This is a genomic window from Nocardioides mangrovi (assembly GCF_020073815.1).
Taxonomy (GTDB): Bacteria; Actinomycetota; Actinomycetes; order Propionibacteriales; family Nocardioidaceae; genus Nocardioides; species Nocardioides mangrovi.
On record NZ_JAIQZJ010000006.1, the window covers coordinates 1 to 57101 of the forward strand.

Sequence of the window (57101 nt, forward strand, 5' to 3'; positions counted from 1 at the left end):
CCCCCCCTTCTGCACGTCTCAGGCGACTCAGGCGACCTGGTCGTCCTTCTGCAGGTCCGGCGGCAGGTGCCCGGTCGAGCGCCGGTAGTAGTCGGCCGCCCGGCGCTGCGCCAACATCCGGGCGAGGGCGACCGCGGTGCCGCTGACCGTCGCCCAGGCGACGGCCTCCCAGACCTCGACGTCGGGGTCGGCGGGGTTCTCGGGCGGCTTCTTGCCGGTCGCCACCGTCCAGGACTTGTCGATGGCCTTCTTCGCGAACATCGCCGCGCCGAGCGCGGAGACGAGCGAGAAGACCGTCCAGACCTTCGATCCTCCAGATGCCATGCGCTCACCGTACCCAGGCCGGCGCCCGCCGACGCCGGGTGCTCAGGCGTGAGCGGCCTGGACGAGCGCCGTGAGGGCCTTCGCCAGCTCCTCCGGGTGCCGCGTCGAGACCAGCCAGTACGGCGCGGGGTCGGCCGGGTCGGTGATCTCCACCTTCACGGCCCGCTTGAGGTAGGGGCGCAGCAGCAGGAAGGCGCGGGCATCCGCGTGCATGCCCGCCGTACGCCGGGTCTCCTCGGCGTCGAGGGCCCGGGCCTCGCCGAGGTGCTGGCCGGCGATGTGCGCGGCCCCGGCCCGGAAGGTCCCGTCGGCCACGGCCAGGCGCGCCGAGCCGTAGGAGAGGAAGCCGGAGGCCAGCAGCGCCAGCGCCACGGCGGTCACGATCCACGCGGTGAGGCCGGGAACGGCCACCACGACCGCCAGCCACAGGGTGGCGATGAACATGACGCCCTGGACCCACCAGCGCAGCGGAACGCCGAGGCGCTCGGTGTAGGTCGGGGCGGTGCTCACGCACGGCATCTTTTCATTGGCCGGGGAGGGGGCGGCCGGTAGGGTCCGGCCTCGTGCCGGATGCCGATGTGACCCCCGATCCGACCCCCGACGTCGAGGTGCTCGTCCAGCGCCTCGACCCCGACCTGCCGGCCCCGGCGTACGCCCACCCCGGCGACGCCGGCGCCGACCTCGTGACCACGATCGACCTCACCCTCCAGCCGGGCGAGCGGGGCCTGGTGCCGACCGGGATCGCGATCGCGCTGCCGCCCGGGTACGTCGCCCTCGTGCACCCGAGGTCGGGCCTGGCCGCCCGGCACGGCCTGTCCATCGTCAACACCCCCGGCACCGTCGACGCCGGCTACCGCGGCGAGATCAAGGTGCTGCTGATCAACCACGACCCCGCCGAGCCGATCGAGCTGCGCCGCGGCGACCGGGTGGCGCAGCTGGTCGTCCAGCGCTTCGAGACCGCTCGCTTCGTCGAGGTCGAGGGTCTCCCTGACTCCGTCCGAGGGGCCGGGGGCTACGGTTCTACCGGAGGGTTCGGTCGGTCCTGACCGGTTCCCGCCACCGCACCGCACCGCACCGCGCACGACCCCGCGTCGAGGAGAGAGCAGTCCCGTGAAGTTCCGTCGCAAGTCCACCGAGGCCGAGCCGGAGGCGACGACCCCCGACGCACCCGAGGCTGAGCCGGCCACCGGTCCCTTCGACGTCGACGACCCGGCCCTGGACGCCGAGGTCGAGCGGCTCGACCTGGGCTCGCTGCTGCTGGAGCCGGTCGAGGGCATCGAGGTGCGCCTCCAGGCCGACGCCGACGAGACCGAGGTCCAGGCGGTCGTGCTGGCCGCCGAGGACGGCATCGTCGAGATCAAGGCCTTCGCCGCCCCGCGCAACGGCGACCTGTGGAGCGAGGTGATGCCGCGGATCGCGGCCGACTACGCCCAGCGCGGCGGCACCGCCAGCCAGCGCGAGGGCCGCTACGGCACCGAGCTCGACTGCCGGATCACCGTCCGCACCGAGGACGGCCGCACCGGCACCCAGGTCTCGCGGGTCGTGGGCATCAACGGCGACCGCTGGATGCTGCGTGCCACCTTCCTCGGCCGCCCCGCGCTCGAGCCCGACAACGCGAGCCCCTGGCAGGACGCCGTCGAGCGGGTCGTCGTCCGCCGTGGGTCGCAGGCGATGCCCGTCGGCGCGGAGCTGCCGCTCCGACTGCCGCCGGCGTCCCAGACCCAGCGCGTCTGAGCCGGGGACGGGACCGAGGACGGGGATGGGCGAGAAGAGTCGGCTGCGGCGCAGCATCAGCCGGTGGGCCAACGCCTCCGACCAGCATGCCCGCGACCTGCGCAAGGAGTACGCCGACAGCGGCATCGACCGGATCGGCGAGGCCCCGGAGCGGCAGCTGGTCCGGCTCCGCGGCACCCTCAGGACCGTGACGCTGCGCCCCCGCGGCGGCGTACCCGCCCTCGAGGCGGAGCTCGACGACGGCACGGGCGTCCTCACCGTCATCTGGCTCGGCCGCCGCCGGATCAGCGGCATCGCCCCCGGCCGCTCCCTCCAGGTGGAGGGCCGGATCGGCCGGCAGGACGGCGAGTGCGTGCTCTTCAACCCGCGCTACGAGCTGATGCCGTGAGCGAGCAGGTCCACCCGGCAGCCGACCCGACCGTCGACACGGTCGAGTCCGTCGTCCGCGCGCAGATGTCCAAGGCGCTCGGCGGCCGGCGCGGCATGATCGAGGCCGCCGTCCCGACCATCATCTTCACGGTCCTCTGGCTGACCACCCGGGAGATGCCGGTCGCGCTCGGGGTGAGCATCGTCGCCGCCGTCGGCCTGCTGATCGCGCGGCTGGTGCAGCGCACGACGGTGCAGTTCTGCCTCAACGCGCTCTTCGGCATCGGCATCGGCTGGCTCTTCGTCACCATCTCCGCACGGCAGGGCGGAAGCGCCGACGACCAGGCGCTGGCCTACTTCCTGCCCGGGATCCTCTACAACGGCGGCTACACCGTCGTGCTGGCGCTCAGCTGCCTGGTCGGCTGGCCCCTCGTCGGCTTCATGGTCGGCAGCGTCACCGGCGACCCGACCGCGTGGCACCACGACAAGCAGGTCGTGCGGCTGTGCTCGAGGCTCACGTGGCTGCTGACCCTGCCCTGCCTGCTGCGGGTGGTCGTGCAGGCGCCGATCTGGGTCGCCGGCAAGTCCGGCACCTGGGAGGCCGACTCGGCCGTCGCCGCCCTCGGCATCCTCAAGATCGCGATGGGCTGGCCCCTCCAGCTCGCGGCCCTGGCCGCGATGGTGTGGCTGCTCTCCCGCAACCACACCCCCGTGGGGGCGACGGAGCCGGCCTAGCCGTCCCTAGCCGCCGTGGGCCGAGGGGGCGAGCAGCCGCTCGAGCTTCTCCTCGATGTCGGCGGGGACGACGAAGAGCAGCTCGTCCCCGGCCTCGATCGGCTGCTCGGGGTCGGGCACGTAGACCTGGCCGTCGCGCAGGATCGTCACCAGGGCGCAGTTCTCCGGGAAGGGGATCAGCCCGGTCGGGGTCCCGACGTACGGCGAGTCCGTCGGCAGCGTCATCTCGACGAGGTTGGCGTTGCCCTGGCGGAAGGTGAAGAGCCGCACCAGGTCGCCCACGGTCACCGCCTCCTCGACCAGCGCGGACATGATCCGCGGAGTGGAGACGTTGACGTCCACGCCCCAGGCCTCGGTGAAGAGCCACTCGTTGTTGGGGTGGTTGACCCGGCCGACCGTGCGCGGCACGCCGAACTCGGTCTTGGCGAGGAGCGCGGTCACCAGGTTGACCTTGTCGTCACCGGTCGCGGCGATGACCACGTCGCACTGGTCGAGCCGCGCCTCCTCCAGCGAGGACATCTCGCAGGAGTCGGCGAGCAGCCACTCGGCGTTGGGCACCCGCTCGGGCTTGATCGAGTCGGGGTTCTTGTCGACCAGCAGCACCTGGTGGCCGTTGTGGATCAGCTCGCGGGCGATGGACCGGCCGACGGCCCCGGCTCCGGCGATGGCGACTCGCATGGGTCCTCAGCTCTCGTCCGGGCCGGCGTCGATGACCTGGTAGGCGTGGGCCGCGTCCTCCTCGCGGAGCGCGACGTGGAGGATGTCGCCCTCCTGGATCACGCTCTCGCGGTGGGGGAGCACGCCCTCGCCCAGCCGGTCGATCCAGGCGATCCGGCAGCGGCTCTGGGCCTGGAAGTCGACCGTCCGGTGCCCGATCCAGGCCTCGGGGGCCGGCACCTGGTCGACCCGGATGGTCCCGGACGGGTCGCGGAAGTCGGGCTCGGCGCCGGCCGGCAGCAGCCGGCGCAGCACCTGGTCGGAGGTCCACTTGACCGTCGCGACGGTCGTGATGCCGAGCCGCTGGTAGACCTCGGCGCGACCGGGGTCGTAGATGCGGGCCACGACCTGCTGGATTCCGAAGGTCTCGCGGGCCACCCGCGCCGCGATGATGTTGGAGTTGTCGCCGCTCGAGACCGCGGCGAACGCGTCGGCGCGCCGGATGCCGGCCTTCTCGAGGACCTCCTGGTCGAAGCCCTGGCCGGTGATCTTGTCTCCGTTGAAACCGGGCCCCAGGCGTCGGAACGCGTCCGGGTCGGAGTCGATGATCGACACCGTGTGGTTGCGGTCCTCGAGGCTGCGGGCGAGCGTCGAGCCGACGCGTCCACAGCCCATGATCACGACGTGCACGCGGCAGACGCTACACGTGTCGGGGCCGGGATTACCTCGCACGCCGTCAACGGGGTCTAGCCTTTCCGCTCGTGGGTGTCGGCGACGTATCGAAGCGGATCCTGCTGGGGCGCAAGCTGCGCTCGTCCCAGCTGGGCGAGACGCTGCTCCCCAAGCGCATCGCGCTCCCGGTCTTCGCCAGCGACGCACTCTCGTCCGTGGCCTACGCCCCCGACGAGATCTTCATCATGCTGTCGCTGGCCGGCGCCTCGGCCTTCATCTGGTCCTGGAAGATCGGCATCGCGGTCGCCCTGGTGATGACCGCGGTGGTCGCGTCCTACCGCCAGACCGTGCACGCCTACCCCAGCGGCGGCGGCGACTACGAGGTCGCCACCGTCAACCTCGGCGCCACGGCCGGCACCACCGTGGCCAGCGCCCTGCTCGTCGACTACGTGCTCACCGTGGCCGTGTCGATCTCCTCCGGGGCGCAGTACGCCGCGGGAGCGATCCCGATGATCAGCGGCCACGAGGCGACCGTCGCCACGGTCTTCGTGATCGTGCTGGCCGCGATGAACCTGCGCGGCATCCGCGAGTCCGGCACGTTCTTCGCGATCCCGACGTACGCCTTCATGATCGCGGTGCTCGGCATGTGCGCCTACGGCTTCATCGAGTACATCGGCGGCAACCTGCCGATGGCCGAGAGCGCGCAGTACGACATCATCCCGCAGTCCGGCTACGGCGACTCGATGACGACCGCGGCCCTGATCTTCCTGCTGGCACGGGCGTTCTCGTCGGGCTGTGCGGCGCTGACGGGCGTCGAGGCGATCTCCAACGGCGTCCCGGCCTTCCGGCGGCCCAAGAGCACGAACGCCGCCACCACGCTGCTCCTGCTCGGCATGATCGCGATCTCGATGATGCTGAGCATCATCGTGCTCGCCAAGCAGATGGGCGTGCAGATCGTCGACCCGAGCGACCTCGGCCGGCTGACGATCGACGGCGCCCCCGTGCCGGCGGGCACCGACCAGCACCCGCTCATCGCCCAGATGGCCGACGCGATCTTCCAGGACTTCCGCCCGGCCTTCTACCTGGTGCTGACGGTCACCGGCATCATCCTGGTGCTGGCGGCCAACACGGCCTTCAACGGCTTCCCGGTGCTCGGCTCGATCCTGGCGAAGGACGGCTACGCGCCGCGCGCCCTCGGCTCGCGCGGCGACCGGCTCGCCTACAGCAACGGCATCCTCTTCCTCGCGATCATGGCGATCATCCTGATCCAGATCTTCGACGCCGAGCCGACCCGGCTGATCCAGCTCTACATCGTCGGCGTCTTCGTGTCCTTCAACCTCAGCCAGCTCGGCATGATCCGGCACTGGACCCGGCACCTGAAGACCGAGAAGGACCCCGCCGTACGCCGGCGGATGTACCAGTCGCGGGTGATCAACACCGTCGGCCTGACCTTCACCGCGGTCGTGCTGGTGATCGTGCTGATCACCAAGTTCCTGGCCGGCGCCTGGATCACCATCCTCGCGATGGTCGTCTTCTTCATGATCATGCGCGGCATCCGCGGTCACTACGACAGCGTCAACGAGGAGCTGGCCGCCGACGAGGAGGACAAGGTGATGCCCACGCGGGTGCACGCCATCGTCCTCGTCTCCAAGCTGCACAAGCCGACCCTGCGGGCGCTGGCCTTCGCCAAGGCGACCCGGCCCAACGTGCTCGAGGGCGTCTACGTGTCGGTCGACTCCGTGGAGACCAACCGACTCCTCGAGGAGTGGGACGAGCGCAACATCGACGTCCCGCTCAAGGTGCTCCACTCGCCCTACCGCGAGCTGGTGCGCCCGATCGTCGACTACGCCCTGGAGATCCGGAAGGCCAACCCGCGCGGCGTGGTCGCCGTCTACATCCCCGAGTACGTCGTGGGCCGCTGGTGGGAGCAGCTCCTGCACAACCAGACGGCGCTGCGGCTCAAGGGCCGGCTGCTCTTCGCGCCCGGCGTCATGGTGACCTCCGTGCCCTACCAGCTGCACTCCTCCCAGATCGCCCGCGAGCGCGAGGAGCGCGAAGGCGTCTGGATGCGGCCCGGCCTGCGCACCGGCAACGTGCCCGAGCGCCCGCAGCGCAACCGGCAGATCCAGCGGTGACCCGCCGCCCGCCCCGGCAGGCCCGCCAGCGGACCCCGCGCGGCGCGTCGCGGGTCGGCCAGCGCTTCGAGGCCGTGGTCGGCCCGGTCGCCCACGGCGGCCACTGCATCGTCCGACTCCCCGAGCCCGAGTCCCGCGTGGTCTTTCTCCGTCATGCGATCCCCGGCGAGCGCGTCGTCCTGGAGATCACCGAGGGCACCGACGGCGACCGCTTCTGGCGCGGCGACGCCGTCGAGGTGCTCGAGGCCTCGCCCGACCGCGTCCCGCCGCCCTGCCCGTACGCCGGCCCCGGCCGCTGCGGCGGCTGCGACTTCCAGCACGTCGACCTCGCCCGACAGCGCGCGCTCAAGGCCGACGTGGTCCGCGAGCAGCTGGCCCGGCTGGCGAAGCTCGACCGCGACGTGGTCGTCGAGGCCGTGCCCGGCGACGAGCACGGCCTGCACTGGCGCACCCGCCAGCGCTACGCGACCCTGCCGGGCGGCGGCCGCGCGATGCGTCAGCACCGCTCGCACGACCTGGTGCCGGTCGACACCTGCCTCCTGGAGGCGCCCGAGCCTTCGGACCACCGCGCGCTCGACACCACCTTCGAGGTCGCCGACGGCGGCTTCTGGCAGGTCCACCCGGGCGCGCCGGACGTCCTGGTCACCACCGTCCTGGAGCTGCTCGGGCCGCAGCCGGGGGAGCGGTGCCTCGACCTCTACGCCGGGGTCGGGCTCTTCGCCCGCTTCCTGCTCGACGCCGTGGGGGAGACCGGCCGGGTCGTCGCGATCGAGGGCGACGCCACCGCCTCGGCGCTGTCGGCGACCAACTGCCCGGGCGCCGTCGTCCGGCCCGGCGACGTCGGGCAGGTGCTCGCCACGTCGTACGACGAGCCGTTCGACCTCGTCGTCCTCGACCCGCCGCGCGAGGGCGCACGACGTCCGGTGGTCGAGGCCGTCGTCGACCGGCGCCCGCGGGCCGTGGCGTACGTCGCCTGCGATCCCGCCGCCCTCGCCCGCGACGTCGCGACCTTCGCCGAGCTCGGCTACGAGCTGCGCGACCTCCGTGCCTTCGACCTCTTCCCGATGACCCATCACGTGGAGTGCGTGGCGCTGCTGGCCCCGCGCTGACAGTCTGGCGGGATGAGCCTCCTCGACCAGGTCGACCTCAGCCTCAAGCTCGACAGGGACGAGGCCGAGGACCGCCTCGCCGCCGCCCAGAAGCGACTGCTCGCGCTCCGCCTGCACATGGGCGGGCAGACCAACGACGGGACGCTCGGTCCGCCGGTCTGCGTGGTCCTCGAGGGCTGGGATGCCGCCGGCAAGGGTGGCGCGATCCGGAGGCTGGTCGCCCCGATCGACCCGCGGCACGTCCGGGTCAGCTCCTTCGCCGCGCCCACCCACGACGAGCTGCGACACCACTGGCTGTGGCGCTTCTGGCCGCACTTCCCCGGCTGGGGCGGGATGGCCGTCTTCGACCGGTCCTGGTACGGCCGGGTCCTCGTGGAGCGGGTCGAGGGATTCGCCGAGGAGGACGCCTGGCAGCGGGCCTACCTCGAGATCCAGGAGCTCGAGCAGATGCTGGTCGTCGAGGGCATGATCCTGATCAAGCTCTGGCTGCACATCAGCGACGAGGAGCAGCTGGCGCGGTTCGAGGCCCGCCGCGACGACCCGCTCAAGAGCTGGAAGCTGACCGACGAGGACTGGCGCAACCGCGAGAAGCGCGCGGCGTACACCCAGGCGGTCGAGGACATGGTCGACCGCACCTCGACGCCGACCGCGCCCTGGCACCTGATCGAGGCCGAGTCGAAGCGGACGGCGCGGGTGCGCGTCGTGGAGACCGTCGTCGCCGAGATCGAGCGCGCCTACCCCGCGTCGGCCGATGCGGTGGAGGCCGCGCTGTAGAGCCCTTGAGTTCGAGCGCGCTCCAGGTCGTACGTTCGAAGCCATGACTACCAAGACCTGGTTCATCACCGGTGCCTCCCGCGGCTTCGGCCGCGAGTGGACCATCGCCGCCCTCGAGCGCGGCGACAGGGTCGCCGCCACCGCGCGCGACACCAGCACGCTCGACGACCTCGTGCAGAAGTACGGCGACGCGCTGCTGCCGATCCGGCTCGACGTCACCGATCGCGACGCCGACTTCGCCGCCGTCCGGCAGGCCCACGAGCACTTCGGCCGCCTCGACGTCGTCGTCAACAACGCCGGCTACGGGCACTTCGGCTTCGTCGAGGAGCTGACCGAGCAGGAGTTCCGCGACCAGATGGAGACCAACGTCTTCGGCGCGATGTGGGTGACGCAGGCGGCGCTTCCGTTCCTGCGGGAGCAGGGCTCCGGCCACATCCTCCAGGTGTCGTCGATCGGCGGCATCTCGGCGTTCCCGCTCGTCGGCGCCTACCACGCGTCGAAGTGGGCGCTGGAGGGCTTCTCCCAGGCGCTCTCGCAGGAGGTCGCCGACTTCGGGATCCACGTCACCCTGATCGAGCCCGGCGGCTTCGCCACCGACTGGGGCGGCTCGTCGTCGAAGCGCTCGGCCGAGCTGCCGGCGTACGCCGAGCTGCACGAGAAGACCGTCGAGGCGCGGAAGAAGCGCGTCGGCACGCCCGGCGACCCCACCGCCTCCGCGGCCGCCGTGCTGGCGATCGTGGACGCCGAGGAGCCGCCGCTGCGGGCCTTCCTCGGCTCCGCCCCGCTCGGCATCGCGAAGGCCGACTACGCGTCGCGCATCGCGTCGTGGGAGCAGTGGCAGCCCAACGCGGAGCTCGCCCAGGGCTGAACGAGGGTGGGTCGCGGTCGAGTTGTCGCTCGACCTCGTGTATCTTGATGTCAAGAGATCTTCTGGTCCGGCCGTCGCCGTACGAGCGCGGGAAGAGTTAGGGCAGCCTTCCTTTTCCCGCGCTCGTCGACGGCGGCAGGATGGGGATCGCGATCTGGACGACGACGAGACATCAGGAGATGACTGCTGTGGCCAGTCAGGACAGCTTCGGTGCGAAGAGCACCCTGGACGTGGACGGCACGTCCTACGAGATCTTCCGCCTCGACGCGGTGACCGGCGAGGGCCTCGACGTCGCGTCGCTGCCCTTCAGCCTCAAGGTGCTGCTGGAGAACCTCCTCCGCACCGAGGACGGCGCGGACATCACCGCCGACCACATCAAGGCGCTGGCCGGGTGGGACGAGACCGCGGAGCCGGACAAGGAGATCCAGTTCACCCCGGCCCGCGTGGTCATGCAGGACTTCACCGGCGTGCCCTGCATCGTCGACCTCGCCACCATGCGCGAGGCGATGGCGGAGATGGGCGGCGACCCGTCCAAGATCAACCCGCTCGCACCCGCCGAGATGGTCATCGACCACTCCGTGATCGCCGACGTGTTCGGTACGCCGGAGGCCTTCGAGCGCAACGTCGAGATCGAGTACGAGCGCAACCGCGAGCGCTACCAGTTCCTGCGCTGGGGCCAGGGCGCCTTCGACGACTTCAAGGTCGTCCCGCCGGGCACCGGCATCGTCCACCAGGTCAACATCGAGCACCTCGCCCGCACGATCTTCACCCGCGAGGTGGACGGTGAGCTGCAGGCCTACCCCGACAGCTGCGTCGGCACCGACTCCCACACCACGATGGTCAACGGCATCGGCGTGGTCGGCTGGGGCGTCGGCGGCATCGAGGCCGAGGCCGCGATGCTCGGCCAGCCGGTCTCGATGCTCATCCCGCGCGTCGTCGGCTTCAAGCTCCACGGCGACCTCCCCGAGGGCTCCACGGCGACCGACCTGGTGCTCACGATCACCGAGATGCTGCGCAAGCACGGCGTCGTCGGCAAGTTCGTCGAGTTCTACGGCCCGGGCGTCTCCGCGCTGCCGCTGGCCAACCGCGCCACGATCGGCAACATGAGCCCGGAGTTCGGCTCGACCATCGCGGTCTTCCCGATCGACGAGGAGACCGTCAAGTACCTCGAGCTGACCGGCCGCAGCAAGGAGCAGATCGCGCTCGTCGAGTCCTACTCCAAGGCGCAGGGACTCTGGCACGACCCCGACGCCGAGCCGCGCTACAGCGAGAAGCTCGAGCTCGACCTGGCCACCGTCGTCCCGTCGATCGCCGGCCCGAAGCGCCCGCAGGACCGCGTCGAGCTGGCGGACGCCAAGCCGGGCTTCCGGGCCGCGCTCAAGGACTACGTCGACACCACCGGCGACGAGAACGGGTACGACGAGGAGGTCGCCGAGTCCTTCCCGGCCTCCGACCCGCCGTCCCACAACGGCCACGGCGAGCAGGCCCCGGTGCACTACAGCGCCGCCGCCGGCGCCAACGGCCGCAAGAGCGACCCGGTCGAGGTGACCCTCGAGGACGGCACCACGTTCACCCTCGACCACGGTGCGGTGACGATCGCGGCGATCACGTCGTGCACCAACACCTCCAACCCGTCGGTCATGATCGGCGCCGCGCTGCTGGCGAAGAAGGCCGTCGAGAAGGGCCTGACCCGCAAGCCGTGGGTCAAGACGACCCTGGCCCCCGGGTCGAAGGTGGTCTCGGACTACTACGAGAAGTCCGGCCTCACGCCGTACCTCGACAAGCTCGGCTTCAACCTCGTCGGCTACGGCTGCACCACCTGCATCGGCAACTCCGGTCCGCTGATCCCCGAGGTCTCGGCCGCGGTCAACGAGAAGGACCTCGCCGTCGTCTCGGTGCTGTCGGGCAACCGCAACTTCGAGGGCCGGATCAACCCGGACGTGAAGATGAACTACCTCGCGTCGCCGCCGCTCGTGGTCGCCTACGCGCTCGCCGGCTCGATGGACTTCGACCTGTTCAACGACCCGCTGGGTCAGGACCAGGACGGCAACGACGTCTTCATGAAGGACATCTGGCCGTCGCCGTCCGAGGTCGAGGACACCATCCGGCAGGCGATCACCTCGGACATGTTCGAGGAGAGCTACCAGGACGTCTTCGCCGGCGACGAGCAGTGGCGCTCGCTCCCGACCCCCGAGGGCGACACCTTCGAGTGGGACCAGGAGTCGACGTACGTCCGGAAGCCTCCCTACTTCGAGGGCATGCCCGACGAGCCGGAGGCCGTCACCGACATCGACGGCGCGCGCGTGCTGCTCAAGCTCGGCGACTCGGTCACCACCGACCACATCAGCCCGGCCGGCGCGATCAAGAAGGACTCGCCGGCGGGCCGCTACCTCGCCGAGCACGGCGTCGAGCAGCGGGACTTCAACTCCTACGGCTCGCGCCGCGGCAACCACGAGGTGATGATCCGCGGCACGTTCGCGAACATCCGCCTGCGCAACCAGCTGGCCCCGGGCACCGAGGGCGGCGTCACCCGCGACTTCACCGCGGGCGGCGAGGTCACGTCCGTCTTCGAGGCCTCTGAGAACTACATCTCCGCCGGCATCCCCCTGGTCGTCCTCGCGGGCAAGGAGTACGGCTCCGGCTCGTCGCGCGACTGGGCGGCCAAGGGCACCTCGCTGCTGGGCGTGAAGGCGGTCATCGCCGAGTCGTACGAGCGGATCCACCGCTCGAACCTCATCGGCATGGGCGTCATCCCGCTGCAGTTCCCGGCCGGCGAGACCGCCGAGTCCCTCGGTCTGACCGGCGAGGAGGAGTTCTCCATCACCGGCATCACCGCGCTGAACGACGGCACCACGCCCAAGACGGTCAAGGTCAAGGCTGGCGACGTGGAGTTCGACGCGGTCGTCCGCATCGACACCCCCGGTGAGGCCAACTACTACCGCAACGGCGGCATCATGCAGTTCGTGCTGCGGAACCTCCGCCGCGGCTGATTGCCGACCCGGCGCAGATTCACCCTCGAGTCGGCGTTGATTCACCCTGATCGTGGGTGAGTCAACGCCGACTCGGCATTTCGGCCCCACCTTCAGGCCCGCGACGCCCTGGCCCGGCTGCGGCTGGAGGCGCTGGATACCGTTTCCCCATGATCGTGGCCATGAGCATCTCGCCCGGTGTCGCCGACGAGACCGGTTCGGTGTCGGAGGCTGTCGCCGCCGCCGTCCGGGTGGTGAAGGAGTCGGGACTGCCCTACGAGCTCAACTCGATGTTCACCAACATCGAGGGGGAGTGGGACGAGGTGATGGCCGTGGTGAAGCAGGCCGTCGACGTCGTCACCGCGGTGTCGCCGCGGGTCGGCCTCGTGCTCAAGGCCGACATCCGGCCCGGGTACGACGGGCAGATGACCGCAAAGGTCGAACGGGTCGAGCGGCTCCTCGGTGACTGACCACTCACCGATCCCGCCGCCTCCGCCGTACCCGCCGCCGGCCCAGGAGGAGCCGGGTCCGCACCTGGTCGCGTCGTACCCGACCCCGCCGACGCCGTCGCGCCGTGGCCCGGTGATCGCGCTCGCCGTGGTCGGCGCCGCGATCGTGGTCGCGCTGGCGGTGGGCGTCGCCCTGCTCACCGGCAGCGAGCCGGTGCCGCGCGACCTGTCGGCGGTGACGTCCTACTCCGACCTCGCGGTCACGCACACCGACGGCGACGTCGACTACCCGCAGAGCCCGCCGGTGGGCGGCGAGCACGCCCCGGCGTGGCTCGAGTGCGGGGTCTACGACGACCCGGTGCGTGACGAGAACGCCGTGCACGACCTGGAGCACGGCGCCGTGTGGATCAGCTACCGGCCCGGCCTCGCCGACGACGACGTCGCGACGCTGGCGGGGGAGCTGCCGCAGAACGGCATCATGGCGCCCTACCCCGGGCTCGACGCCCCGGTCGTCGTGACCGTCTGGGGCGAGCAGCTGGCGCTCACCGGCGCCGACGACCCCCGGCTCGAGCTCTTCATCCAGCGGTACGGCGGGGGCGAGACGGCGCCCGAGCCCTTCGCGTCCTGCGCGGGCGGGATCACGAACCCCGGGGGCCAGCAGGGGACGGACGTGTGAGCTCGGCCTGGAGCTGGGTCTCGGTGCCCTCGAAGCCCAGCGCCCGGTAGATCCGGATCGCGTGGTGGTCGGGATCGGCCACGATCACCAGCGTGTGGGCGTCGAGCTCGCGCAGCGCGAAGGTGCCGGCCGCGTGCACGAGCGTGCCGGCGAGCCCACGGCCGCGGGTCTCCGGGTGGGTCTGCACCTCCTGGTAGCGGATCAGGCCGTCCCCGGCCCGCACCACGCCCAGGGTCGCGACCAGCCGCTCGTTGTCGAACGCGCCGAACCACACGGCCGTGCCCGCCTCGGTCAGCCGGCGCTCGGCCTCGGCCCGGAGCCGGCTGAACTCCACGAACTCCGGCGACGACCCGTCGTGGCAGGCGAGGTCGAGCTGCACCCGCTGGGCCCAGTCGCCGTCGTCGACGAGCGCCCGCAGCAGCGCGGTCCGGTTGGGGCGCCGGGGCTCGCGCAGTGCGCTCGCCGTCATCACGACCGACCCTGACACGGCGTACCCGACGTCGGCGAGCGCGCGCAGGTCGCCGATGCTCCCGTCCGGCAGGTCCACGCCGACCGCGCGGTGGGTGATGTCGGGGAGCTCGGCGGCGAAGAGCTCGTCGATCCGGCCGATGTCGCGAGCCAGCGGCGTGCGGCGGAGCAGCAGGAAGTTGCCCCAGCGGTAGGTCGGGTTGTCGGGTGTGCGGACCACGGCGTACGTCGAGCGGTCGACCACCTCGCTGCCCCCGAGGCGCAGCAGCGCGAGATCGGTGCGCCAGCCGAGACCGAGGACTTCCATGCGCGGGACGGTAGTGGCCCGATGTCACCATGAAGGCATGGATTCGGTGACGGAGACGTTTCGGACGGGCGCCGACGAGGCGGTCCTCGACCTGACCGATGTGTGCCGGCGGTACGTCGAGGGGCGCGGTGACGGGCTGCTGCACGTCTTCGTGCCGCACGCCACCGCCGGCCTCGCGATCCTCGAGACCGGCGCGGGCAGCGACGACGACCTCCTCGCCGCGCTGGCCGACCTGCTGCCCGCCGACGATCGCTGGCGGCACCGGCACGGCAGCCGCGGCCACGGTCGCTCGCACGTGATGCCGGCGCTGGTCCCGCCGTACGCCACCGTCCCCGTGCTCGGCGGCCGGCTCGCCCTCGGCACCTGGCAGAGCATCTGCCTGGTCGACCTCAACGTCGACAACCACGACCGCGAGGTGCGGTTCAGCTTCCTGGCAAGCGCGTGACCGGAAGCGACACCGAGGTCGCGCTCGCGGCCGCCGCGGCCGGCGCAGCGGAGGTGCGCTCACGGTACGGCGGCCCGCTGACCCACTACGCGAAGTCCGACACGGACTTCGCCACCGAGGCGGATGTCGAGGCCGAGCGCGCGATCCTCGCGGTGATCCGCGACGCGCGCCCCGAGGACGCCTTCCTGGGCGAGGAGTCCGGGGCGAGCGGGGCCGACGGCGCCGGTCGCCGATGGCTCGTCGACCCGCTGTGCGGCACCCTGAACTACGCCGTCACCACGCCGCTGGTCGCCGTCAACGTCGCGCTCCTCGACGCCGGCGGCACCGTGCTCGCAGCGGTGAGCGTCGACCCGGTTGCCGACGAGACCTTCTGGACCGACGGCTCGGTGGCCCTGCTCCGCGCGGCCGGCCGCGACGTACCGCTCGTGCCCTCGGCCGACTCCCGCCTCGTGGACGTCAATCTCGACGCCGTGCATCCCGATACCGGTCGCTTCCGACCCGCCGCGCTGCTCGGCCTGCCGGACTTCCGCAGCCGGTACGGCGGTCGCGTGCTGTCGACGACCCTCGCCCTCGCCTGGGTCGCCGCCGGCCGGCGCGCGGCGTACGTCACGGACGGCCACTTCGTCGACAACGTCCACTTCGCCGCGGGGATCGCGCTCTGTCGCGCAGCAGGCTGCGTCGTCACCGACCTCCGCGGTGAGCCTCTCGACTCTCCGGGCGGCAGCGGGCTGGTGGCCGCCGCCGATGCGGCGACGCACGCCGACCTGCTCGAGCTGGCCGAGCTCGCATCGCGATAGCGACCACGGCCGGGCCGTCGCCGGGTTAGCCTCCTCCGGTGATGTCTCGGGGCGCCCGTGCGCTGCTCTCCACGCTGGCCGTCGTGGCCGGCCTGCTCGCGGTCCCGGTCATCCCCGCGCACGCCGACGACGAGCCCGACACCACGCCCCCGCAGGTGCGCCTCAACCCGTGCCTGGACGGCGAGACCAGCTGCCAGCGGGTCCGGGCCGAGGTGTACGGCGACCTGGAGCCGGGCGACGACCTCGCCGTGCTCGGCGCCCGGATCGGGGACCAGGTGCTCGCCGAGCAGGTCTACGACGACGGCACCGGCTTCGTCCCGCACGGGAGCTTCGTGAGCTACGGGAACGACGTGGTCATCCCCTACGACTACGCCCTCAGCATCCCGGTGCCGGCCGGCACCAGCGACATCACGTTCTACGCCCGCGACCTCGAGGGCAACACGAGCGAGCTGACCACCACGGTCGACGGCCCGGTCCCGCCCGGACCCGTGCGGCACCTGACCGCCGAGATCACCAGCGCCCGGCACGCCGACGTCGAGTGGAGGGTCCCGAACCTCAAGGGGAGCTGCTGCGCGAGGTACGTCGCGACCACGCCCGGCCACAGGGACAAGCACGCCGGAAGCTACCCGCCGGTGTACCAAGGCGCTCGGATCCACTACGCGGGTCTTGGCCCCGGCTGGCACCGGTTCACCGTCCGCGCCACCACGGAGGGCGGGAGCGGGCCGGCGCGGTCGGTCCGGCTCTACGTGCCGCACCAGCGTCACCGCTGACCCGGCGGAGCGGCTCAGGGCAGGAGGAGCATGGTGTCGCCGAACTCGTGCCAGAGGTAGTCGGCGGTGAGGTCGGCGTAGCCGCGGGCGACGAGGGTGGGACCGGCGACCGCGCGGAGCAGGTGGAGGTGGGAGGCCTCGGGCTCGTGGAGGCCGGTGAGGAGGCCGGTGACCACCGTGGCGGGGTGTGCCGGGCCGAGGACGAGGGAGGTCCAGCCGGCCGACGGGACGACCCGCCCGTCGAAGGCGGAGGACTCCAGGGCCCGGACGACGGTGGTGCCGACGGCGACGACGCGGCGGCCGGCGGCGAGGGTCGAGTTGACCAGGCGGGCGGTGGCGGCGGGGACGACGTACTCCTCGGGCTGCGGTGGCTCGTGCTTCTCCTGGCTGGCGACGCCGGTGTGCAGCACCAGCGGCGCGACGGCGACACCGGCCGCCATCAGCGACACCAGCACCGCCGCCGTCAGCGGCCGCCCGGCGGACGGCATCTCGGCGGATCCGGGGTGCCGGGCGTAGACGTTCTGGAGCGAGTCGAGCGGCCAGGAGCCGCGCACGTAGGAGTAGTGGATCGGCTGCCCCCACTCCTGGAGGTAGGCGACCCGGTCGACCGCCGGCGACGGCAGCGCGCGCCACAGCCGGGTCTGGCCGGGCGGGTACGGCGCGTCGATCCGCAGGGACACCCCGCCGGGGAGCGGCACGACCTCCCCGGGCACCGGCGTGGCCGGTCCTGCGTTGTCGGGCTGTCGCAGCTCGACCACCCACGACCCGTCGTCGAGCGAGGTCGAGACGTGCAGGCCGGGCAGTGCGGACGGCAGCGTCGCGCTGGTGTTGACCACGACCAGGTCGCCGGGGGAGAGGTGGGACGCCAGGTCGCGGGCGACCGCGTGGGTCGTGCCCGACGGTGTGACCACGGCGAGCCGGACCCCGTCGCGGGCGACGCCGCGGGCCTCGGGAGGGACGACAGCGGAGAGGCTCATGCGAGCACCAGGTCCAGCAGTCGCGGTACGACGGTCTCCGGCAGCGGCCGGTCGCTGATGTCCTCGCCGGGGAACGCCGCCTGGTGCATCGCCGTGCGCAGGTCGCCGGGATCGACGGCGTACGCCCGCACCTGGGGCTCCTCGGCCGCGAGCACCCGTGTGGCGTGGGCGAGGGCGGCCTTGGAGGATCCGTAGCCGCCCCAGCCCTCGTAGGCCTCGACGCCTGCGTCGGAGCTGATGTTGAGGACCCGGCCGCCCCGTGCGCGCAGCTGTGGGAGCAGCGTGGCGGTCAGCGCCATCGGCGCGACGACGTTGACGTCGAGGATGTGCGCGTAGACGGTGGGGTCGAGGTCCACGAACCGGGGGAGCGGGCTCGCACCGAGCGTGCTCGCGTTGTTGATCAGCAGCTCGGCGCCGCCGAGCTCGTCCGCCCACGACGCCAGGGCGCTGCGGTGCCACGAGTCGGTGACGTCGCCCGGTACGGCGACGTGCGGCCCGCCGGGCAGTGCGTCGATCGCGGAAATGAGTCGCGTGGCGTCGCGCGCGTCGGCGACGATCGTCCAGCCGGACTCGGCGAGATGGGTGGCGAGGGCGAGGCCCAGGCCCTGGGAGGCTCCGGTGATGACGGCAACAGGCATGAGACAAAGGTGCAAGTTGAAGTGAACTTGAAGTCAAGCATCCGTCCGGCGACACCAGCAGACAGTGCGGCGATCGCCGGCGTCGTCGCGGACGCCTTCGGCGACAAGGGCCCGGTCGTCGCCCGCCTGGTCACCGCTCTCGAGGATGCCGGCCACGCCCGCGCGGGCCTGGTCGCCGAGGTCGAGGGACAGGTGGTCGGGCACACGATGCTCAGTCGCAGCTGGGTCGACGCCGAGCGGGCGCTCGTCGAGGTGCTCGTGCTCAGCCCGATGTCCGTCGCGACCTCCCACCACGGCCAGGGCATCGGCACCGACCTGCTCGCCGCGGCCGTCGTCGAGGCGGAGCGCCTCGGCACGCCCGCGGTCTTCCTCGAGGGCGACCCACGCTTCTACGGCCCCCGCGGCTGGTCGCCCGGCCGCCCGCTCGGCTTCGCCCCACCGTCGACGCGCATCCCCGACCCGGGCTTCCAGGTCGTGGTGTTCGCGGCCCGCGAGGACTGGATGACCGGCGCTCTGGTCTACTGCGATCCCTTCTGGTCGCACGACTGCGTGGGTCTGCGGTAGCGGTGGTCAGCCGAGCAGGTCGCGCGCCAGCGCCAGGTGGAACTCCACCGAGAGCAGCAGGTCGTCGACGTGCACCCGCTCGTCGGCGTTGTGGAAGCCGGCGGTGATCACCTCGGCCGACGTCTCGCGGAAGGGGCTGAAGCCGTACGCCGTCGGTGTGCCCGCCTCACGCAGGTAGACCGAGTCGGTGAAGCCCGTGCAGAGCATCGGCAGCAGCTCGGCGTCGTCGCCGGAGGCGACCAGCACCCGGGAGATCGCCGACATCAGCTCCGTGGTGGGCGAGGAGGCGCTGCCGGCGATCAGCGGCTCGGGCCACTCGAGCTCGTAGGGGAGGTCCATGCCGAGCCGCGAGCGGACCGCACGCTCGACATCGGCCGTCGACGTCCCCGGCAGGATCCGGCAGTCCAGCTCGACGGACGCGCGGGCCGGCATCACGTTGCGCTTCACCGACCCGCTCAGCAGCGTCGGCGCCATCGTCGTCCCGCCGAGCGCCGGGATGTCGTGGGCCAGCACCGGGTGCAGCGCCGCGGCCGCAGCGAGCGCGGCCGCGCGGTCGTCGTACGGTCCGACGAGCACCGCCAGCATCGCGTCCACGTGCGGCGACGGTGCGGGCGTCGGCATGCCCCGGCCCACGCGCGCGAGCAGCTCGCCGAGCAGGGGTACGGCGTTGCGCCCCACGTCCGGCGTCGACGCGTGCCCGGCCTCGCCGACCGCGACCACCCGCACCGGGTAGGTGCCCTTCTCGCCGACGCTGATCGTCTGCAGGACCCGCCCGTCGGCCAGCGGCAGCCGCATCCCGCCGCCCTCGTTGACCGCCAGGTCCGGACGGATGTCGGGCCGCGCCTCGAGGAGCCAGCGCATGCCGACGTCGGCCATGCCGTCCTCCTCGTCGGCGACCGCGATCAGCCACAGGTCACCGCGCGGCCGGAAGCCGGTGCGCGCCAGCTCGGCCATCGCCACGGCCCGGGCGGCGACCTCGTTCTTCATGTCGATCGCGCCGCGGCCCCACATCCAGCCGCCCTCGTCGACCACGGCCGCGAAGGGCGGGTGCGTCCAGTCCCGCGGGTCGGCCGGGACGACGTCGAGGTGGCCGACGTACGCCAGCGAGGGTGCGCCCGGGTCCGAGCCCGGGATCCGCGCGACCAGGTTGGCCCGCCGGGGATCGCGCGCGACCAGCTCGCAGTCGACGCCGGCGTCGGTCAGGTAGTCGTGCAGGTACGTCGCCGGAGCGGTCTCGTGGGCGTCCAGGCCGGGCGCGTTGCTGGTGTCGAGACGGATCAGCGCGCGGGCGACCTCGATGACCTCGGCGTGAATCGGGGTCACGAGACCCCCAGCCGGTCCAGGACCCAGGCGTAGACCTCGGCCTCGTAGGCGAGGTGCCCGAAGCGCCCGGACGGCCCGGTGTGCGCCCCGGCCCCGGTCTCGACCCGGAAGAGGCAGCGCGGCGACCACTCCGGGTCGGTCTCGCGCAGTCGCGCCACCCACTTCGCCGGCTCGTGGACCATCACCCGCGGGTCGTGCACCGCACCGGTCACCAGCAGGTCCGGCCGCGACCCGGCGGGCGGCGGGTTGTCGTAGGGGGAGTAGGCCAGCATCCAGTCGAAGTCCGCGCGCCGGCGCGGGTCACCCCACTCGTCCCACTCGGTGATCGTCAGCGGGATCGAGGCGTCGAACATCGTGGTCACCACGTCCACGAACGGCACCTCCGCCACGACGGCGCGCCACCGGTCCGGCCGCTGGCTGAAGACCGCGCCCTGGAGCAGCCCGCCGGCGGACAGCCCGCGGGTCGCGATCCGGTCGGGGTCGACCAGCCCGTCGCGGGCGAGCCCGTCGGCGACCGCGACGTGGTCGTCGAACGTGTGCTGCTTGTGGGAGAGCTTCCCGTCGAGGTACCAGCGCTGGCCGAGCTCGCCGCCGCCGCGGTTGTGGGCGTAGACGTAGACCACCCCGCGGTCGAGCAGGCTCGGCAGCGCGGGGTCCCACGCCGGCTCGTCGACCGCGCCGTAGGAGCCGTAGCCGTAGACCAGCGCCGGCGCGGTGCCGTCGAGTGGCGTGTCGCGGTGCCGCAGGATCGTCGCCGGTACGGCGGTCCCGTCGGCCGAGGGGAAGCTGCGCCGCTCGGTGAGGTACGCCGACGCGTCGTACCCGGGCGCCTCCTCCTCCCAGACCCGGTCCAGCAGGCCCGAGCCGAGGTCGTCCGACACGGCCACGCCCGGCCGCAGCCACGACTCCTGGAGCACGGTGACCGCGGCCGCGTCGTACCGCGGGGAGCGGAGCAGGTCACCCTCCAGCTCGGTGGAACCCCGCGTGCCGGCCAGGTCGTCGTGCGGCACCTGCACCAGCCGGTGCTCGCCGTCCTCCCGGACGGCCAGGAGGACGCAGGAGGAGAAGGCGTCGGCGCGCAGCAGGTGCTGCGACCGCGACTCGGGACGCGCCTCGATCCACGAGGTGGCGTCCTGGTCGTCGTCGGGCACCGGGGCCACCATCAGCCGTGACTCGACAGCGTCGTCGTCGGTGACCACGAGCAGGTCGGAGGATCCGTCGGGGAGGCGGCGGTGCTCCGCGTGGTAGCGGACCCCGTCGCGCCGCCCCCCGACCGACCACGGCCCGCGCGTCACGTCACGTGCGTCGACGACCCAGCACTCCGAGGTCGTGTTGCTCTCGCTCCACAGCACCACGAGGTCGCCGGTGCGGGTGCCACGCACCTGCACCTCGAAGCGCTCGTCGGGCTCCTCGAGCACCAGCACGTCCCCGGCGACGGGCGTGCCGACGCGGTGCCGCCACACCTGGTGGGGGCGGTACGCGTCGTCGTGGACCGTGTAGAAGAACCACGCCGAGTCGGCGCTCCACGCCCCGCTGTAGTAGCTGCGGGGCACCACCTCCTCGAGATCGAGACCGGTCCGCAGGTCGCGGAAGCGCAGCTCGTAGACCTCGTCGCCGTCCAGGTCCACCGAGTAGGCGAGCAGGTCCTCGTCGGGGCTGACCACGGTCACGCCCAGCTCGAGGTACGCCGCGTCCGCGGCCAGCGCGACCACGTCCAACGCCACCTCGTCGGGGCCGCCCTCCGCCGGCGCGCGCACCAGGTCGGCGTACTCCGCCCCGGCCCGGGTGCGCAGGGCGTAGGAGTAGCGCGCCCGCGCCCAGCGCGGCGAGATCTCCGACGCGGGGACCCGCGCGACCATCTCGGCACGCAGCGTCTCGGCGAGCGGGCGCAGGCGGGCGGTCGCCGCGTCGTAGGCGGCGCGCTCTGTGGCCAGGTGGTCGAGCAGCGCGTCGCCGCCCGCGGCCATCCAGGCGTAGGGGTCGGGGCGCTCGACGCCGTGCTCCCGGTGGACGTGGGGCGTCTGGGTCACGTTCGCACGGTACTCGCGACGGCGGAGGATTTCGTCCCCGAACGGCCCGATCACGTCGGATCCTGTTTCGGATTGGTTTCAATGCCGTGGATTTCCCCGATCGAATCGGCCCAGACCCTCCCGATCCGCGCTTCTCTGTAGTAGGAACACCTGCAACAGATGCCACGAGCGGGTGGGAGCTCCGATGAGCGGACGAGGTAACCGACGGACCCGACTGCTGGCGGCTGCCGCGCTGCTGCTGGCGGCGCTGACACCCGGGCTCGCGCTCGGCTCCGCTGGACCCGCCACGGCGGCCGCGGACGACCCCGTGACGCTCACCATCGGCATGACCAACGACGCCGACTCCCTCAACCCGTTCGTCGGCATCGAGGCGACGTCCTTCGAGATGTGGCAGCTGACCTACGACTACCTCATCACCTACTCGACGAAGGACCTCTCGCCGGAGCCGTCCCTGGCGACCAGCTGGGACACCTCCGACGACGGGCTCACCTGGACCTTCCACCTGACCGACAAGGCGACCTGGTCCGACGGCGAGCCGCTGACCGCCGAGGACGTCGCCTACACCTACAGCCGGATCATCGACGGCGGGCCGGAGGCGGCCACGTGGGGCGCCTACCTCAACCAGGTCACCAAGGCCGAGGCGACCGACGACACGACGCTCGTCCTGACGCTCAAGAAGCCCAACTCCAGCCTGCCCCTGCTGCCGATCCCGATCATCCCCGAGCACATCTGGAAGGACGTGCCCGAGGACGAGGTGAAGACCTACAAGAACGAGCCGTCCGACGGCCAGCCGGTCGTGGGCTCGGGTCCGTTCCGGCTCGTCGAGGGCAGCGCGGGCGCGTCGACGTACGTCTTCGAGGCCAACCCGGACTACTGGCAGGGTGCGCCGCACGTGGACCGGATCGTCTTCCAGGTCTACAAGAGCAAGGACCCGATGGTGCAGGCCCTGATCAAGGGCGAGGTCGACTTCATCGACGACATCAACGCGCTCCACGTCAAGTCGCTCGAGAGCCACGACGACATCACCGCGCAGTCCGGCAACGCCCCGAGCTTCGACGAGATCGGCTTCAACACCGGCGCCGTCGACACCAAGACCGGTGACCCGATCGGCGACGGCAACCCGGCGCTGCAGGACGCCGCCTTCCGGCACGCGCTCGGCTACGCGATCGACACCCAGCAGATCATCGACAAGGTCTACCAGGGCGCCGGCGTGCCCGGGTCGGTGATCATCCCGCCGGCGTTCAGCACCTGGCGCTGGGACCCGCCGGCCGACGAGGCCTACAGCTACGACCCCGACAAGGCCGGGCAGCTTCTCGACGAGGCCGGCTACACGGTCGGCTCCGACGGTCTGCGCACGATGCCCGACGGCTCGCCGATCGGCACCCTGCGGCTCTACGCGCGCTCGGAGTCGCCGACCTCGCTGGACACGATGAACTACTTCAAGGAGTGGCTCGCCGACATCGGCATCAAGGCCGACGTGATCAGCGTGGAGTCCAACAAGCTGACCAACATCATCCTCGACGGCACGTTCGACGCCTTCGAGTGGGGCTGGTACGTCGACCCCGATCCGACCACGATGCTCGACTACCTGACCTGCGGCCAGCTCGGGTCGTGGTCGGACTCCTGGTACTGCAACAAGAAGTACGACGCGCTCTACGAGAAGCAGGCCGTCGAGATGGACCAGGACAAGCGCGTCGAGATGGTCCACCAGATGCAGCAGATGATCTACGAGGACGCGCCCTACCTCGTCACGGCGTACGACACCATCGGCGAGGCCTACCGCAGCGACCGCTTCGCCTGCTTCGTGCCGCAGCCCGACCCGGGCGGTGTCTGGCTCTTCCAGTCCGGGACCGCCAGCTACCTCAGCGTGCGACCGGCGTCCGAGGCGGGCGACTGCGGCGGCGACACGAGCGCGACCGCGGCGACGTCGGGCTCGGGCGACGACGGCGGGATGGGCACCGGCGCCGTGATCGGGGTCGGCGTGGCCGTGGTGGTCCTGCTGGGGCTCGGGATGGTCCTCGGGCTGCGGCGACGCGGCACCGCGGCGGACCGCGAGTGAGCCGCGGGTGAGCGTCGTCGTCGCGGACCCGGCCGCCGTCGCGGCGGAGGCCGGGAGCAACCGGCGCCGCTGGTCGGGCTACGGCCGGTACGCCGGGGGCAAGGTGCTGGGCGCCCTCGGCAGCCTGGTCTTCATGCTGGTCGTCAACTTCTTCCTCTTCCGGGTGCTGCCCGGCGACCCGGCGCGCACGCTGGGCCGCGGCCGGCTCAGCACCCCGGAGCAGCTCGAGGAGTTCCGGAGGACCTACGGGCTGGACCAGCCGCTGGGCGAGCAGTTCGTGACGTTCCTGAAGAACATCGTCCACGGCGACCTGGGCTACTCGATCCTCTACCACCAGAACGTCTCCGAGATCCTGGTCGACCGGCTCTGGCCCACGCTGCTGCTGGTCGGGTCGTCGACGATCCTCGCGGCGGTCTTCGGCATCTGGATCGGGATCCGCGCCGGCTGGGACCGCGGCTCGCGCTTCGACCGCTTCTCCACCGGTACGTCGCTCACGCTCTACTCCATGCCGGAGTGGTGGCTCGGCCTGCTGCTGATCGCGGCCTTCGCGGTCGGCATCGGCCCGCTGCCCGGCATCTTCCCGACCGGCGGCCTGCACTCGGTCGACGCCGATCCGGGGACCGTCGGCTACGTGCTCGACACCGCCTGGCACCTCACCCTGCCGGTGATCACCCTGACCCTGGCCTACCTCGCCGACTACGCGCTGATCATGCGCGGGTCCCTGGTCGACGAGCACGGGTCCGACTACCTCACGACCGCGCGGGCCAAGGGCCTGCGCGACATCAAGGTGCGCAACCGGCACGGCGTCCCCAACGCGCTGCTGCCCACGACGACCGTGGTCGCTCTCAACTTCGGCTTCGTGGTCGCCGGCGCGATCACGATCGAGACGATCTTCTCGATCCCGGGCCTCGGCCTGCTGACCACCGAGGCGCTCGCGGTGCCCGACTACTGGCTGCTCCAGGGCATCTTCCTGCTGTCCTCGGCCGGCGTCATCCTGGCCAACCTGGCGGCCAACCTGCTCTACGGCTTCCTCGACCCGCGGGTGCGGACATGAGCACGACGGCGCCGGCCCTCACCTCGCGGCAGCTGACCCGGCGTCGCCGGCGGGCGGCGTGGGCGCGCGGCTGGCGGGAGTTCCGCGGCAACCGGGCCGGCATGGTCGGACTGGTGATCCTGGTGCTCTTCGTCGCGATCGCACTGGCCGCCCCGCTGCTGGCCGACCAGTCCGGGCTCGAGGTCACCAAGGCGACCGGCGGCGTGCTCGAGCCGCCCTCCTCGTCGTACTGGCTCGGCACCGACGACAACGGCCGGTCCGTGCTCACGCTGCTGATCTGGGGCTCGCGGATCTCGCTCTTCGTCGGCCTGATGGCGACGCTGATCTCGATGCTGATCGGGACCGTGGTCGGCCTGACGTCCGGCTACTTCGGCGGCTTCTCGGGCGGGGCGCTCTTCCGGCTCACCGAGTGGTTCCTGGCGATCCCGTTCCTGCCGCTGGCGATCGTGCTCGCGACGGTGCTCGGCCGGTCACTGCTCAACATCGTCATCGTCATCGGCGTGACGTCGTGGCCGGGCACGGCACTGCTGATCCGCGCCCAGGTGCTCTCGATCAAGGAGCGCACCTACCTCGAGCGCTCGCGCGCCCTCGGCGCCGGTCACCGGCACCTGATCCGGCGACACGTGCTGCCCAACGTGATCCCGCTGGTCTTCGCCAACACCACGCTCTGCGTCGCGGTCGCGATCCTGTCGGAGACCACGCTCAGCTTCCTCGGCCTCGGCGACCCGACCCGCGTCTCGTGGGGCTCGATGCTCGACGACGCCTACAGCGTCGGCGCCATCACCACCGGCTCCTGGTGGTTCTTCGTGCCGCCCGGCGTCTGCGTCGTGCTCGTCGTGCTGTCCTTCACGCTCGTCGGGCAGGCGCTCGAGGCCGTCCTCAACCCGCGGCTGCGCGAGCGGTGAGGGGGATGCGCTGATGTCCGACCTGCTCCGGATCGAGGACCTCTCGGTCACCTACCGCACCGAGGAGGGCCCGCTGCCCGCCGTCCGCGACGTCACCCTCGCCGTCGACCGCGGCGAGGTCGTCGGCGTCGCGGGGGAGTCGGGCTGCGGCAAGTCCACGCTGGCCAGCACGATCCTGCGGCTCCAGCCCGCCTCCGCGACCGTCACCGGCCGCGTCCTCGTCGACGGCGAGGACGTCGTCACGATGCGGTGGGGCGACCTGCGCGCGCTGCGCTGGGCGGGCGCCTCGATCGTCTTCCAGGGTGCGCTGCACTCGCTCAACGCCGTACGCCGGGTCGGTCAGCAGATCGCCGAGCCGATCCAGCTGCACGAGCCGGGGGTCGGCGACGCCGAGGTCGAGCGACGGGTCGGCGACCTGCTCGAGCAGGTCGGGCTGCCGGCGGCGCGGGCCAAGGCCTACCCGCACCAGCTGTCCGGCGGGCAGCGGCAGCGGGTGATGATCGCGATGGCGCTGGCCTGCCGCCCGGACCTGGTGGTCGCCGACGAGCCGACCACGGCGTTGGACGTGATGGTCCAGGCGCAGGTGCTCGACGTGCTCTCGGCGCTGGTCCGCGAGCTCGGCGTCGGGATGCTGCTGATCAGCCACGACCTCTCCGTCCTGGCCGAGACCAGCGACCGGATCGCCGTCATGTACGGCGGCCGCGTGGTCGAGCAGGGTCCGGCCGCGCAGCTCTTCACCGACCCGGTGCACCCCTACACGGCCGCCCTCGGCGCGTCGTTCCCGCGGGTCGGCGACCCGGCCGCGCGCTACGCGCCGGCGGGGCTGGCCGGCGACCCGCCCGATCCGCGCTACCTGCCGCCGGGCTGCTCCTTCCACCCGCGCTGCCCGATCGGCACCGACGAGTGCACCGCCGCCGAGCCGGTCCTGGAGACCAAGCGGCCCGGCCGCGACGCCGCCTGCATCCGGGTGGAGGTGTCATGAGCGCCCCCGGATCCGGGCTGACCCTGGAGGCCCGCGACCTCGCCGTGGAGTTCGCCTCGCGCGGCGGCCCCGTCGCGATCGCGCTCGACGGCGCCGACCTGGTGCTGCGCTCGGGCGAGATCCTCGCGCTGGTGGGGGAGTCGGGGTCGGGCAAGACCACGCTCGCCCGCACCCTGACCGGGCTGCAGCGACCGACCCGCGGGACCGTGACGGTCGACGGCACCCCGCTGGGCTACCGCACCCGCGACCTCAAGCCCTTCCGCCGCCGGGTGCAGATGATCCTCCAGGACCCGGCCGGCGCGCTGAACCCGCGGCACACCGTCTACGACTCCGTCGCTGAAGGCCTGCGCCTGCACGGCCTGGCCCACCGCAGCGACCGCACCGAGGAGCAGCAGGTCGCGGACGCGCTGTCCGCGGCCGGGCTGCGGCCGCCGGAGCGGCTCTTCCTGCGCTACCCCCACGAGCTCTCGGGCGGGCAGCGCCAGCGCGTCCTCATCGCCGGCGCGCTCGCGCTGCAGCCGGAGCTGCTGGTCGCCGACGAGCCGGTCTCCAGCCTGGACGCCTCGATCCGCGGCGAGATCCTCGCGCTGCTGCTCAAGCTCCGCGCCGAGCTCGGCCTCGGCGTCCTCGTGGTCACCCACGACCTCGGGCTGGCCTGGAACATCGCCGACCGTACGGCGGTCATGTACCTCGGTCGGATCGTCGAGTCCGGACCCACCGAGGAGGTGCTCGGCAACCCGCAGCACCCCTACACGCGCGCGCTGCTCTCCGTGGTCCCCGAGATCGAGCGGCTCGAGCCGGTCGTGCTCGAGGGCGAGGTGCCGGACCCGACCCGGATCCCCGGCGGCTGCCGCTTCCACCCGCGCTGCCCGGCGCTCGCGTCGGGTGCGGCCGCGGCCGTCGAGGACGCCTGCCGGACGCTCCCGCTGACGGTCCTGCCGGCCGCCGAGGGCCACCAGTGCGCCTGCCACCTGGTCCAGTCGCAGGAGGCCACCGTATGAGCGGGCTGCAGGCGGCGCTGCCCCGCGAGATGTACGTCGACCCGGACGCCTTCGCCCGCGAGCGCGACGTGGTCCTGTACGGCGAGTGGTTCTGCGTCGGCCGCGTCGCGGACCTCGGAGTGGGGGAGCCGGGCCGGGTCGCCGTGGTCGACGTCGTCGGGGAGTCGGTGATCATCACGAGCGACGGCGCCGGCGTGCTGCACGCGGCGTACAACGTCTGCCGCCACCGCGGCTCCCAGCTCTTCGCGGCGGCCCCGGGCGCGGCGCCGACCTGCACGGCCGCGGGCTCGCTGCGCTGCCCCTACCACTCGTGGACCTACGCGCTCGACGGCTCGCTGCTGCGGTCCCCGCACGCGACGCTGACCGACGACGAGCGGCCGGCCTTCTCCCTGAAGCCGGTCGCCGTGGACGCCTGGGCCGGCTTCGTCTTCGTCCACCTCGGCACGCCGTCGACCACGTTGCTCGAGGCGATGGCGCGACCGGACCGGACGCTCGCCAACTACGCGATGGGCGACCTGGTCACCGGGCTGCGCTTCACCTACGAGGTCGCGGCCAACTACAAGGTCGTCGCGGAGAACTACAACGAGTGCTACCACTGCGGCCCCGTGCACCCCGAGCTCACCCGGCTGGTGCCCGCCTTCGGTGGCGGCGGCACCGACATCGACTGGGACAACGGCGTGCCGCACCGCGAGGGCGCGTGGACGTTCACGATGACCGGGACGACGGACCGTGCCCCGCTCCCGGGTCTCGACGCCGCCGAGCGCGAGCGGCACAAGGGCGAGCTGGTCCACCCCAACCTGATGCTGTCGGCCTCGGCCGACCACGTCGCGGCGTTCGTGCTGCTGCCGCAGTCCGTCGACCACACGCGCATCGAGTGCCTGCTGCTCTTCCACCCCGCTGCCGCCGGCGACCCGGCGTTCGACCCGTCCGACGCGGGGGACCTGTGGGACCTGGTCAACCAGCAGGACTGGGCGATCTGCGAGTCCGTCCAGCGCGGCATGTCGTCGCGGTCCTACACGCACGGCTGGTTCGCGCCGATGGAGGACGACTCCGCCGACATCCGGCGCTGGCTGCTGCCGCGGCTCGAGGCCCGCGATGAGTGAGTCGTACGACGTCGTCGTGGTGGGCCTCGGCGCGCTCGGGTCGGCGACCGCGTGGCAGCTGGCGCGGCGCGGCGTCCGGGTGCTCGGGCTGGAGCGCTTCGAGCTCGGCCACCGACGCGGCGCGAGCCACGACACCAGCCGGATCCTGCGGCACAGCTACCACACGCCGGAGTACGTCCGGCTGACCCAGGACGCCTACGCCGACTGGGCGGAGCTCTCCGCCGAGCACGGTCAGGACCTGGTCACCGTGGTCGGTGGGCTCGACCTCTTCCCGCCCGACCCGGCCATCCCGCTGATCGACTACACCGACTCCCTGACCGAGGTCGGGATCGACTTCGAGCTGCTCGACGTGGCGGCGATCGGGTCGCGCTGGCCGCAGTTCGTGCTGCCCGAGGGCACGGTCGGGCTCTACCAGGAGCGTGCCGCGATCGTGCCGGCCGGCCCCGGCACCGCGGCGATGCAGCAGCTGGCCCGCGGGCACGGCGCGGACCTGCGCGACCACGCCGAGGTCGTCGCCGTCACCGGACGCGGCGTGACCCTCGCCGACGGCACGACGTACTCCTGCGGCAGTGTCGTGCTCTGCGCGGACGCCTGGACCAACCACCTGCTCGCGCCGCTGGGCCACGAGCTGCCGCTCACGGTGACGCTGGAGCAGGCGACCTACTTCGCGCCGCCCACGCCCGATGACTTCACCGCCGACCGGATGCCGCTCTGGATCTGGATGGACGAGCCGTCGTTCTACGGCTTCCCCTGCTACGGCGAGCCGACGGTGAAGGCCGCCCAGGACTGCGGCGGGCCGGCCGTCGACCCCGACGCGCGCGGCACGGACGCCGACGACGCGATGCTCGCGCTGCTGGCCGACCACGTCGCCCGCATGCTGCCCGGCGCGGGCCGCCCGGTGCGGTCGCTGCGCTGCCAGTACACGCTCACCCCCGACCGCGACTTCGTGATGGACCGGGTGTCCGACCACCCGTCGCTGGTCGTCGGGCTGGGCGCGGGGCACGGCTTCAAGTTCGCGCCGACCTTCGGCCGGCTGCTCGCGGACCTGGCGACGGGGGAGCGGCTCTCGGTCTCGCCGACGTTCGCGCTGGACCGACCGGCCCTCACGGACCCGGCGTACACGGCACACTGGCTGGTGTAGCCACGGTGGAGGAGGTTGTGATGAGCGATCTGGCCCGGCTCCAGGAGGAGGTACGGCGCCGCGACGGCAAGGTCCCGGCGATGCTGCCGGCCGCGGCGTACACCTCCGAGGAGGTGCTCGCCTGGGAGCGCCGCCACGTCTTCGCCGGCGGCTGGACCTGCCTCGGGCGGGTCGACGAGCTGCTCACGGACACCCAGCGCGCGGTCATGGTCGGGGACGTCGCGGCGCTGCTGACCCGCGACGGGTCGACCGTGAGGATGTTCGCCAACACCTGTCGGCACCGGGCCCACGAGCTCCTGCCCGAGGGCGAGTCGTCCGCGCGGAGGTCGGTCATCTGCCCCTACCACGCGTGGTCCTACGACCTCGCCGGCGACCTGGTGGCCGCCCCCGGCTACCGGGGCGAGCCGGGCTTCGAGCCCGCGGCGTACTCGCTCGTCGAGCTGCCGGTCGCGGTCTGGCAGGGCTGGGTCTTCGGGCACGCGCTGCGCCCGCTGGGCGACCCCGACGTGGTGCCCTTCGAGACCTGGCTGGGCGACCTCGCGGGCATCGTCGCGCCGTACGACCCGGGCTCGCTGGTGCTCGCCGACCGGCACTCCTACGAGATCGCGGCCAACTGGAAGATCGTCGCCGAGAACTACCACGAGTGCTACCACTGCCCGCTCATCCACCCCGAGCTGTGCCAGGTCACGCCGCCGACGTCCGGCGACAACTACGACCTGCCCGGCGCGTGGGTCGGCGGGTCGATGGTGCTGCGCGACGGGATGGCGACGATGTCGCTGACCGGGGAGTCCGGTGGGCTGCCGATCCCGGGCGTCCCACCGACCGCGGTGGAGTACGTCCACCTGCTGCCCAACCTGCTCGTCTCCGCACATCCCGACTACGTGATGACGCACCGCCTGGTGCCGCTCGCGCCGGGCCGTACCTGGATCGAGTGCTCCTGGTACCTCGTGCCGCGCCCCGACGGGACGGTGCCGGACGCGACGTACGCCGTGGAGTTCTGGGACCTCACCAACCGGCAGGACTGGGCGGCCTGCGAGTCCGTCCAGCGCGGCCTCGGGTCGCCGCACTTCGCCCCCGGCCCGTTCTCGCCGAACGAGGACGCCGTGGAGAGGTTCGTCGCGCTCGTGTCGCGGGCGTACGTCGGTGCCTCCGTCCACGACTACCGGCACCGGGACCCGGTCGGCTGAGGCTCGGGACCAACGCCTCTGGGGACCGACCCACGATCGCGCGAGCGTGGTCGGGTGGGCGCTCGCGTGTGGATCACCCTGGTCGCGGGGCTGACCGCGATCGCGGCCGTGGCCGGAGCCGTCGCGATGGCGCTCGGCACGCTGGGGATGCCGGAGGAGGTCGAGGACCGGCTCCCGTTCGGCAGCCCGGTCGCCGGCGCCGCGGCGCTCCTGCTCGTCGTGGGTGTGCCGAACGCGGTGCTCGCCCTGCTCGCTCGTCGGGGTGACCCGCGGACCGGTCGGGCCGCGGTCGCGGTCGGGCTGGTCCTCGTCGGCTGGATCGTCGTGCAGGTCCTGGTCATCCGCGAGCTCAGCCCGTTGCAGCCGACCTTCGTGCTCGTCGGCGTCCTGCTGGTCTGGCTCGGCACCCGCCCTGCGCGGGCGTGATCAGTCAGCGTCGATCTGGGACGCTGAAAAAGATTCGCGGGCGATGTCGAAACACCCTGAAGCCGTTCGACGTACGTGCGAGAACCCGACCAGCAACCAGACAGGGAGTGATCGAGATGCCGCGATTCATGGGATTCGTGCGGATGGCCGAGGGCGTCGGGACGCCGCCGCAGGCGCTGTTCGACGCGATGGACGAGTACATCGGGAAGCAGGCCGCGGCCGGGGTCTTCCTCGACGGCGGTGGCCTCTACGGCACCGAGGACGCCGTCAACTTCGTGGTCCGCAACGGGGAGGTCAGCCGGGTCGACGGCCCGTACGCCGAGTCGAAGGAGGTCGTCGGCGGCTGGGCGATCATGGAGTACCCGGACCTCGAGTCGGCCGTGGCCGACCAGGAGGAGTTCGCCGAGCTGCACGCGAAGCACTGGCCCGAGGTCACCGTGATCTCGACGATCCGCCAGATCTCCACCGGCCCGGAGGCGCCGGGCGAGTGAGCCCCGCCTGACGGGTCACTACGCTGGCTGCGTGCCGGCCGAGACCAGCGCCGCGGATCCCACCGCGGCCGTCCACGCCGCGTGGCGGGCCGAGTCGGCCCGCCTCGTCGGCGCCCTCACCCGGATGACCCGGGACGTCGACCTCGCCGAGGACCTCGCGCAGGACGCGCTCGTCGCCGCGCTCGAGCAGTGGCCGACCGCCGGCGTACCGGACAACCCCGGCGCCTGGCTGATGACGACCGCCAAGCGGCGCGGTGTCGACCACTTCCGGCGCGCCGACACGCTGCGCCGCAAGGTCGCCGCGCTCGCGCACGAGCGCGGTGGACCCGGGGAGGAGGTGGCGATGCCCGACCTCGACGCCCAGGTCGACCACATCGAGGACGACGTCCTCCGGCTGATCTTCCTGTCCTGCCACCCGTCGCTGAGCGCCGAGTCGCGCGCGGCGCTGACGCTGCGCCTGGTCGGCGGGCTCACCACTGCCGAGATCGCCCGCGGGTTCCTCACCACCGAGTCCGCGATGGGCCAGCGGATCTCACGCGCGAAGCGGACGCTCGCCGAGGCGAGCGCGGAGTTCGAGCTGCCGGTGGGTGCGGAGCGCGTCGCGCGCCTCGACGACGTGATGGCGGTGATCTACCTGATCTTCAACGAGGGGTACGCCGCGACCTCGGGCCCGGACTGGATGCGTCCCGAGCTCGCCGTCGAGGGGATGCGGCTGGCACGGATGCTCGCCGACCTCGCTCCCGACGAGCCCGAGGTGCTCGGGCTGCAGGCGCTGCTGGAGATCCAGGGCTCGCGGATGGCCGCGCGGCTGTCCGAGTCCGGTGAGCCCATCCTGCTGGAGGCGCAGGACCGCCGCCGCTGGGACCCCCTGCTGATCCGGCGCGGCCTCGCCGCGCTCGGGCGGGCGGAGGAGATCGCCGCGACCGGGGTCGCGGTCGGCCGCTACTTCCTCCAGGCGTCGATCGCCGCCCAGCACGCCCTCGCCGCCCGCGCCGACGACACGAACTGGCGCCGGATCGCCGCCCTGTACGACGTCCTCGCCTCCGCCGCCCCCGGTCCGGTCGTCGAGGTCAACCGGGCCGTGGCCCACGGCCGGGCGTTCGGGTCCTTCGCGGGCCTGCAGGTCCTGTCGGCGCTCGCGCCGGACGCCCTGGGCGACTCGCCGTTGGTCCCGAGCGTGCGCGGGGACCTGCTGGAGCGGGCCGGCGACCACGCCGAGGCGGCCGAGGCGTTCACCGAGGCGGCGCGCCGTACGCGCAACGAGAGCGAGCGGGCGCTGCTGCTGCGGCGGGCGGAGGAGAACTCGGGTCGCCTCAGCTAGGCGAGCGCGTCGGCCAGCCAGCTGTTGCGCTGCGTCAGGAGTCGGGTCAGGTAGCGGGTCAGCACCGCCGCGTCGACCGCGCGGCCGAGCGGTCCGAGCGGGGAGGCGAAGTCGACGGTGTCCGTCATCAGCGTCCCGGCCGCCGTCTCCTCGAACACGTGCTCGTGCCACCACCGTCCGAACGGTCCGGAGACCTGCTCGTCGACGAACCGGGTCGGCGCCGTGAGCTCGGTGATCCGGGAGGTCATCGTGAACGGGATGCCGAAGTGCCGCGCCCGCCACGTCACCGTGTCGTCGAGCCCCATCACGCCCGAGGTCACGCCGCCGACGATCCGCTCGTTCGATCGCTCCATCGACGCGGTGTGGGCGTCGACCGACAGGCTCAGCTCGAAGCACCGATGCGGTGAGGCCGGCAGCTCGGTGCGCAGGACGATCGTCGGCATCTGCCCACGATAGGGAAGTTGGCCCTTGACGAATCGAACAAATGTTCGATAACATGAGACATGGCCATTCTGGATCAGCTGGACGACTTGTCGGAGGACGAGGTCCTCGACATGGCCGGCCGCTGCGCGGAGACCGCCTGGCGGGCCGAGGTCGACCTGCTGCGCGTGGCCTACCAGTGGTCCGTGCTGCACTCCGCGGATCGGCTGGATCCGGCGAACGCCGACCTGCCAGGTCGTGAGCGGGCGCGCCGGCTGGGCGGTGACGGCGTCCCCGAGGTCGCCGAGTTCGCGGCGGCCGAGCTGGGCGCCCGGATCGGCCGGTCGCCCTACGCCGCGGCGCGGCTGATGGCGGACGCCCAGGACCTCCACCACCGCCACCCGCACCTGTGGGCGCGGGTCGAGGCGGGCGAGGTGCGTGCGTCGTACGCCCGCCACGTCACGGCGCGCACCCGCGACCTGACGCGCGAGGAGGCGGCGTACGTCGACGCGGCGGTCGCCGAGTCCGCCGACGGGCGGCTCCCGTGGTCCCGGTTCGAGGCGCTCGTGGACGCGAAGGTCGCCCAGGCCGCTCCGGCAATGGCGCGCGAGCGCGAGTTGCGGGCGGCCACGGCGCGCTTCGCGAAGACACTGCGCACCGAGGCGCACGGCATGGCCTCCTTCCTGATCCGCGCCGACATCGCGACCATCGACGCGATCGACGCGGCCGTCACCGCGAAGGCCACGGACCTCGATCCCGCGATTCCGGACGACGATCGGCGCGTGCAGGCAGCCCTCGCGCTCCTCGCCGGCGACGACGCGTCCGTGGACGTCCAGCTCTTCGTGCATGCCTACGTCGGCCCCGACCGCGAGGGCATCGTCCGGGTCGAGGGCCACCAGCCGGTCACCGAGGAGTGGGTGCGCACCGTGCTCGGTCCGCAGGCGCACTTCACGATCCGACCGGTCCTCGACCTCGCCGGCCAGGCCCCGGTCGACGCCTACGAGATCCCCGACCGACATCGCCGGGCCGTGCACCTGATGACGCCGGCCGACACCTTCCCCTTCGCCTCCTGCACCACGCGAACCATGCAGATCGACCACACCGTCCCTCACGACGAGGGTGGGGAGTCGGGCATCGGCAACTACGGCCCGATGACCACCACCCACCATCGCATCAAGACGCACGGCCGATGGCAGGTCCGACAACCGTTCCCGGGTATCTACGTCTGGCGAGATCCCCTCGGCGCCTTCTACCTCGTCGACCACACCGGCACTCGCCGGCTCCCCGGCGCGCCCCCACGCTCGGTCGAGCTCTACCGGACGCCGTACCGGATCGAGCTCGCACTCGCCGCCTGACGGGTAGGGCACCATCGAGGGATGCGGCGCGCCCACGGCAGCCCCGACGACCTGGCCCCCGAGACGGCGGCCCGGATCGCCCGCACGTTCCTCGCCGTCCGGATCGTGCGCGGCAGCCTCCTGCTCGTCTTCCTGCTGGTCGCGGTCGGCGCGATCCTGGCCCGGCACTGGCCCACCGGGATAGCCGCCGCCGTCGCCCTCGCGGCCGTGCTGCAGGCCGCACGCCTGGCGTCGAATCCGGCGCTACCGACGGACCCGGGCACTGTTCGACAGGAGCGCCGGGCGCTAGCGTCGAGCGGGAGTCGACCGAGGAGGAGCCATGGCATCGACGCTGCACGGCAAGGTCGTCCTGATCACCGGAGCGGCCCGGGGCATCGGTGCCGAGACCGCCCGACAGCTCCACGCCGAGGGTGCGCGGCTGGTGCTCGTCGACGTCGACACCGAGCCGCTGGAGAAGCTGGCGGTCGAGCTGGGCGACGGGGTGGTCACGGCGCGGGCCGACGTACGCGTGCTGTCCGAGGTGCGGCAGGCGGTCGACGCCGGCATCGAGCAGTACGGCGGCATCGACGTGGTCGTCGCCAACGCGGGGATCGCCAGCTACGGGTCGGTGCTCGGCGTCGACCCGGAGACGTTCGCGCGGGTGATCGACGTCAACATCACGGGCGTCTTCCACACGGTGCGGGCGAGCCTGCCGTCGGTGATCGAGCGACGGGGCTACGTGCTGGTGGTGTCGTCGATGGCGGCGTTCGGCGCGATGCCCGGCCTGGCGGCGTACAACGCCAGCAAGGCGGGGGTCGAGCACTTCGCCAACGCGCTGCGGCTGGAGGTCCGTCATCTGGGCGTCGACGTCGGCTGCGCGCACATGTCGTGGGTCGACACCCCGCTCGTGCGTGACGCCCGTGAGGACCTGAGCACGTTCGCGGACGCCGTCGCCCACCTGCCGCCGCCGCTCAACCGCACCGCCACGGTGGAGAGCTGCGGCGCCGCCTTCGTCAAGGGCATCGCGGGCCGCAAGCGGCACGTCTACGTGCCGGGCTGGGTCGCCGCGGTCGCGCAGGCCCCTAACCTCATCAACTCCCCGCTCGGGGAGCGGGACGCGCTCAAGCAGGTGCCCGACCGGCTGCCCCTGATGGACGAGGAGGTCCGCCGCCTCGGCCGGTCCACCAGCGCCCGCAACGTGGACTGACCCCTACCGCCGCGGGATCGACTCCTGCCAGGTCCGCCGCGAGACCTCGGTGTCGTCGAGGGTGGCGACGGTCTCGATGCGGACGTCGTACGTCGCCCCGGAGATACCGATGTCCATCACCGACCGCACCCGCACGTCGACGTCCGGCCAGGTGAGGTCGAAGGTGGTGACGGCGTGGGCGGTCTGGTGATGGGTGCGCCGGTCGACGGTGACCTCGCCGTGGTAGTCCTCGCGGGCGGTGCCGTCGTACGGCGTGTCGTACTCCGCGACGACGTGGGTGCGGGCGGAGGTCGTCCGGCGGAGGACGTCGTCGCGGATCTCCCACGTCGTGCCGTCGGGTGACTCCGAGGAGTGCGGCTCGCCCGGGGTGAAGGTGGGCGCGGGCCACGAGCCCGGCAGCACCGGCAGGGTCAGCGAGCCGTCGTGGACGGTGAGCACGACCGGCGCCGGGGGAGCGATCGTGTTGGGCCAGTCGGAGCCGGCGACGGAGACGCGCAGGGTGTTGCCGGGCGTCCACTCGTACGCGCAGGCGTCGAGGTCGAGGGTGATCTCGTACGACGTCCCCGGCTCCAGCGGCGACGGCGTGCCGTGGACGCCGGACCGGAAGGCGAGGTCGAGCGTGCCGCGGGAGACCAGGGCCGAGGTGCCGTCGGGGAAGACGTCGCAGAGCTTCACCGACAGCGAGGCCGCGGGCGCCGACGCGCTGACCACGAGCGTCACCCGCGGCTGCCCCACGACCGGCGCGTCAGGAGGCTCGGCGTCCCAGGTCAGGGACCGGGCATCGTCCAGACGCTGGTCGCCGGACTGCCCCCACGGCAGGTGGCCGGCGCAGTCGATCCACGCGGCGGTGCCGGTGTCGGCCTCCACCGCGAGCGCGCGCGGCCCGGCAAGCGGCACCTCCACCGGGGAGGTCGGCGGCACCGGCGGGAGCGTCACCCAGTAGCCCTCGTGCAGGTCGAGGTCCGGCTCCGGCACGGTCGAGGTGCGGACGAAGACGTCGCACCGCGACTCGTACGTCGGCGAGTCTCCGGGTCGAAGCCAGTGGTCGAACCACGCCGCCATCTCCACGTCGAGGTCGATCCGCGGCCCGGGCATCGCGGTGCGCGGGTCCGCGTGCGCCCAGGGGCCGGCGAGCAGCCGGTGCGGGACGCCGTACGACGCCAGCTCGGCGACGGTCCGGAAGGAGTTGTTGCGGTAGCCGTCGGCCCAGCCCGCCACGAGCATCGTCGGGACGTCGAGGCGCTCGTAGCCGCGGCCCGAGGGGTCGAGCCGCACCGATCCCACCCGCCAGTAGTCGGAGTGCACCCGCTCGCGCAGCCAGGTCAGCACCCACGGCTCGTTCACCGCGAGCCGCCGCGCCCACTCCTCGCGCCACCCCGGCCCCCACACGTCGGGCACGGGCGGCAGCACGCACATCGGCGTCATGTAGTGGTTGTAGTCGACGAGGTCGACGAGCTTCAGCGCGCCGCCCCGCCAGTGCACGTCGTCGGTCCACCGGTCGTCGCTGGAGTAGATCGCGAAGACGGCCCCCAGCTCGGGAGCGTCCTCGCAGGCGATCTGGAGCGAGTTGAAGCCGGAGTACGACGTGCCGAACATGCCGACCCGTCCGGTGCACCAGTCCTGCGCCGCCAGCCAGGCGATCACCTCGACCAGGTCGGACTGCTCCTCGGGCGGGTACTCGTCGGTCGCGTCGCCCGAGGACGAGCCGGTGCCGCGCACGTCGACTCGGGCCACGGCGTACCCGAAGCGGTCCCGCAGGTCCTCGTAGCCCACGGCGTACGACGAGGTGAGGTCGTCCTTGCGGTAGGGCAGCGCCTCGAGCAGGCACGGCTGCGGGTCGGCCCCGCCGGGGAGGTAGAGCGTCGCGGCGAGCTCGACCCCGTCGCGCACCGGGATCCGGACCTCGGCGGTCGACCCGGTCGTGCCGGTCACGACAGGAGCTCCAGGACGGCGGGGGAGTGCAGCGACTCGCTGGTGTGGCCGTCCCGGCCGACCGTCGTCGGGGCGCCGAACATCGAGTTGAGCACCGCCTCCTCGGCCGCCTCGACGACGCCGGCGAAGAGGGGGTCGATCCCGCGCCCGGACAGCGGCACCCGGTCCGGGGCCTGGTCGCGGTCGAGCCGCAGCCCCGTGCCGAACGCCAGGAAGATCTCGCCGCTCCCGTGGTGGGCGACCGAGCCGGCGCGCGCCAGCCCGAGGCCGACCCGGCGGGCCAGCCGCGCGCACGACGCGGCGTCGACGGGTGCGTCGGTGACGACGATGCCGATGCAGGAGCCCGCCGGCCTGTCCGGCTCGGACGGGGCGGCGGGCAGCAGGCGCCCGACCGGCACCCCGCCCACCACGAGCTCATCGCGCGCGCCGAAGTTGGTCAGCAGCAGCACCGCCACCGTGTGGTCGCCCACGACCCGCGAGGCCGTGCCGATGCCGCCCTTGAAGCCCAGGCACGACATGCCGGTGCCGGCGCCGACCGCACCCTCGGCCGGCGGGGTCGGGGCGCCGCGCGAGGCGAGCGCGGCGTCGTACGCCGCCCGCACGTCGTCGGCGGTCACGTGCATCCGACGGCAGTCGCTGAGGAAGGAGTCGTCGCACTCGCCGACGACGGGGATCACCACGTCGTCGGCGACGCCGAGGTCGCGGGACAGCTCGATCTCGCAGGCCGCGTCGTACACGCGACCGAGCTGCATAGTCGACGTCAGGTAGACCGGCGTCTCGGCCGCGCCCCACTCGCCGGCGGTGATGAAGCCGGTGCACTCGCCGGCGCCGTTGAGGATCGCGCCGCCGGCCGGGACCGGACGGCGGTAGGCGTCCTCGGCGAGCACCAGGCAGGAGACGCCGGTGCGGGCGATGCTCCGTCCATCGGGAGGGGCGTCGTCGCGGTGGATGGTGGTGTGCCCGAGCCCGACGCCGGCGACGTCGAGCACGGAGTTGGTCGGTCCGGTCGGCAGCGTCCCGATCCGGACGCCGAGGTCACGCGCGCGCGGCATGCCGCCATCCTGCCCGAGTCGGCGTCCACCGGGTGGGATGCTGACGAGGTGCGCATCCCCGTGGTCTGGTCACCGGTCACCCGCGAGCACCAGCCCCGGCACGAGGTGTGGGTCGGGGTGCCGACGGTCGGCACGGAGGTGCCGGAGCGGGTCGACGCGATCCTGGCCGCGCTCGCCGAGCACCCGCTGCACGAGGCGGTCCCGCACGACGACGAGCTGCTCGAGGTCGTCCACGACGGCGACCTGCTCGCCTTCCTCGAGGGCGCGTCCGCCGCGTGGGCGGCCGGCCCCTACGAGGAGCTCGTCGGCCAGGACCGGGTGGTGCCCTACTTCTTCCCGACGCCCGCGCTGCTGGCCGGGATGGAGCCGCACCCGGCGACCGCCCTCCACGCCCAGACCGGCGAGCACTGCTACGACACGATGACCCTGGTCGGCCCCGGCACCTGGGCCGCCGCCCGCGCCGCGGTCGACGTGGCGCTCACCGCCGTCGACCTCGTGGTCGAGGGCGCCCGCACCGCCTATGCCCTGTGCCGGCCGCCGGGGCACCATGTCACGCCGCGCGGGTACGGCGGCTCCTGCTACCTCAACAACGCCGCCGTCGCGGCCGAGGCGCTGCGGGACGCCGGGCACGAGCGGGTCGCGGTGGTCGACGTCGACGCCCACCACGGCAACGGCACGCAGGCGGTCTTCTGGGAGCGCGCCGACGTGCTCTACGGGTCGCTGCACGTCGACCCGGGCGCCGGGTGGTTCCCGCACGTCTTCGGGCACGCCGACGAGGTCGGCGGGGGCGCCGGGGAGGGGGCGACGCGCAACCTGCCGCTCGCCGAGGGCGCCGGCGACGAGCCGTGGGTGGCCGCCGTCGAGGACCTCGCCGGCTGGGTGTCCGACGCCGGTTGCACGGCCCTCGTGGTCTCGCTCGGGGTCGACGCCGCGGGCGTCGACCCGGAGAGCCCGCTCCAGGTCACCGACGCCGGCTTCGCCGCCGCCGGGCGGGTGCTGGGCGGGCGAGGCCTGCCGAGCGTGCTCGTCCAGGAGGGGGGTTACGATCTCGGCTCCATGGGCGCCGCGGTCGCGGCGTACCTCGGGGGACACGGGGAGCACGGGGGAGCTGCGTGACGCGGTGGCGCTATCGGCCGGGACAGGCCCTTGCCCTGGTCGCGCTCGCCGCGCTGGTCGCCGCCTGCGCGGTCTTCGCGCCGCTCTACGACCGCGCCATGCAGCAGGCGCTGACCCGCACCACGATCGACGGCGCGCCCGTGGTCGCCTCGACCGTCCAGCTCGAGGCGAGCAACAGCGAGGACCCGACGATCCCGATCCCCACCCCGGAGCAGGTCGCCGACCGGCTGCCGGCGGACGTGCGCGGCGACTTCCTGCCGCCGATCCTCGGGTACGGCGGGGACGCCGACGTGATCCCGGGCCAGGCCTCGGACCCGATCGGGTCCCTGCTGTGGCGCGACGGCCAGTGCGACCACGTGACGATCACCGACGGGCGGTGCCCCGACGCCGCCGGCGAGGTCCTGGTGAGCGCCGCGGACGCCAAGAACTTCGACCTCGAGGTCGGCGCGACCACCCGCGTCAACGGCCGGCTCTACCAGCGCGGCAACTCCGTCCTCGCCAAGACCGTGCACCTGACCGTCGTCGGGACCTACACCCAGGAGCCGGACGACTTCTGGATCGGTCGGCTGCTCACCGGCGCCTCCGGCACCCTGAGCCAGGGAGCCGGCGGCCCCGGACACATCCAGCACGACGTCTGGCTGACCCCGCGGGAGACCTTCAACAGCTCGGGCGCGACGGCCGCCGTCACGTCGTCGTGGGCCGGCTACCGCATCGACGCCGACCAGGTCGGGGTCGACGAGGTCCTCGACCTCGGGTCGGTCGCGGATGAGCTGGTCAGCCTCCCGACACCCCCCGGCGCGGCACCCGTGTCGGTCGCGACCGGCATCGGGGACCTCGCCGACAACGTCTCCGACCAGATCGACCAGTCGCGGGTGACCGTGCCACTGCTGATGGCGCAGCTCGGTCTGCTCGCCGTGGTCGTGCTCTGGCTGGTGCTGCTGGCCGTCACCGAGCAGCGCCGCCCCGAGGTGGCGCTCGCGCACCTGCGCGGTCGCGGTCGCCGCGGCGCACGCCGCCTGCTGCTCGCCGAGCTGCTGCCGGTGACGCTCGCCGGCCTGGTGCCGGGGCTCGTGCTGGCCGTGGTCGCCGCCTGGGTCGCGCGCACGGTCGCGCTGCCGGGCGACGTACCGCTCGAGCTGCGGCTGCCCGTCGTCCTCGCCCTGGTGCTCGCCGCCGGCGTGCTCCTCGGCATCACCGTGGTCGCCTCCGTGCGGGTGGCGCGCGAACCCGTCTCCGACCTGCTCCGCCGGGTCCCGCCCCGCCAGTCGACCTGGGCGCTCGGCGCCGTCGACGCGGTCGTGGTCGCGGGCTGCGGTGCCGTGGTCGTGCTCTTCGCGACCGGCGGGCTCGAGGGCCCCGTCGCGATGGTCGCGCCGGCGCTCCTGGCGGTCGTGGTCGGCCTGCTGCTCGCCCACCTCACCACGCCGACCGCCGGCCTGCTCGGCCGCAGGCAGCTGCGCCGCGGCCGGCTCCGCCTCGGCGTCAGCATCCTCGACGCCGCCCGCAGCCCGGCGACCCGGCGTACCGTCGCCATCGTCACCCTCGCCTCCGCGCTCGCGGTCTTCTCCGCCGACGCCCTGCTGATCGGCGAGCGCAACCGCGCCGACGCCGCCGAGCAGGCAGCGGGTGCCCCGCTGGTGGCCGACGTGCAGGGCAACGACCTCGCCGCCGTCCGGTCGGCGCTCGACGAGGTCGACCCCGACGGCACCCAGGTCACGCCCGTGGTGCGGGTGCCGCAGCCCGACGAGAACGCCGGCGAGACGCTGGGCGTGCTGCGCGAGGGCTTCACCGCGGTCGCGCTCTTCCCGGGCGGGGCGCCCGACCAGGACGACTGGGCCCAGCTCGCCGGCCCGGACGTCGACCCGACGGTGCTCACCGGTCGCACCTTCACCGCCGAGGCGACCGGCGCCACGCTGACCTCGGTCCGGGTCGACGGCACGCCCTACCCGGTTACCCTCGGCCTCGACCTGGCCACGCCGTCGGGCGAGATCCTGCACACCAGCCTCGGCCGCTTCGACGGGACCAGCGACCGCGTTGACCTGAGCGGCACGGCGCCCTGCGCCGACGGCTGCACCATCACCGGACTCTGGGTGAGCAGCCTCCCGGGCGCGACCATCAGCGGGACGGTGACGATCGGTGCGCTGCAGGTCGAGCCGTCCGGGGACGCGGTCCCGCTCGGCCCGGCCGAGGGGTGGACGGCGCTGAACGACCCGAGCAGCGGGTCGATGAAGCCCTCGTCGACCTCGGAGGACCAGCTCACCGTGAAGGTCGACGGGCAGGGCGCGTCGCTGCTGACCATGCCGAACGCATGGCTGCCGACCGAGGTGCCGACGCTGACGACGGGTTCCCTCCCGCCGGGGACGAGCGGCACGGACTACGAGATCACCGGCCTCGACGGCGAGAAGCAGCTGGCGGTCCAGGTCGGCACGCTCGACCGGGTGCCGGCGTCCGGCAGGCCGACGTACGTCGCGGACCTCGACACGCTCCAGCGTGGCCGGGTGGTGGCGTCCACGGACCAGATCGAGGTGTGGTTCGCCGCGGACGACGACGGGCTCCTGGACGCCGTCACGTCGGCGCTGCACGACCGGGGCGTGTCGATCGAGCGGACGACGACGCTGGCCGACGTGCGCGACGGGTACGACGCGTCCGCGGCCGCGTGGAGCCTCCAGCTCGCCGCGCTGGTCGGCGCCCTGGCGATCCTGATCGCCCTGCTGGTGCTGGTCGTGAGCGCGGCGAGCAGCTGGCGCCTCCGGGCGCGCGACCTGGCGGCGCTGCGGATGACCGGCGTGCCGACGCGGTCGATCCGCGCGATGGCGGTCGCCGCGCAGCTGCCGGCGGTGCTCCTCGGCATCGTCGCTGGCACGGTCTGCGGCCTGGTGGGCGCCCACCTGGTGATGCCGACGGTGCCGCTCTTCGCCGTCGACCCCGAGGTGTCGACGCTCGACCTGAGCACCGCCTGGGTCGCCGTCGTGGTCGCCGTCGCCGCGGCGCTGGTGGTGCTCGGGGTCGGCAGCGTCCTCATCGGTCGAGCGCTGGCCGCGCGGTCCGACGTACGCCGGCTGAGGGAGGCGGGTCTGTGACGGGCATGCGCGTGAGCACCCGCGGGCTGGTGCTCATCTACCGGTCCGAGGGCCACGAGGTCGCGGCGCTGTCCGGCGTCGACCTCGACATCGAGGCGGGGGAGATGGTCGGGCTGCTCGGTCCGTCCGGGTCCGGCAAGTCGACGCTCCTCTCGCTGCTCGCCGGGCTCTTCCGCCCGAGCGCGGGCAAGGTCTTCGTCGGCCCGCACGAGCTGTCGTCCGCGACGCCGCGCGAGCTCGACGCGCTGCGCGCCCGCGAGGTGTCGCTGATGCTGCAGGGCGCGGTCCGCAACCTGCTGCCCTACTTCACGCCGATCGAGAACGTCCGCTTCGCCCAGGGCGCCGCGCGGGTGGTCCGGGGCGACGTGCCGTCGCCGGAGGAGGTCGTCGCCGGCGTCGGCCTCGGCGACGACGCCCACCGGCCGCTGGCGGAGCTGAGCCCGGGCCACCTGCAGCTCGCCGCGCTCGCGGTGTCGATGGCCACCACGCCGGGGCTGCTGCTCGCCGACGAGCCGACCAGCCAGCTCGACCACGAGGCACGCGACCTGGTGCTGGAGCGGATGGCGCTGGTCAACCGGGAGTTCGGGACCACGATCGTGCTGGTCACCCACGACCCGGACGTGGCCGCCACGCTGCCGCGCACCATCACGATCCGCGACGGCCGGGTCGGCGGTGAGGGCCGCAGCGGCGAGGAGTACGCCGTGGTCACGCCCGACGGCTTCCTGCCGCTGCCCGGGCACGTCCGGGAGAACCTCCTGCCCGGGACGCTGGTGCGCTTCCACCTCGAGGACGGCAACTACCTGCTGCTGCCGGAGTCCTCCGAGCAGCCCTCGGAGGGGAGGCACCGTGCCTGAGCTCGTCGCACACGGGCTGTCCGTGGCGTACGGCGACCTCGTCGCCCTGCAGCCGCTCGACCTGGCCGTGCGGCCCGGTCAGCTGCTGGCCGTGTCCGGCCCGTCCGGCGCCGGCAAGTCCTCGCTGCTGTGGGCGCTCGGAGCGGCGCTGCGCCCGGCCGGGGGATCGGTGTCGGTCGGCGGTGCCGCCGTCACCGACCGCGAGCACGCCGCCTCGCTCGGCGTGGTGGTCGTGCCCCAGGGCAACGGCCTTGCCTCGTCGCTGACCGCGGCCGAGAACATCATCGTCCCGCAGCTCGCCGCCGGCGTCCCGGCCGACGACGCGGCCCGACGTACGGCCGACGCGCTCACGCTGGTCGGTCTCGAGGAGAGCGGCAACCACCTGATCGAGGAGCTCTCCGGCGGCCAGCAGCAGCGGGTCGCCCTGGCCCGCGCCTTCGCGGCCCGCGCCGAGGTGCTCCTCGCCGACGAGCCGACCAGCGACCTCGACGCCGCCAACCGCGAGCGGATGGTCGCCGCCCTGCGCGCCGAGGCCGAGCGCGGCGCCGTCGTCGTGATGGCCACCCACGACCCCGAGGCCGCCGCCCAGACCGACGGCGAGCTGCACCTCGACGCCGGCGTCGCCACCTGGGTGCGTCCGCTCGTCTGAGCCGGCCTCCGTCACCTCCGACCACCGCTCCAAGTCGACTCCCAGTCGACCTCAAGTACCCCCCGTCAGAGTCAGGCTGACAGCCAGCTCCGCAGCGCACCCGCTGCGCACCCCGACGGGAGAACCACCGTGTCTCGCTTCCTCCACCGCCTCGGCTCCGCCGCGGCGGCCCACCCGTGGCGGACGATCTCCGCCTGGGTGCTCGTCGTCATCGCCGCGTTCGGCCTCGCCGGCGCGTCGGGCGGCACCACCCACGACAACTACGACGTCCCGGGTGCGCGGTCGCAGACCGGCATCGAGCAGCTGCGGGACCACCTGCCGGCCGCCGGCGGCACCTCCGCCCAGGTGGTCGTCCACGACCCGCACGGCGACCCGCTGCCGCAGGCGGCGCTGACCGCGACGGCCGAGCGGCTCGCCGCCCTCGACCACGTCGGCACCGTCTCCGAGCCGCGGCTCTCCTCCGACGCCGACACCGCCCTCTACTACCTGACCTACGACGTCCCGGTCACCGACCCGGACATGGTCAAGGAGAAGTCGGTCGACCCGCTCGAGGACGCGGTCCAGCCGCTCCGCGACGAGGGCCTCCAGGTCGAGCTCGGCGGTGAGCTGCCCAACAGCGTGATCACCAGCCTCAAGGGCACCGGCGAGCTCGCCGGCGTCATCGCGGCCCTCGCGCTGCTGGTGCTGACCTTCGGCTCGGTCGTCGCGGCCGGCCTCCCGCTCGCGGTCGCCCTCATCGGCCTCGCCGTCGGCTCGGCCGGCGTCACCCTGCTCGCGGCGACCATGGACGTGTCCACCGCGGCGCCCACCATCGCGACCATGGTCGGCCTCGGCGTCGGCATCGACTACGCGCTGCTCCTGGTCACCCGCCACGTCGAGTTCCTGCGCGGCGGTCTGGACAAGCGCGAGGCCGCCGGCCGCGCGATGGCGACGGCCGGCCGGTCGGTGGTGTTCGCCGCCGCCACGGTGCTCATCTCGCTGCTCGGCCTGCGCCTCGCGGGGCTCCCGGTCTACTCGTCCTTCGGCTACGCCACCGCCATCGCGGTGATCGCCGTCCTCGCGTCGGCACTCACCCTGGTGCCCGCGCTGTGCGGCCTGGCCGGACGCCGGATGCTCTCGCGGAAGGTCCGCCTCGGCCGTACGCCGGAGCGCACCCGCCCGCCGTTCGCGGCCCGCTGGGCCGCCGGCGTCGCCCGCCGGCCGGTCGCCGCCGCCCTGGCCGCGGTGATCTTCCTGCTCGCCCTGGCCGCGCCGACCCTGGCGATGCGCACCTGGCCGCAGGACGGCCGCAGCAACCCGTCCGACTCGACCCTGCGTCGCAGCTACGACCTCGTCGAGAGCGAGTACGGCGCTGGTGCCAACGGCACGTTCACGATCGTCGTCGACAACGCCCGGGCCGACGCCCGCAGCGTCGCCGCGCAGGTCGCGGGCGAGCCCGGCATCGTCGGGGTCACCGACCCGGTCGCCACCCCCGACGGCGCGCTCAGCGTCTTCGACGCGCAGCCCGCGGTCGGCCCGACCGACGAGGGGATCGACGACCTGGTCGCACAGCTCCGCTCGGACCTGCCGGCCGGGGTCGAGGTCACGGGTACGACGGCGTTCTTCTCCGACATCACCGGCATGCTCTCCGCGCGGCTGTGGATCGTGGTGGGCTTCGTCGTCGGCGTCTCGGTGCTGCTGCTCGCGATGATGTTCCGCTCCGTCGTGGTGCCGATCAAGGCGGCGGTGATGAACCTGCTGTCGATCGCCGCGTCGTACGGCATCCTCGTCGCGGTCTTCCAGTGGGGCTGGGGCACCAGCCTGCTGGGCATCGACCACTCCGTGCCGGTCTCGAGCTGGGTCCCGATCCTCAACTTCGCGATCCTCTTCGGGTTGTCGATGGACTACGAGGTCTTCCTGCTCTCCCGGATCCGCGAGGACTGGCTGCGCACCGGGGACGCGAGGGGCAGCGTCGAGCGCGGCCTGGCCGCGACCGGCCGGGTGATCTCGGCCGCCGCCGCGATCATGGTCGTCGTCTTCCTCGGCTTCGCCACCGAGGCGGACCTCACCGTGAAGATGCTCGGCTTCGGCATGGCCACCGCGATCCTGCTCGACGCGACCGTCGTCCGGATGGTCCTGGTCCCCGCGACCATGACCCTCCTCGGCAGGTGGAACTGGTGGCTGCCGGCCTGGCTCGACCGCCTGCTCCCGAGCATCGCTGCCGAGGAGCACGCCACCGACGAGGAGATCTGGGACGAGCTGGACAGCGCCGGGTCCGGCGAGAAGGTCGGGGCCTGAGATGACCAGCACCCGTCAGCCCACCTGGCCGCGGCAGCTCCGGCTGCCCGGCCAGGTGGCCGCCCCGGACGGCCCGATCGACATGCACCTGATGTACGTGATGCACCACGCCTTCCGGCGCGACCTCGACCTCTTCGCGGCCGCGGTCAAGCAGACCCCGGCGGGCGAGCGGCGCACCTGGCAGCTCCTCGCCGACCGCTGGGAGCTCTTCGCGGAGGTCCTCCACGAGCACCACACCGTCGAGGACGAGGGCGTGTGGCCCGCCGTGCTCGCGACCTGCTCGCCGGCCGACGTCGCCACCCTCGAGGCGATGGAGGCCGAGCACGAGGAGATCGACCCGCTGCTCGAGTCGTGCGCGGCCGGCTTCCGCCGGCTCGCCGAGCGCGCCGACGAGGACGCCCGGGCGGCACTCGCCGTCCGGGTCTGCGCCGCGCGGGAGTCGCTGCGCCGGCACCTCGCGCACGAGGAGACCGACGCGATCGCGATCATCCAGCGGGTGCTGACCGCGGAGGACTGGCACCGGATCGAGGAGGAGCACGCCAACCCGAAGGACCGGACCCTCGGCAAGGTGGTCCGGATCGTCCCGTGGGCGGCGCACCGGATGCCGCGCGAGGCCCTCGACCGGGTCTTCGCCCAGCCCGGCGGCGCCGGCTTCCAGCTGATCTGGCGGCTCACCCGGCGCCGCTACGCCCGCCGCGAGGCCGCCGCGTTCCGCTTCGCCTGAGTGCTCGGCCCGGCCTAGAAGCCGAAGTGCTCGCGGGTGCGCCGCACCCAGTCACCGGCCAGGGGGATCTCCCACGCGGCGCACAGCTCGACCGCCCGGTCGGCGTGCCGGGTGGCGAGGTCGTCCTGGCCGGTGGCGTGCGCGGCCATCGCCAGGAACGCGTCCACCGGGCCGATCGTGCTGCCCGAGCCGGCGCTCGCGGCGTGCCCGGCGAGGCCCGAGAGACGGTCGTACGCCGCGGCCGCGAGCTCGCGCTCGCCCAGGTGGCAGGCGGTCTCGGCCGCCATGCTCCAGGCCATGGGGGAGTACCACGTGTCGTCGTCGAGCCCGGCGTCGATCACCTCGCGGTGGGCGTCGAGGTAGACCTGGGCCTCCTCGAGGGCGCCGGTCCGGCACAGCATGGTCAGCAACGGGGGTGCGACCGCGATCCAGCCGCCCTCCGGCAGGTCCTTGAGGACCGAGAGCACGACCGCCTCCTCGCCGCGCCAGAGGTACTGCATCATCAGCGCCCCCGAGATCGACTCGGAGGTGCCCGGGATGGTGAGCAGCTGGCCGAGGTCGACCATCTCGCCCACGCGCCGGTCGACCAGGTCGGTGCGGCCGCGCATCGCGGACCAGGAGACCTCGAGCGAGCTCAGCACCAGCTGGGCGTAGACGTGCCGGATCCGGTCCGCCTCGGTGCGACCCGCGGCCAGGCACGCGTCGAGCACGGCGATGTCGCCGACCTCGCCGGCCGCCACCCCGCGCAGGGTGAGCGCCGAGACCAGGCCGACCCGGTCGCCGAGCTCGCGGGCCAGGTCCACCGCCTCGGCGGTCAGCTCCAGGCGCCGGCGCGCGGTGGCGCCGCGGGTGATGGCGATGACGCCCTTGACCAGGGCGGTGACGAGCAGCACCGGGTCGTCGAGGCGCCGGGCCATCGCGATCGCCTCGTCGGCGAGCGCGTCGCGCTCCTGCGGCTGGACGCCGTAGTAGATCTCGCCGGCGAGGGCGAGCATCAGCCGGCAGCGGCGCGGGTCGTCGCCTTCGGGCAGCCGGTCGAGCGCGCCGCGGAGCGCGGCCACCACGACCTCGTCCACGTCGCCACCGCCCGGCGCCCAGAGCGCCCCGGTGCTGGTCATCGTCCCGGCGGTGATCAGCAGGTCGACGTCGTCGAGCTCCTGGGCCAGGTCGATCGCCTCGTGGGCGACCTCGCGCAGCTCGAGCCAGCGGCCGGCCCGACGCAGGACGTCGGCGAGGTCCGCCAGCAGCTCGAAGCGGGCGGCCGGCGCCGAGCCCCGGTCCTCGTCCTCCGCGCGGAGGGCGTACTCGAGCATCTCGAGCGCCTCGACGTAGGCGAAGACGTCCGTGGCCTTGCGGGCCGCCGCCTGCGCGGCCGGCCACGCGGCCGCGACGTAGCGAGGGCCGGCGGAGAGCCAGTGCCGCGCCACCTCGGTCTCGCGGCCGGGCTGCCCGGTGAGCGACTCGGCGGCGCGACCGTGCACCCGCGCACGGCGCGACTGGGCGAGCCCGCTGAGCACCGCGTCGCGGACCAGGGCGTGGTTGAAGCGGAAGCGGTCGACGCCGTCCTCGGCGACCAGGCCGGCCTCGATGGCCGGGTCGAGCCGGTCGAGCGCGCTGTCCTCGTCGACGCCCGCGACAGCCGCGACCGTGGCCAGGTCGAAGATCCGGCCGACCACGCTGGCGACCTGGAGCAGGTCCTGGGTCGGGCCGTCGAGGTGCGCGAAGCGCCGCGTCAGCACCTCGTGCACCGCCGCCGGCGGTCGGGTCTCGGTCGCGAGGGCGGCGACGCCGTTGTCCTTGGCGAGGCGGGCGTACTCCACGAGGAAGAAGGGGTTGCCCTCGGTGCGCTCGCGCAGCTCGCGGGCGTCCGCGTCGCCGGGGTCGACCTCCGCGACCTGCGCGAAGACCTGGGCAGCGGCCTCGGCCGAGATGCCGCGCAGCTGGAGCCGCAGCGCGTGCTTGCGGGCCAGCGCCTCGGCCACCTCGGCGAGCGCACCGGTCGGGACGGGGTGCTCGCGCCAGGTCGCGACCACGAGCAGCCGGGCCGGGCTCTCCGCGGCGACCGCCTCGGTCAGCAGGCGGAGCACCCGCAGGCTGGAGGTGTCGGCCCAGTGCAGGTCGTCGAGCACGAGCATGAGCGGGCCCTGCTCGGCCGCGGCCAGCACCGTCTCGACCATCGTCTCCCAGGCCCGGAACGCCGACGACTCGTCCGTCGCGGACCGGCTGGACGGCAGGCTGGCGCCGAGCCGCTCGAGGATCGTCGCCCACGGCCAGAGCGCCGGGGCGCCGTCGTCCTGGGAGCAGCGGCCCCAGGCGATCGTGACGCCGTGCTCCGCGGCGTACTGCGCCACCTCGATCGTCAGCCGGCTCTTGCCGATCCCGGGCTCGCCGGTCAGCGCCACGAACGCCGGGGAGGCGGCGCCTCCGGCGACGACGCCGTCGACGAGCGCGCGCAGGGCGGCGAGCTCGTCGTCGCGGCCGGCCAGCGACCAGGGCCAGAGGGTCGGGATCGGGAGCGGTGCGTGGGTGGCCGGTGCGGTCGGCGTGGGTGCGGGCGCGGCGACCGGCCCGGGCTCCGGGGTCGCGGGGGTCTCCTGGCGCAGCACCGCTGTCTGCACGGCGCGCAGCTCGGGTCCGGGCTCCAGGCCGAGCTCCTCGTCGAGCACGTCGCGGACCTCGCGGAGCACGGCCAGCGCGTCGGCCTGCCGGCCGGAGCCGGCCAGCGCGAGCGCCCGCAGCGCCCAGGCCCGCTCGCGCAGCGGGTGCGCCCGGGTGAGGACCTCGAGCTCGGCGGCGGCGGTGGCGTGCAGGCCGAGCAGGATCCCGAGCGCCGCGCGGTCCTCGCCGGCGAGCACGCGGAGCTCGTCGAGCCGGGCCCGCTCGGCCGCGGCCGCGGCGACCTCGCCGAGCTCGGCGAAGGGCACGCCGCGCCACAGCTCGAGCGCCTCCTCGAGGGCGTCGTGCAACGTCGACAGCTCCGGTACGCCGGGGGAGCGCGGCGGCAGCGGCCGGCTGCGGCACAGCGCCTCGGCGAGCGGGGCGACCTGGCCGTGGACCCGGGCGACCGTGCTCTCGAACGCGACCGTGTCGAGCGCGTCGTCGGGCAGCCGCAGCGCATAGCCCGGCTGCTCGGTCACCAGCAGCGTGCCGCCGCCGCGACTCGTCCGGTCCGGCTCGAGCGCCCGGCGCAGGCCGGCGACGTACCCCTGCAGGGTGCCGGCCACCCCGGGCGGCGGACTGCCGTCCCAGACCAGGTCCGCCAGGGTGTCGGCGGAGACGGCGCGGCCGCGGTGCAGGGCGAGCGCGGCGAGCAGGGCGCGCTGCTTGGGACCGCCCAGGTTGACCGGTCCGGAGGGCGCCGTGGCGACGGTGGTGCCCAGCACGCCGATCCGCATGCGCGCAATGTAGTGCGCGTCAGCGCAGGGTGTCCGCCGATCCGAGGCGCCATACCGCAAGTCCGTGAAGGCCCCGCGCACGCGCGAGATCGGCCCGCTGGGCGTAGGAGCGGCGGTCCGACCACCACATCCGGGTGCCGTCGGCCAGGACCGCCGTCCACTCGCCCTGGCGGGCCCGCCAGCGGGCCTCGACGCCGTCGTGCTCGACCAGCCGGCGGGCCTGCGCCACGGTCACGGTCCGCCCGGTGCCCTCCTGGGGCCAGGTGTAGCCGTAGCCGGCGACCCCGAGGTCGACCTGGTCGGCCGGGACGAGGTCGAGGATCGCGTCGAGGCAGCGGCGCTGCCACGGCAGCCCGCCGACCGGCCCCGCGCCGGACCAGCCGGGCCCGTGCTCGTCGTAGGTCATCAGCTCGATGCGGTCGACGGCGTCGCGCAGCCCGGCGAGGTCGTAGCCGCCGTCCCGGTAGCTCGCGACCGACTGCCGGGCGCTGACGTCGATGGTCACCGTGCGGGCCGCGGGCATCGCCCGCTGCAGCGCCGACGCGAGCCGGACCAGCCCGCCCGCGTCGCCGCGGCGGACCCGCTCGAGGTCGATGTTGACGCCGTCCCAGCCGCCGTGGGCGACGTACGACGCCATCCGGCGCGCCACCGCACGGATCCGCTGCGGGTGGGAGAGCAGGCGGTGGTTGGCGCGCGGGTCGAAGTCCTCGAGCCGGTCGCTCCAGTTGCTCAGCAGCAGCTCGGCGGCCAGCCCCTGGCGGCGGGCGGCCCGGGCCAGGCGCAGGGCGTCGTCCGTGGGCCGGGCGACGCGGTCGCCGCGGGCGTCCAGCGACACCCCGGCGACGCTCAGCGTGCTCAGGCCGCCGGCGTTGCGCTCGACCAGCCGGTTGCTGCCGCTCTGGAGGATCCAGCCGGTGACGTCGAGCCCGCGCGGCTCGCGCGCCTGCGCGGAGGTCGGCACCAGCAGGGCGGCCGTGACGGCCAGGACGAGGGCGAGGGTGCGCACCCCGTCCACACTACGGTGGCCGCATGCACCGCTTCGCGAGCGTGATCCTGGTCGACCCGCGGGGGTGGCTCCTGCTCCAGGAGCGCGACGAGCACCCCGTCATCGACCCCGACACGTGGGGCCTGGTCGGCGGGCACGTCGAGGACGGCGAGGACTACGAGCCCGCGGCCTACCGCGAGCTCGAGGAGGAGACCGGCATCCGGGTCCCACCCGGCGGGCTGCGGCTCTGGCGCGAGCTGCAGATCTTCCACGAGGCCTACGGCACCCTCGACACGATGCAGGTCTGGTACGCCGCGACCAACCTGACCGACGGGGACGTCGTGGTCGGCGAGGGCCGGCAGATCGTCTTCGTCGAGCCGGCCGCGGCCCGCGGCCTCGTCCTGGCGGCCAGCGCCGCCGTCGTCGTGCCCGGCTTCCTGGACTCTCCGGCTTACGCCGCCATACTCGACGCGTGACGAGCGCACTCGAGGTCATCGCCGTTCCCGGTCCCGGTGCGGAGGACGTCGTCGTCGGCGGGCCCGGCCCCGACGAGGGGGCGGTCTTCACCGGCACCGAGGACGGCAGCATCTTCCGGGTCTCCCACGACGGCCGCCGCATCGACCGGGTCGCCCACACCGGCGGCCGCCCGCTCGGCATCGAGATCGACCTCGACGGCCGGCTGCTGGTCTGCGACGCCCACCGCGGCGTGCTACGCGTCGACCCGCGCACCGGCGCGATCGAGGACGTCGCGGACCGGATCGACCGGGCGCCGATGATGTTCTGCAACAACGCCGCGATCGCCGGCGACGGCACCGTGTGGTTCACGGACTCCTCGCTCCACTACGGCATCGAGCAGTGGAAGGACGACTTCGTCCAGGACACCCGCACCGGGCGGCTGGCCCGGCTCGGCACCGACGGCACGATCGAGGTGGTCCTCGAGGGGCTCGCCTTCGGCAACGGCGTCGCGCTCGCCGCGGACGAGTCGTACGTCGCCGTCGCCGAGACCGGCGCGCGCACCGTCGTACGGCGATGGCTGACGGGGGAGAGGGCCGGCACCCGCGACCTCCTCGTCACCGACCTGCCCGGCTACCCCGACAACATCGCCCGCGGCAGCGACGGCCTGATGTGGGTGTCCATCGCCAGCCCCGTCGACCCGCTCGTCGAGCGGCTCCAGAAGGCGCCGATGCCGGTCCGCAAGGCCGTGACCCGGATCCCCGAGCGCCTCCAGCCGGCACCGAAGCAGACCGTCCGGGTCCAGGCGTACGACGACGCCGGCACGCTCGTCCACGACCTCGACCTGCCCGCGACCGGCTACCACATGGTCACCGGCGTCCGGGAGCACGACGGCCGGGTCTGGCTCGGCAGCCTCCACGAGCCCGCGATCGCGGTCGTCGAGCTGTGACCTCGTAGACTCGCAGGCTATGGGCACCCTCGACTCGATCACGTCGCCGCGCGACCTGCGCGCCCTCGATGACGCGCAGCTGGACGGCCTCGCGAGCGAGATCCGGGACTTCCTGATCACCACGTGCGCGCGCACGGGTGGTCACATCGGGCCCAACCTGGGCGTCGTCGAGCTGACCCTGGCGATCCACCGGACCTTCGACTCCCCGCACGACCGGATCGTCTTCGACACCGGCCACCAGGCCTACGTCCACAAGCTGCTCACCGGCCGCAAGGCGGGCTTCGAGAAGCTGCGGCAGGAGGGCGGCGTCAGCGGCTACCCGAGCCAGGGTGAGTCCGAGCACGACATCGTCGAGAACTCCCACGCCTCGACCGCGCTCAGCTACGCCGACGGCCTGGCCAAGGCCTTCACGATCCGCGGCGAGGACCGCCACGTGGTCGCCGTCATCGGCGACGGGGCGCTCACCGGCGGCATGGCCTGGGAGGCGCTCAACAACATCGCCGTCGCCAAGAAGAGCCGCCTGGTCATCGTCGTCAACGACAACGGCCGCTCCTACACCCCGACCATCGGCGGCCTCGCGACCGCGCTCACCTCGCTGCGCACCAACCCGCGCTACGAGAACGTCCTCGACATGGTCAAGCGGCGCCTCAACGCCGTCCCCGGCGTCGGGCCGGCGGCGTACGACGCCCTCCACGCCATGAAGAAGGGCGTCAAGGACGCCCTCGCCCCGCAGGGCCTCTTCGAGGACCTCGGCCTCAAGTACGTCGGCCCCGTCGACGGCCACGACCGCGTCGCGATGGAGCAGATGCTCGCCCAGGCCAAGCGCTTCAACGGGCCGGTCATCGTGCACGCGATCACCCGCAAGGGCTACGGCTACGACCCGGCGGAGCGGCACGAGGCCGACCAGTTCCACGGCCCGGGTCCCTTCGACGTGCAGACCGGCGCCGAGAAGCCCAAGGGGCCGATCTGGACCGACCACTTCTCCGACGCGATCGTCGAGATCGGCCACCGCCGGCCGGACGTCGTCGCGATCACCGCGGCGATGATGCACCCGGTCGGCCTGGACAAGTTCGAGGCCGCGTTCCCCGACCGCACCTTCGACGTCGGCATCGCCGAGCAGCACGCCGCGACCTCCGCGGCCGGGCTCGCGCTCGGCGGCCTGCACCCGGTCTTCGCGGTCTACGGCACCTTCCTCAACCGCGCCTTCGACCAGGTCCTCATGGACGTCGCGCTGCACCGGTGCGGCGTCACCTTCTGCCTCGACCGCTCCGGGGTCACCGGCGACGACGGCGCCAGCCACAACGGCATGTGGGACATGTCGATCCTCCAGGTGGTGCCCGGGCTGCGGCTCGCCGCGCCCCGCGACGCCGCCCGCCTCCGCGAGCTCCTCGGCGAGGCGGTCGAGGTCGACGACGCCCCCACCGTGATCCGCTACCCCAAGGGCCCGCCGCCCGCCGACATCGAGGCGGTCGGCAAGGCCGGCGGCGCCGACGTGCTCGCCCGCTCCGGCCCGCAGGACGTCCTCGTGGTCGCGGTCGGCTCGATGGGCACCGTCGCCGTCGACGTCGCCGACCGCCTGGTCGCGCAGGGCATCGGCGTCACCGTCGTCGACCCGCGCTGGGTCAAGCCGGTCGACCCGGCGATCATCGACCTGGCGCGGCAGCACCGGCTCGTGGTCAGCATCGAGGACAACGGCGAGACCGGTGGCTGCGGCGCGGTCCTGCTGCAGACCCTCAACGCCGCCGGCGTCCACACGCCCTTCCGTCTGCACGGCATCCCGCAGGAGTTCCTCTCCCACGCCAAGCGCGACGCGATCCTCGAGCGGATCGGCCTCACCCCGCAGACGATCGCGCGCGGGATCGTGGAGGAGATGACCTCGTTGGCCGACGGTCGTTCTCCTCTTGATGTCGACCACCAGGCGCAGGGCTAGCTCGCTGGCCGCGGCCCTCCTCGGGCTCGCGGCCCTGACGGCCTGCTCCGGCGGCAGCGACGGCAGCTCCGCGACGCCCTCCGCGACGTCGGCGCGCGACATCGCCCGGACGATCGGGACGGCGCTCGACGCCCGCGCGGACGCCGTACGACACGCCGACAACGCCGCCTTCCTGCGCCAGGTCGGCGGCGGGCGGGTGTTCCGCGACCAGCAGCAGACCTGGTACGACGACCTCACCCAGCTGCCGATCGCGGTGCTCCGCTACCGCGTCGACCCCGCCTCGCTTGTCCGGGACGGCGACGCCTACTGGGTGACCGTCCGCCAGGCCCTCCAGCTCGACGGGTACGACGCCGCGCCGGTCGTCACCGAGGACCGCTACCGCTTCGCGGCCGCGCCGCACGACCCCGACCGGATGCGGCTCGTCTCGGTGACCGACGCCGAGTGGGAGGCCGAGCACGACGTCCGTCCGCAGCCCTGGGACACCGGCGCGATCCAGGTGCGCCAGGCGGCCGGCGTCCTCGGCATCTTCGACGCGGACTCGATCGACGCCGCCCCCGCGCTGCTCACCTCGGTCGAGGAGGGGATCTCGGCGGTCGCCGCCCGGGTGCCCTACGACTGGTCGCGCACCGTCGTCGTCTACGCGCTCTCCGACGAGACCTTCCTGGACAGCCTGGAGGACCTGCCCGGCGACGACCCGGGCGACCTCGACGCGGTGGCGTTCCCGGTGGGGGAGAGCACCCGCTTCGTGCTCAACCCGGCGATGCTCGACCGGCCCGGGCCCGACCGTGACCGGCTGGTCCGCCACGAGCTCACCCACGTCGCCGTCGGCGGCCACGACGACACGGCGCCGGTCTGGCTCTCCGAGGGCCTGGCCGAGTGGGTCTCGGTCGCTCCGGTCGCGCCCCAGGACCGCCGGATCCCCGACGAGGCGCTCGCCGCCGCCGAGGCCGGCGTCAGCGACCTGCCCGACGACGAGACGTTCAACGACGAGGACTCCGAGGCCCACTACGGGCTCGCGTGGTTCGCGGTGCAGTACCTCGCGGACACCTACGGCGAGGACGCGCCGTGGCAGCTGCTCGACGCGGTGAGCGCGCCGGGGGCGGACGTCGACACCGTGCTCGACGAGCAGTTCGGCACCAGCACCCACGAGCTGGCCGTGCAGGCGGGTCGACTGATCGTGTCGCTCTACGACCCCTCCGCCGGAGGGTAGGCACACGGGCCGTGTTTCGGTCATGCTCGACCCGGAAAGGGTCGAGCCATGAACGTCCTGCGCACCAAGTCGATCGA

At 73.3% G+C, this 57101-nt stretch carries 53 protein-coding genes (1 of these 53 running past the window's edge); 39 read left to right on the top strand and 14 right to left on the bottom strand.

The features are described 5' to 3' along the window. Positions 1–27: 27 nt before the first annotated feature. Both K8U61_RS10885 and K8U61_RS10890 read right to left on the bottom strand, forming a co-directional pair. A complete protein-coding gene (locus K8U61_RS10885) occupies positions 28–324 on the bottom strand; it encodes a DUF4235 domain-containing protein (RefSeq protein ID WP_224123040.1) in 297 nt (98 codons plus the stop codon). A gap of 42 nt (positions 325–366) precedes the next feature. Continuing rightward, positions 367–834: a DUF3093 domain-containing protein gene (locus tag K8U61_RS10890; protein ID WP_224123041.1), complete on the bottom strand. Its 468-nt coding sequence runs from the start codon at positions 832–834 to the stop codon at positions 367–369. 53 nt (positions 835–887) lie between these two features. On the opposite strand from K8U61_RS10890, the gene dut reads away from it, so the two are divergent. The 4 genes from dut to K8U61_RS10910 all read left to right on the top strand — a co-directional run bounded on the left by dut (position 888) and on the right by K8U61_RS10910 (position 3159). Then, positions 888–1370, top strand: coding sequence for a dUTP diphosphatase (gene dut / locus K8U61_RS10895; protein WP_224123042.1), 483 nt, complete (start codon positions 888–890; stop codon positions 1368–1370). Positions 1371–1434: 64 nt separating this feature from the next. After that, positions 1435–2058 carry a DUF3710 domain-containing protein gene (locus K8U61_RS10900; RefSeq protein ID WP_224123043.1) on the top strand — a complete coding sequence of 208 codons (624 nt, stop codon included), beginning with the start codon at positions 1435–1437 and terminating at the stop codon, positions 2056–2058. A gap of 25 nt (positions 2059–2083) precedes the next feature. Next, positions 2084–2446 carry an OB-fold nucleic acid binding domain-containing protein gene (locus K8U61_RS10905; protein WP_224123044.1) on the top strand — a complete coding sequence of 121 codons (363 nt, stop codon included), beginning with the start codon at positions 2084–2086 and terminating at the stop codon, positions 2444–2446. After that, positions 2443–3159, top strand: coding sequence for a DUF3159 domain-containing protein (locus K8U61_RS10910; RefSeq protein ID WP_224123045.1), 717 nt, complete (start codon positions 2443–2445; stop codon positions 3157–3159). Before K8U61_RS10905 ends, K8U61_RS10910 begins: the two co-directional genes overlap by 4 nt. 6 nt (positions 3160–3165) lie before the next feature. Here K8U61_RS10910 and K8U61_RS10915 read toward each other — a convergent pair whose 3' ends face one another. After that, a complete protein-coding gene (locus K8U61_RS10915) occupies positions 3166–3837 on the bottom strand; it encodes a potassium channel family protein (RefSeq protein ID WP_224123046.1) in 672 nt (223 codons plus the stop codon). Between the two features lie 6 nt (positions 3838–3843). Continuing rightward, positions 3844–4506, bottom strand: coding sequence for a potassium channel family protein (locus K8U61_RS10920; RefSeq protein ID WP_224123047.1), 663 nt, complete (start codon positions 4504–4506; stop codon positions 3844–3846). A gap of 71 nt (positions 4507–4577) precedes the next feature. Here K8U61_RS10920 and K8U61_RS10925 point away from each other — a divergent pair, with 71 nt between their 5' ends. The 7 genes from K8U61_RS10925 (at position 4578) to K8U61_RS10955 (ending at position 13468) form a co-directional block, all read left to right on the top strand. After that, a complete protein-coding gene (locus K8U61_RS10925; RefSeq protein WP_224123048.1) occupies positions 4578–6623 on the top strand; it encodes an APC family permease in 2046 nt (681 codons plus the stop codon). Beyond that, on the top strand, positions 6620–7732 hold the full coding sequence (locus tag K8U61_RS10930; protein ID WP_224123049.1) for a class I SAM-dependent RNA methyltransferase: 1113 nt from the start codon (positions 6620–6622) through the stop codon (positions 7730–7732). The genes K8U61_RS10925 and K8U61_RS10930 overlap by 4 nt, the downstream gene beginning before the upstream one ends. Positions 7733–7744: 12 nt before the next feature. Continuing rightward, positions 7745–8506: a polyphosphate kinase 2 family protein gene (locus K8U61_RS10935; protein WP_224123050.1), complete on the top strand. Its 762-nt coding sequence runs from the start codon at positions 7745–7747 to the stop codon at positions 8504–8506. A 43-nt stretch (positions 8507–8549) separates the two neighbouring features. Further along, entirely contained in the window at positions 8550–9374 is an 825-nt protein-coding gene (locus K8U61_RS10940; protein ID WP_224123051.1) for an SDR family oxidoreductase, read from the top strand. A 179-nt stretch (positions 9375–9553) separates the two neighbouring features. Next, positions 9554–12364: an aconitate hydratase gene (locus K8U61_RS10945; RefSeq protein ID WP_224123052.1), complete on the top strand. Its 2811-nt coding sequence runs from the start codon at positions 9554–9556 to the stop codon at positions 12362–12364. A 149-nt stretch (positions 12365–12513) separates the two neighbouring features. Further along, the gene (locus K8U61_RS10950) at positions 12514–12813 is read left to right on the top strand and encodes an MTH1187 family thiamine-binding protein (protein WP_224123053.1); all 300 of its coding nucleotides are present in this window, start codon (positions 12514–12516) and stop codon (positions 12811–12813) included. Further along, positions 12806–13468: a thioredoxin-like domain-containing protein gene (locus K8U61_RS10955; RefSeq protein WP_224123054.1), complete on the top strand. Its 663-nt coding sequence runs from the start codon at positions 12806–12808 to the stop codon at positions 13466–13468. The genes K8U61_RS10950 and K8U61_RS10955 overlap by 8 nt, the downstream gene beginning before the upstream one ends. Here the strand turns inward: K8U61_RS10955 and K8U61_RS10960 are convergent. Continuing rightward, a complete protein-coding gene (locus K8U61_RS10960) occupies positions 13431–14243 on the bottom strand; it encodes a GNAT family N-acetyltransferase (protein ID WP_224123055.1) in 813 nt (270 codons plus the stop codon). The genes K8U61_RS10955 and K8U61_RS10960 overlap by 38 nt on opposite strands. 37 nt (positions 14244–14280) lie before the next feature. Here K8U61_RS10960 and K8U61_RS10965 point away from each other — a divergent pair, with 37 nt between their 5' ends. The 3 genes from K8U61_RS10965 to K8U61_RS10975 are packed head-to-tail and all read left to right on the top strand — an operon-like array spanning position 14281 to position 16255. Continuing rightward, the gene (locus K8U61_RS10965) at positions 14281–14688 is read left to right on the top strand and encodes a YjbQ family protein (RefSeq protein WP_224123056.1); all 408 of its coding nucleotides are present in this window, start codon (positions 14281–14283) and stop codon (positions 14686–14688) included. Then, complete coding sequence (locus tag K8U61_RS10970; RefSeq protein ID WP_224123057.1) at positions 14685–15485, top strand: inositol monophosphatase family protein; 801 nt, start codon at positions 14685–14687, stop codon at positions 15483–15485. The genes K8U61_RS10965 and K8U61_RS10970 overlap by 4 nt, the downstream gene beginning before the upstream one ends. Before the next feature lie 38 nt (positions 15486–15523). Further along, on the top strand, positions 15524–16255 hold the full coding sequence (locus K8U61_RS10975) for a fibronectin type III domain-containing protein (protein WP_224123058.1): 732 nt from the start codon (positions 15524–15526) through the stop codon (positions 16253–16255). Between the two features lie 14 nt (positions 16256–16269). On the opposite strand, the gene K8U61_RS10980 is transcribed toward K8U61_RS10975, so the two are convergent. Both K8U61_RS10980 and K8U61_RS10985 read right to left on the bottom strand, forming a co-directional pair. Beyond that, a complete protein-coding gene (locus K8U61_RS10980; protein WP_224123059.1) occupies positions 16270–17232 on the bottom strand; it encodes an S-adenosylmethionine:tRNA ribosyltransferase-isomerase in 963 nt (320 codons plus the stop codon). Then, entirely contained in the window at positions 17229–17870 is a 642-nt protein-coding gene (locus tag K8U61_RS10985; RefSeq protein ID WP_224123060.1) for an SDR family NAD(P)-dependent oxidoreductase, read from the bottom strand. Before K8U61_RS10985 ends, K8U61_RS10980 begins: the two co-directional genes overlap by 4 nt. A gap of 27 nt (positions 17871–17897) precedes the next feature. Between K8U61_RS10985 and K8U61_RS10990 the strand changes: the two genes are divergently transcribed. After that, positions 17898–18434 carry a GNAT family N-acetyltransferase gene (locus tag K8U61_RS10990; RefSeq protein WP_224123061.1) on the top strand — a complete coding sequence of 179 codons (537 nt, stop codon included), beginning with the start codon at positions 17898–17900 and terminating at the stop codon, positions 18432–18434. A 6-nt stretch (positions 18435–18440) separates the two neighbouring features. Here K8U61_RS10990 and K8U61_RS10995 read toward each other — a convergent pair whose 3' ends face one another. Beyond that, positions 18441–19757, bottom strand: a complete 1317-nt coding sequence (locus K8U61_RS10995) for a M20/M25/M40 family metallo-hydrolase (RefSeq protein WP_224123062.1) — start codon at positions 19755–19757, stop codon at positions 18441–18443. Continuing rightward, complete coding sequence (locus K8U61_RS25445) at positions 19754–21787, bottom strand: prolyl oligopeptidase family serine peptidase (protein WP_224123063.1); 2034 nt, start codon at positions 21785–21787, stop codon at positions 19754–19756. Before K8U61_RS25445 ends, K8U61_RS10995 begins: the two co-directional genes overlap by 4 nt. A gap of 184 nt (positions 21788–21971) precedes the next feature. On the opposite strand from K8U61_RS25445, the gene K8U61_RS11005 reads away from it, so the two are divergent. The 11 genes from K8U61_RS11005 (at position 21972) to K8U61_RS11055 (ending at position 33457) form a co-directional block, all read left to right on the top strand. Continuing rightward, positions 21972–23846: an ABC transporter substrate-binding protein gene (locus K8U61_RS11005; RefSeq protein ID WP_224123064.1), complete on the top strand. Its 1875-nt coding sequence runs from the start codon at positions 21972–21974 to the stop codon at positions 23844–23846. Between the two features lie 7 nt (positions 23847–23853). Continuing rightward, positions 23854–24900, top strand: coding sequence for an ABC transporter permease (locus tag K8U61_RS11010; RefSeq protein WP_224123065.1), 1047 nt, complete (start codon positions 23854–23856; stop codon positions 24898–24900). Continuing rightward, entirely contained in the window at positions 24897–25805 is a 909-nt protein-coding gene (locus K8U61_RS11015; RefSeq protein WP_224123066.1) for an ABC transporter permease, read from the top strand. Before K8U61_RS11010 ends, K8U61_RS11015 begins: the two co-directional genes overlap by 4 nt. 13 nt (positions 25806–25818) lie before the next feature. Beyond that, positions 25819–26787 carry an ABC transporter ATP-binding protein gene (locus K8U61_RS11020; RefSeq protein ID WP_224123067.1) on the top strand — a complete coding sequence of 323 codons (969 nt, stop codon included), beginning with the start codon at positions 25819–25821 and terminating at the stop codon, positions 26785–26787. Beyond that, entirely contained in the window at positions 26784–27788 is a 1005-nt protein-coding gene (locus tag K8U61_RS11025) for an ABC transporter ATP-binding protein (RefSeq protein WP_224123068.1), read from the top strand. Before K8U61_RS11020 ends, K8U61_RS11025 begins: the two co-directional genes overlap by 4 nt. Continuing rightward, entirely contained in the window at positions 27785–28891 is a 1107-nt protein-coding gene (locus K8U61_RS11030) for an aromatic ring-hydroxylating oxygenase subunit alpha (protein ID WP_224123069.1), read from the top strand. The genes K8U61_RS11025 and K8U61_RS11030 overlap by 4 nt, the downstream gene beginning before the upstream one ends. After that, a complete protein-coding gene (solA, locus tag K8U61_RS11035; protein WP_224123070.1) occupies positions 28884–30032 on the top strand; it encodes an N-methyl-L-tryptophan oxidase in 1149 nt (382 codons plus the stop codon). Before K8U61_RS11030 ends, solA begins: the two co-directional genes overlap by 8 nt. Before the next feature lie 20 nt (positions 30033–30052). After that, positions 30053–31219 (top strand): aromatic ring-hydroxylating oxygenase subunit alpha, encoded by a 1167-nt coding sequence (locus K8U61_RS11040; RefSeq protein ID WP_224123071.1) that lies wholly within the window; start codon positions 30053–30055, stop codon positions 31217–31219. Between the two features lie 54 nt (positions 31220–31273). Next, positions 31274–31645 carry a hypothetical protein gene (locus tag K8U61_RS11045; protein ID WP_224123072.1) on the top strand — a complete coding sequence of 124 codons (372 nt, stop codon included), beginning with the start codon at positions 31274–31276 and terminating at the stop codon, positions 31643–31645. Positions 31646–31773: 128 nt separating this feature from the next. Further along, a complete protein-coding gene (locus K8U61_RS11050) occupies positions 31774–32136 on the top strand; it encodes a YciI family protein (protein ID WP_224123073.1) in 363 nt (120 codons plus the stop codon). 31 nt (positions 32137–32167) lie between these two features. Next, positions 32168–33457, top strand: coding sequence for an RNA polymerase sigma factor (locus K8U61_RS11055; protein ID WP_224123074.1), 1290 nt, complete (start codon positions 32168–32170; stop codon positions 33455–33457). Here the strand turns inward: K8U61_RS11055 and K8U61_RS11060 are convergent. Beyond that, positions 33454–33900 (bottom strand): SRPBCC family protein, encoded by a 447-nt coding sequence (locus K8U61_RS11060; RefSeq protein WP_224123075.1) that lies wholly within the window; start codon positions 33898–33900, stop codon positions 33454–33456. The two genes, K8U61_RS11055 and K8U61_RS11060, sit on opposite strands and share 4 nt — an antisense overlap. Positions 33901–33960: 60 nt before the next feature. On the opposite strand from K8U61_RS11060, the gene K8U61_RS11065 reads away from it, so the two are divergent. Both K8U61_RS11065 and K8U61_RS11070 read left to right on the top strand, forming a co-directional pair. Beyond that, positions 33961–35232, top strand: a complete 1272-nt coding sequence (locus tag K8U61_RS11065; protein ID WP_224123076.1) for a 13E12 repeat family protein — start codon at positions 33961–33963, stop codon at positions 35230–35232. Between the two features lie 319 nt (positions 35233–35551). Continuing rightward, on the top strand, positions 35552–36418 hold the full coding sequence (locus tag K8U61_RS11070; RefSeq protein WP_224123077.1) for an SDR family oxidoreductase: 867 nt from the start codon (positions 35552–35554) through the stop codon (positions 36416–36418). Positions 36419–36421: 3 nt separating this feature from the next. Here the strand turns inward: K8U61_RS11070 and K8U61_RS11075 are convergent, their stop codons facing one another. Both K8U61_RS11075 and K8U61_RS11080 read right to left on the bottom strand, forming a co-directional pair. Continuing rightward, positions 36422–38350 (bottom strand): CocE/NonD family hydrolase, encoded by a 1929-nt coding sequence (locus tag K8U61_RS11075; RefSeq protein WP_224123078.1) that lies wholly within the window; start codon positions 38348–38350, stop codon positions 36422–36424. Continuing rightward, positions 38347–39402 (bottom strand): P1 family peptidase, encoded by a 1056-nt coding sequence (locus K8U61_RS11080; protein ID WP_224123079.1) that lies wholly within the window; start codon positions 39400–39402, stop codon positions 38347–38349. Before K8U61_RS11080 ends, K8U61_RS11075 begins: the two co-directional genes overlap by 4 nt. A gap of 48 nt (positions 39403–39450) precedes the next feature. On the opposite strand from K8U61_RS11080, the gene K8U61_RS11085 reads away from it, so the two are divergent. From K8U61_RS11085 to K8U61_RS11110, 6 genes are all read left to right on the top strand, one after another. Next, positions 39451–40518, top strand: a complete 1068-nt coding sequence (locus K8U61_RS11085; RefSeq protein ID WP_224123080.1) for an arginase family protein — start codon at positions 39451–39453, stop codon at positions 40516–40518. Next, positions 40515–43598, top strand: a complete 3084-nt coding sequence (locus K8U61_RS11090) for an FtsX-like permease family protein (RefSeq protein ID WP_224123081.1) — start codon at positions 40515–40517, stop codon at positions 43596–43598. The genes K8U61_RS11085 and K8U61_RS11090 overlap by 4 nt, the downstream gene beginning before the upstream one ends. Positions 43599–43603: 5 nt before the next feature. Next, positions 43604–44452 carry an ABC transporter ATP-binding protein gene (locus K8U61_RS11095; RefSeq protein WP_224123082.1) on the top strand — a complete coding sequence of 283 codons (849 nt, stop codon included), beginning with the start codon at positions 43604–43606 and terminating at the stop codon, positions 44450–44452. Next, positions 44445–45101 carry an ATP-binding cassette domain-containing protein gene (locus tag K8U61_RS11100; protein WP_224123083.1) on the top strand — a complete coding sequence of 219 codons (657 nt, stop codon included), beginning with the start codon at positions 44445–44447 and terminating at the stop codon, positions 45099–45101. Before K8U61_RS11095 ends, K8U61_RS11100 begins: the two co-directional genes overlap by 8 nt. A gap of 129 nt (positions 45102–45230) precedes the next feature. Continuing rightward, positions 45231–47378 (top strand): MMPL family transporter, encoded by a 2148-nt coding sequence (locus K8U61_RS25450; RefSeq protein ID WP_224123084.1) that lies wholly within the window; start codon positions 45231–45233, stop codon positions 47376–47378. A gap of 1 nt (position 47379) precedes the next feature. After that, entirely contained in the window at positions 47380–48102 is a 723-nt protein-coding gene (locus K8U61_RS11110) for a hemerythrin domain-containing protein (protein ID WP_224123085.1), read from the top strand. A gap of 14 nt (positions 48103–48116) precedes the next feature. Here K8U61_RS11110 and K8U61_RS11115 read toward each other — a convergent pair whose 3' ends face one another. Then, positions 48117–51497: an ATP-binding protein gene (locus K8U61_RS11115; protein WP_224123086.1), complete on the bottom strand. Its 3381-nt coding sequence runs from the start codon at positions 51495–51497 to the stop codon at positions 48117–48119. 19 nt (positions 51498–51516) lie between these two features. Continuing rightward, positions 51517–52503, bottom strand: a complete 987-nt coding sequence (locus tag K8U61_RS11120; RefSeq protein WP_224123087.1) for a glycosyl hydrolase family 18 protein — start codon at positions 52501–52503, stop codon at positions 51517–51519. A 23-nt stretch (positions 52504–52526) separates the two neighbouring features. Here K8U61_RS11120 and K8U61_RS11125 point away from each other — a divergent pair, with 23 nt between their 5' ends. The 5 genes in view from K8U61_RS11125 to K8U61_RS11145 are tightly spaced (at most 48 nt apart) and all read left to right on the top strand, a layout consistent with a single transcriptional unit that may run on beyond the window. Beyond that, positions 52527–52958, top strand: a complete 432-nt coding sequence (locus tag K8U61_RS11125; RefSeq protein ID WP_224123088.1) for an NUDIX domain-containing protein — start codon at positions 52527–52529, stop codon at positions 52956–52958. Beyond that, positions 52955–53884: an SMP-30/gluconolactonase/LRE family protein gene (locus K8U61_RS11130; protein ID WP_224123089.1), complete on the top strand. Its 930-nt coding sequence runs from the start codon at positions 52955–52957 to the stop codon at positions 53882–53884. Before K8U61_RS11125 ends, K8U61_RS11130 begins: the two co-directional genes overlap by 4 nt. 19 nt (positions 53885–53903) lie before the next feature. Beyond that, positions 53904–55814, top strand: a complete 1911-nt coding sequence (dxs, locus tag K8U61_RS11135) for a 1-deoxy-D-xylulose-5-phosphate synthase (RefSeq protein WP_224123090.1) — start codon at positions 53904–53906, stop codon at positions 55812–55814. Beyond that, the gene (locus K8U61_RS11140) at positions 55789–57024 is read left to right on the top strand and encodes a gluzincin family metallopeptidase (RefSeq protein ID WP_224123091.1); all 1236 of its coding nucleotides are present in this window, start codon (positions 55789–55791) and stop codon (positions 57022–57024) included. Before dxs ends, K8U61_RS11140 begins: the two co-directional genes overlap by 26 nt. 48 nt (positions 57025–57072) lie before the next feature. After that, positions 57073–57101, top strand: the beginning of a protein-coding gene (locus K8U61_RS11145) for an amino acid permease (RefSeq protein ID WP_224123092.1). 1456 nt of this gene lie beyond the right edge of the window; the window shows 29 of its 1485 coding nt (coding positions 1–29); its start codon is at positions 57073–57075; its stop codon lies beyond the right edge, outside the window.

Excerpts from the sequence above, each read along its gene's own strand:
- K8U61_RS10885 (WP_224123040.1), bottom strand. The coding sequence starts at position 324 with ATGGCATCTGGAGGATCGAAGGTCTGGACGGTCTTCTCGCTCGTCTCC.
- K8U61_RS10905 (WP_224123044.1), top strand. The coding sequence starts at position 2,084 with ATGGGCGAGAAGAGTCGGCTGCGGCGCAGCATCAGCCGGTGGGCCAAC.
- K8U61_RS10915 (WP_224123046.1), bottom strand. The coding sequence starts at position 3,837 with ATGCGAGTCGCCATCGCCGGAGCCGGGGCCGTCGGCCGGTCCATCGCC.
- K8U61_RS10935 (WP_224123050.1), top strand. The coding sequence starts at position 7,745 with ATGAGCCTCCTCGACCAGGTCGACCTCAGCCTCAAGCTCGACAGGGAC.
- K8U61_RS10940 (WP_224123051.1), top strand. The coding sequence starts at position 8,550 with ATGACTACCAAGACCTGGTTCATCACCGGTGCCTCCCGCGGCTTCGGC.
- K8U61_RS10945 (WP_224123052.1), top strand. The coding sequence starts at position 9,554 with ATGACTGCTGTGGCCAGTCAGGACAGCTTCGGTGCGAAGAGCACCCTG.
- K8U61_RS10950 (WP_224123053.1), top strand. The coding sequence starts at position 12,514 with ATGATCGTGGCCATGAGCATCTCGCCCGGTGTCGCCGACGAGACCGGT.
- K8U61_RS10960 (WP_224123055.1), bottom strand. The coding sequence starts at position 14,243 with ATGGAAGTCCTCGGTCTCGGCTGGCGCACCGATCTCGCGCTGCTGCGC.
- K8U61_RS10965 (WP_224123056.1), top strand. The coding sequence starts at position 14,281 with ATGGATTCGGTGACGGAGACGTTTCGGACGGGCGCCGACGAGGCGGTC.
- K8U61_RS10980 (WP_224123059.1), bottom strand. The coding sequence starts at position 17,232 with ATGAGCCTCTCCGCTGTCGTCCCTCCCGAGGCCCGCGGCGTCGCCCGC.
- K8U61_RS10985 (WP_224123060.1), bottom strand. The coding sequence starts at position 17,870 with ATGCCTGTTGCCGTCATCACCGGAGCCTCCCAGGGCCTGGGCCTCGCC.
- K8U61_RS11005 (WP_224123064.1), top strand. The coding sequence starts at position 21,972 with ATGAGCGGACGAGGTAACCGACGGACCCGACTGCTGGCGGCTGCCGCG.
- K8U61_RS11015 (WP_224123066.1), top strand. The coding sequence starts at position 24,897 with ATGAGCACGACGGCGCCGGCCCTCACCTCGCGGCAGCTGACCCGGCGT.
- K8U61_RS11020 (WP_224123067.1), top strand. The coding sequence starts at position 25,819 with ATGTCCGACCTGCTCCGGATCGAGGACCTCTCGGTCACCTACCGCACC.
- K8U61_RS11025 (WP_224123068.1), top strand. The coding sequence starts at position 26,784 with ATGAGCGCCCCCGGATCCGGGCTGACCCTGGAGGCCCGCGACCTCGCC.
- K8U61_RS11030 (WP_224123069.1), top strand. The coding sequence starts at position 27,785 with ATGAGCGGGCTGCAGGCGGCGCTGCCCCGCGAGATGTACGTCGACCCG.
- solA (WP_224123070.1), top strand. The coding sequence starts at position 28,884 with ATGAGTGAGTCGTACGACGTCGTCGTGGTGGGCCTCGGCGCGCTCGGG.
- K8U61_RS11040 (WP_224123071.1), top strand. The coding sequence starts at position 30,053 with ATGAGCGATCTGGCCCGGCTCCAGGAGGAGGTACGGCGCCGCGACGGC.
- K8U61_RS11050 (WP_224123073.1), top strand. The coding sequence starts at position 31,774 with ATGGGATTCGTGCGGATGGCCGAGGGCGTCGGGACGCCGCCGCAGGCG.
- K8U61_RS11060 (WP_224123075.1), bottom strand. The coding sequence starts at position 33,900 with ATGCCGACGATCGTCCTGCGCACCGAGCTGCCGGCCTCACCGCATCGG.
- K8U61_RS11065 (WP_224123076.1), top strand. The coding sequence starts at position 33,961 with ATGGCCATTCTGGATCAGCTGGACGACTTGTCGGAGGACGAGGTCCTC.
- K8U61_RS11070 (WP_224123077.1), top strand. The coding sequence starts at position 35,552 with ATGGCATCGACGCTGCACGGCAAGGTCGTCCTGATCACCGGAGCGGCC.
- K8U61_RS11080 (WP_224123079.1), bottom strand. The coding sequence starts at position 39,402 with ATGCCGCGCGCGCGTGACCTCGGCGTCCGGATCGGGACGCTGCCGACC.
- K8U61_RS11095 (WP_224123082.1), top strand. The coding sequence starts at position 43,604 with ATGCGCGTGAGCACCCGCGGGCTGGTGCTCATCTACCGGTCCGAGGGC.
- K8U61_RS11110 (WP_224123085.1), top strand. The coding sequence starts at position 47,380 with ATGACCAGCACCCGTCAGCCCACCTGGCCGCGGCAGCTCCGGCTGCCC.
- K8U61_RS11115 (WP_224123086.1), bottom strand. The coding sequence starts at position 51,497 with ATGCGGATCGGCGTGCTGGGCACCACCGTCGCCACGGCGCCCTCCGGA.
- K8U61_RS11125 (WP_224123088.1), top strand. The coding sequence starts at position 52,527 with ATGCACCGCTTCGCGAGCGTGATCCTGGTCGACCCGCGGGGGTGGCTC.
- dxs (WP_224123090.1), top strand. The coding sequence starts at position 53,904 with ATGGGCACCCTCGACTCGATCACGTCGCCGCGCGACCTGCGCGCCCTC.
- K8U61_RS11140 (WP_224123091.1), top strand. The coding sequence starts at position 55,789 with ATGTCGACCACCAGGCGCAGGGCTAGCTCGCTGGCCGCGGCCCTCCTC.